General features: G+C 64.5%; 49 protein-coding genes and 1 tRNA gene (2 of these 50 only partly in view). 20 read left to right on the top strand and 30 right to left on the bottom strand.

The window, feature by feature from the left end:
* A protein-coding gene (iscR, locus tag ABWW33_RS16350; protein WP_176651877.1) for a Fe-S cluster assembly transcriptional regulator IscR crosses the window boundary here: on the bottom strand, positions 1 to 152 show its 5' portion. It extends 325 nt beyond the left edge of the window; only the first 152 of its 477 coding nucleotides appear in the window; the start codon lies at positions 150 to 152; its stop codon lies beyond the left edge, outside the window.
* A gap of 189 nt (positions 153 to 341) precedes the next feature.
* Here iscR and ABWW33_RS16345 point away from each other — a divergent pair, with 189 nt between their 5' ends.
* Entirely contained in the window at positions 342 to 1,364 is a 1,023-nt protein-coding gene (locus tag ABWW33_RS16345; RefSeq protein ID WP_353402876.1) for a hypothetical protein, read from the top strand.
* 29 nt (positions 1,365 to 1,393) lie between these two features.
* Here the strand turns inward: ABWW33_RS16345 and ABWW33_RS16340 are convergent, their stop codons facing one another.
* The 3 genes from ABWW33_RS16340 to ABWW33_RS16330 form a co-directional block, all read right to left on the bottom strand.
* Positions 1,394 to 2,173 (bottom strand): uracil-DNA glycosylase family protein, encoded by a 780-nt coding sequence (locus ABWW33_RS16340; RefSeq protein WP_353402875.1) that lies wholly within the window; start codon positions 2,171 to 2,173, stop codon positions 1,394 to 1,396.
* 61 nt (positions 2,174 to 2,234) lie between these two features.
* Complete coding sequence (locus ABWW33_RS16335) at positions 2,235 to 2,843, bottom strand: DUF2306 domain-containing protein (RefSeq protein ID WP_353402874.1); 609 nt, start codon at positions 2,841 to 2,843, stop codon at positions 2,235 to 2,237.
* 322 nt (positions 2,844 to 3,165) lie between these two features.
* Entirely contained in the window at positions 3,166 to 4,482 is a 1,317-nt protein-coding gene (locus ABWW33_RS16330; protein WP_353402873.1) for a glucoamylase family protein, read from the bottom strand.
* 146 nt (positions 4,483 to 4,628) lie between these two features.
* On the opposite strand from ABWW33_RS16330, the gene ABWW33_RS16325 reads away from it, so the two are divergent.
* From ABWW33_RS16325 to ABWW33_RS16285, 9 genes are all read left to right on the top strand, one after another.
* Positions 4,629 to 5,849: an efflux RND transporter periplasmic adaptor subunit gene (locus tag ABWW33_RS16325; RefSeq protein WP_353402872.1), complete on the top strand. Its 1,221-nt coding sequence runs from the start codon at positions 4,629 to 4,631 to the stop codon at positions 5,847 to 5,849.
* Positions 5,850 to 5,851: 2 nt separating this feature from the next.
* Positions 5,852 to 6,553, top strand: coding sequence for an ABC transporter ATP-binding protein (locus ABWW33_RS16320; protein ID WP_444551000.1), 702 nt, complete (start codon positions 5,852 to 5,854; stop codon positions 6,551 to 6,553).
* Positions 6,554 to 6,562: 9 nt separating this feature from the next.
* Positions 6,563 to 7,720 (top strand): ABC transporter permease, encoded by a 1,158-nt coding sequence (locus ABWW33_RS16315; protein WP_353402870.1) that lies wholly within the window; start codon positions 6,563 to 6,565, stop codon positions 7,718 to 7,720.
* Between the two features lie 10 nt (positions 7,721 to 7,730).
* Complete coding sequence (locus tag ABWW33_RS16310; protein WP_353402869.1) at positions 7,731 to 8,897, top strand: ABC transporter permease; 1,167 nt, start codon at positions 7,731 to 7,733, stop codon at positions 8,895 to 8,897.
* A 126-nt stretch (positions 8,898 to 9,023) separates the two neighbouring features.
* A complete protein-coding gene (locus tag ABWW33_RS16305; protein WP_353402868.1) occupies positions 9,024 to 10,709 on the top strand; it encodes a diguanylate cyclase in 1,686 nt (561 codons plus the stop codon).
* Positions 10,710 to 10,846: 137 nt separating this feature from the next.
* Entirely contained in the window at positions 10,847 to 12,607 is a 1,761-nt protein-coding gene (locus ABWW33_RS16300) for an IucA/IucC family protein (protein ID WP_353402867.1), read from the top strand.
* Positions 12,604 to 13,815, top strand: coding sequence for an MFS transporter (locus tag ABWW33_RS16295; protein WP_353402866.1), 1,212 nt, complete (start codon positions 12,604 to 12,606; stop codon positions 13,813 to 13,815). The genes ABWW33_RS16300 and ABWW33_RS16295 overlap by 4 nt, the downstream gene beginning before the upstream one ends.
* Positions 13,812 to 15,635: an IucA/IucC family protein gene (locus ABWW33_RS16290; protein ID WP_353402865.1), complete on the top strand. Its 1,824-nt coding sequence runs from the start codon at positions 13,812 to 13,814 to the stop codon at positions 15,633 to 15,635. Before ABWW33_RS16295 ends, ABWW33_RS16290 begins: the two co-directional genes overlap by 4 nt.
* A gap of 15 nt (positions 15,636 to 15,650) precedes the next feature.
* Positions 15,651 to 17,693, top strand: a complete 2,043-nt coding sequence (locus ABWW33_RS16285; protein WP_353402864.1) for a TonB-dependent receptor — start codon at positions 15,651 to 15,653, stop codon at positions 17,691 to 17,693.
* A gap of 13 nt (positions 17,694 to 17,706) precedes the next feature.
* Here ABWW33_RS16285 and maiA read toward each other — a convergent pair whose 3' ends face one another.
* From maiA to ABWW33_RS16270, 3 genes are read right to left on the bottom strand one after another with little or no spacing between them, the layout of a single operon-like run.
* Positions 17,707 to 18,351 carry a maleylacetoacetate isomerase gene (gene maiA / locus ABWW33_RS16280; protein ID WP_353402863.1) on the bottom strand — a complete coding sequence of 215 codons (645 nt, stop codon included), beginning with the start codon at positions 18,349 to 18,351 and terminating at the stop codon, positions 17,707 to 17,709.
* Positions 18,351 to 19,373 (bottom strand): fumarylacetoacetate hydrolase family protein, encoded by a 1,023-nt coding sequence (locus ABWW33_RS16275; RefSeq protein ID WP_353402862.1) that lies wholly within the window; start codon positions 19,371 to 19,373, stop codon positions 18,351 to 18,353. Before ABWW33_RS16275 ends, maiA begins: the two co-directional genes overlap by 1 nt.
* On the bottom strand, positions 19,370 to 19,912 hold the full coding sequence (locus tag ABWW33_RS16270; protein WP_353402861.1) for a VOC family protein: 543 nt from the start codon (positions 19,910 to 19,912) through the stop codon (positions 19,370 to 19,372). Before ABWW33_RS16270 ends, ABWW33_RS16275 begins: the two co-directional genes overlap by 4 nt.
* Before the next feature lie 87 nt (positions 19,913 to 19,999).
* Here ABWW33_RS16270 and ABWW33_RS16265 point away from each other — a divergent pair, with 87 nt between their 5' ends.
* From ABWW33_RS16265 to ABWW33_RS16255, 3 genes are all read left to right on the top strand, one after another.
* Positions 20,000 to 20,914, top strand: coding sequence for a LysR family transcriptional regulator (locus ABWW33_RS16265; protein ID WP_353402860.1), 915 nt, complete (start codon positions 20,000 to 20,002; stop codon positions 20,912 to 20,914).
* A 120-nt stretch (positions 20,915 to 21,034) separates the two neighbouring features.
* On the top strand, positions 21,035 to 21,601 hold the full coding sequence (locus tag ABWW33_RS16260; protein WP_353402859.1) for an NAD(P)H-dependent oxidoreductase: 567 nt from the start codon (positions 21,035 to 21,037) through the stop codon (positions 21,599 to 21,601).
* 39 nt (positions 21,602 to 21,640) lie between these two features.
* On the top strand, positions 21,641 to 22,219 hold the full coding sequence (locus ABWW33_RS16255; RefSeq protein WP_353402858.1) for a gamma-glutamylcyclotransferase: 579 nt from the start codon (positions 21,641 to 21,643) through the stop codon (positions 22,217 to 22,219).
* On the opposite strand, the gene ABWW33_RS16250 is transcribed toward ABWW33_RS16255, so the two are convergent.
* Positions 22,211 to 23,368, bottom strand: a complete 1,158-nt coding sequence (locus ABWW33_RS16250; RefSeq protein WP_353402857.1) for a PA0069 family radical SAM protein — start codon at positions 23,366 to 23,368, stop codon at positions 22,211 to 22,213. The genes ABWW33_RS16255 and ABWW33_RS16250 overlap by 9 nt on opposite strands.
* A gap of 207 nt (positions 23,369 to 23,575) precedes the next feature.
* On the opposite strand from ABWW33_RS16250, the gene ABWW33_RS16245 reads away from it, so the two are divergent.
* The 3 genes from ABWW33_RS16245 to ABWW33_RS16235 are packed head-to-tail and all read left to right on the top strand — an operon-like array spanning position 23,576 to position 28,811.
* Entirely contained in the window at positions 23,576 to 24,127 is a 552-nt protein-coding gene (locus ABWW33_RS16245; protein ID WP_353402856.1) for a DUF2760 domain-containing protein, read from the top strand.
* Positions 24,124 to 25,977, top strand: coding sequence for an Hsp70 family protein (locus ABWW33_RS16240; protein ID WP_353402855.1), 1,854 nt, complete (start codon positions 24,124 to 24,126; stop codon positions 25,975 to 25,977). The genes ABWW33_RS16245 and ABWW33_RS16240 overlap by 4 nt, the downstream gene beginning before the upstream one ends.
* Positions 25,978 to 25,979: 2 nt before the next feature.
* The gene (locus ABWW33_RS16235; protein ID WP_353402854.1) at positions 25,980 to 28,811 is read left to right on the top strand and encodes an Hsp70 family protein; all 2,832 of its coding nucleotides are present in this window, start codon (positions 25,980 to 25,982) and stop codon (positions 28,809 to 28,811) included.
* On the opposite strand, the gene ABWW33_RS16230 is transcribed toward ABWW33_RS16235, so the two are convergent.
* From ABWW33_RS16230 to ABWW33_RS16190, 9 genes are all read right to left on the bottom strand, one after another.
* Positions 28,808 to 29,446: a tRNA-uridine aminocarboxypropyltransferase gene (locus ABWW33_RS16230; protein ID WP_353402853.1), complete on the bottom strand. Its 639-nt coding sequence runs from the start codon at positions 29,444 to 29,446 to the stop codon at positions 28,808 to 28,810. The genes ABWW33_RS16235 and ABWW33_RS16230 overlap by 4 nt on opposite strands.
* 6 nt (positions 29,447 to 29,452) lie before the next feature.
* Positions 29,453 to 31,078 carry a methyl-accepting chemotaxis protein gene (locus ABWW33_RS16225; protein ID WP_353402852.1) on the bottom strand — a complete coding sequence of 542 codons (1,626 nt, stop codon included), beginning with the start codon at positions 31,076 to 31,078 and terminating at the stop codon, positions 29,453 to 29,455.
* Between the two features lie 102 nt (positions 31,079 to 31,180).
* On the bottom strand, positions 31,181 to 32,032 hold the full coding sequence (gene tssA, locus ABWW33_RS16220; RefSeq protein WP_353402851.1) for a type VI secretion system protein TssA: 852 nt from the start codon (positions 32,030 to 32,032) through the stop codon (positions 31,181 to 31,183).
* Between the two features lie 14 nt (positions 32,033 to 32,046).
* Positions 32,047 to 34,647 (bottom strand): type VI secretion system ATPase TssH, encoded by a 2,601-nt coding sequence (gene tssH, locus ABWW33_RS16215; RefSeq protein WP_353402850.1) that lies wholly within the window; start codon positions 34,645 to 34,647, stop codon positions 32,047 to 32,049.
* Between the two features lie 2 nt (positions 34,648 to 34,649).
* Positions 34,650 to 35,108: a type VI secretion system baseplate subunit TssE gene (gene tssE / locus ABWW33_RS16210; RefSeq protein ID WP_353402849.1), complete on the bottom strand. Its 459-nt coding sequence runs from the start codon at positions 35,106 to 35,108 to the stop codon at positions 34,650 to 34,652.
* 98 nt (positions 35,109 to 35,206) lie between these two features.
* Positions 35,207 to 35,698 (bottom strand): Hcp family type VI secretion system effector, encoded by a 492-nt coding sequence (locus ABWW33_RS16205; protein ID WP_176651905.1) that lies wholly within the window; start codon positions 35,696 to 35,698, stop codon positions 35,207 to 35,209.
* 30 nt (positions 35,699 to 35,728) lie between these two features.
* Positions 35,729 to 37,225, bottom strand: a complete 1,497-nt coding sequence (tssC, locus tag ABWW33_RS16200) for a type VI secretion system contractile sheath large subunit (RefSeq protein ID WP_353402848.1) — start codon at positions 37,223 to 37,225, stop codon at positions 35,729 to 35,731.
* Between the two features lie 2 nt (positions 37,226 to 37,227).
* Positions 37,228 to 37,728, bottom strand: a complete 501-nt coding sequence (gene tssB, locus ABWW33_RS16195) for a type VI secretion system contractile sheath small subunit (protein WP_353402847.1) — start codon at positions 37,726 to 37,728, stop codon at positions 37,228 to 37,230.
* A 37-nt stretch (positions 37,729 to 37,765) separates the two neighbouring features.
* Entirely contained in the window at positions 37,766 to 38,356 is a 591-nt protein-coding gene (locus ABWW33_RS16190) for a hypothetical protein (protein ID WP_353402846.1), read from the bottom strand.
* A 183-nt stretch (positions 38,357 to 38,539) separates the two neighbouring features.
* Between ABWW33_RS16190 and tssK the strand changes: the two genes are divergently transcribed.
* Both tssK and icmH read left to right on the top strand, forming a co-directional pair.
* Entirely contained in the window at positions 38,540 to 39,883 is a 1,344-nt protein-coding gene (gene tssK, locus ABWW33_RS16185; RefSeq protein WP_353402845.1) for a type VI secretion system baseplate subunit TssK, read from the top strand.
* Positions 39,880 to 40,662: a type IVB secretion system protein IcmH/DotU gene (icmH, locus tag ABWW33_RS16180; protein WP_176651910.1), complete on the top strand. Its 783-nt coding sequence runs from the start codon at positions 39,880 to 39,882 to the stop codon at positions 40,660 to 40,662. The genes tssK and icmH overlap by 4 nt, the downstream gene beginning before the upstream one ends.
* 4 nt (positions 40,663 to 40,666) lie before the next feature.
* On the opposite strand, the gene ABWW33_RS16175 is transcribed toward icmH, so the two are convergent.
* From ABWW33_RS16175 to ABWW33_RS16160, 4 genes are all read right to left on the bottom strand, one after another.
* A complete protein-coding gene (locus ABWW33_RS16175; RefSeq protein ID WP_353402844.1) occupies positions 40,667 to 41,455 on the bottom strand; it encodes an OmpA family protein in 789 nt (262 codons plus the stop codon).
* Positions 41,456 to 41,469: 14 nt separating this feature from the next.
* Positions 41,470 to 42,438, bottom strand: a complete 969-nt coding sequence (gene tagF, locus ABWW33_RS16170) for a type VI secretion system-associated protein TagF (RefSeq protein ID WP_353402843.1) — start codon at positions 42,436 to 42,438, stop codon at positions 41,470 to 41,472.
* Positions 42,435 to 46,112 carry a type VI secretion system membrane subunit TssM gene (gene tssM, locus ABWW33_RS16165; protein ID WP_353402975.1) on the bottom strand — a complete coding sequence of 1,226 codons (3,678 nt, stop codon included), beginning with the start codon at positions 46,110 to 46,112 and terminating at the stop codon, positions 42,435 to 42,437. Before tssM ends, tagF begins: the two co-directional genes overlap by 4 nt.
* 112 nt (positions 46,113 to 46,224) lie before the next feature.
* Positions 46,225 to 47,064, bottom strand: coding sequence for a M15 family metallopeptidase (locus ABWW33_RS16160; protein WP_353402842.1), 840 nt, complete (start codon positions 47,062 to 47,064; stop codon positions 46,225 to 46,227).
* Positions 47,065 to 47,214: 150 nt separating this feature from the next.
* On the opposite strand from ABWW33_RS16160, the gene ABWW33_RS16155 reads away from it, so the two are divergent.
* A complete protein-coding gene (locus ABWW33_RS16155; RefSeq protein ID WP_353402841.1) occupies positions 47,215 to 47,907 on the top strand; it encodes a hypothetical protein in 693 nt (230 codons plus the stop codon).
* Positions 47,908 to 47,913: 6 nt separating this feature from the next.
* On the opposite strand, the gene ABWW33_RS16150 is transcribed toward ABWW33_RS16155, so the two are convergent.
* The 4 genes from ABWW33_RS16150 to ABWW33_RS16135 all read right to left on the bottom strand — a co-directional run bounded on the left by ABWW33_RS16150 (position 47,914) and on the right by ABWW33_RS16135 (position 51,071).
* On the bottom strand, positions 47,914 to 48,630 hold the full coding sequence (locus tag ABWW33_RS16150; RefSeq protein WP_176651915.1) for a glutathione S-transferase N-terminal domain-containing protein: 717 nt from the start codon (positions 48,628 to 48,630) through the stop codon (positions 47,914 to 47,916).
* A gap of 97 nt (positions 48,631 to 48,727) precedes the next feature.
* Positions 48,728 to 49,177 carry an Hsp20/alpha crystallin family protein gene (locus ABWW33_RS16145; RefSeq protein ID WP_176651916.1) on the bottom strand — a complete coding sequence of 150 codons (450 nt, stop codon included), beginning with the start codon at positions 49,175 to 49,177 and terminating at the stop codon, positions 48,728 to 48,730.
* 65 nt (positions 49,178 to 49,242) lie between these two features.
* The gene (locus tag ABWW33_RS16140; RefSeq protein WP_353402840.1) at positions 49,243 to 50,430 is read right to left on the bottom strand and encodes a hypothetical protein; all 1,188 of its coding nucleotides are present in this window, start codon (positions 50,428 to 50,430) and stop codon (positions 49,243 to 49,245) included.
* 56 nt (positions 50,431 to 50,486) lie between these two features.
* Positions 50,487 to 51,071 carry a Crp/Fnr family transcriptional regulator gene (locus tag ABWW33_RS16135; RefSeq protein WP_176651918.1) on the bottom strand — a complete coding sequence of 195 codons (585 nt, stop codon included), beginning with the start codon at positions 51,069 to 51,071 and terminating at the stop codon, positions 50,487 to 50,489.
* A 233-nt stretch (positions 51,072 to 51,304) separates the two neighbouring features.
* Between ABWW33_RS16135 and ABWW33_RS16130 the strand changes: the two genes are divergently transcribed.
* Positions 51,305 to 52,381 (top strand): GGDEF domain-containing protein, encoded by a 1,077-nt coding sequence (locus tag ABWW33_RS16130; protein WP_353402839.1) that lies wholly within the window; start codon positions 51,305 to 51,307, stop codon positions 52,379 to 52,381.
* A 10-nt stretch (positions 52,382 to 52,391) separates the two neighbouring features.
* Here ABWW33_RS16130 and ABWW33_RS16125 read toward each other — a convergent pair whose 3' ends face one another.
* From ABWW33_RS16125 to ABWW33_RS16105, 5 genes are all read right to left on the bottom strand, one after another.
* Positions 52,392 to 53,120, bottom strand: a complete 729-nt coding sequence (locus ABWW33_RS16125) for a substrate-binding periplasmic protein (protein ID WP_353402838.1) — start codon at positions 53,118 to 53,120, stop codon at positions 52,392 to 52,394.
* 203 nt (positions 53,121 to 53,323) lie between these two features.
* Positions 53,324 to 53,399: transfer RNA gene (locus ABWW33_RS16120), tRNA-Asn, on the bottom strand.
* A gap of 56 nt (positions 53,400 to 53,455) precedes the next feature.
* Positions 53,456 to 55,645: a TonB-dependent receptor gene (locus ABWW33_RS16115; protein ID WP_353402837.1), complete on the bottom strand. Its 2,190-nt coding sequence runs from the start codon at positions 55,643 to 55,645 to the stop codon at positions 53,456 to 53,458.
* 331 nt (positions 55,646 to 55,976) lie between these two features.
* Positions 55,977 to 56,672, bottom strand: coding sequence for a DUF3334 family protein (locus tag ABWW33_RS16110; RefSeq protein ID WP_176651922.1), 696 nt, complete (start codon positions 56,670 to 56,672; stop codon positions 55,977 to 55,979).
* A gap of 198 nt (positions 56,673 to 56,870) precedes the next feature.
* Positions 56,871 to 57,263, bottom strand: partial view of a VOC family protein gene (locus ABWW33_RS16105; RefSeq protein WP_353402836.1) — the 3' portion only. The gene runs 9 nt beyond the window's last position; the window shows 393 of its 402 coding nt (coding positions 10-402); its start codon lies off the right edge, out of view; the stop codon is at positions 56,871 to 56,873.

Below are 57,263 nucleotides of genomic sequence, written 5' to 3'. Positions count from 1 at the left end.
CGGCGCAGCTTGCCGAACAACTGCTCCAGGTAGGACAGCGAGATGGCCTGGCGCTGGCTGATGCCGGAGAGCGTGACCGGGCCTTTGCCTTGGCGCAAAGCCAGATCGATCATCGCAGTCACAGCAAAACGGCCTTTGGTGGTCAGACGCATCACTACCTCGGTTCAACTGGGTTAAAATATCGACCTTTCCTCGCTAACCGGCACCTGAATAAGGCTGATTAGTTGATCGATTTAGTCAAGTATACCAAACTTTAACAAAGTTTGCCGGAAGGCCCTTTTAGCTGAAGGGGGAGTTGAGAAATATGCAATAATGTGTTTTTAAAATATTATTACTCCCCCATGACCCTGTCCCAACGTATCAGCACGCTCCTGATCTCATTGATCCTGGCCGCCTGTGGCGGCGGCGGCAGTTCCGGCTCCGGCACTACACCGATCAACACCACTCAGCCACCGCCCGCCCAAGCCAAGAACGTGCTGTTTGTTTCCGACAGCGGCCCGGCTGCTTTCCTGGCTGCATCGACCACTCTTACTCCTCCTGCCGGCGCCTTCGCCGCCAACGTCTTAGGAAACAATGGGCAAAGCTTTTGGAAGGGCATGGCCTACGACACAGGGCGTGACCGTCTTTACGGCTCCACCGGCAAGGAGATTTCCGTATTCGACAATGCTAGCGCGCTGAACGGCAACATCACGCGCAGCCGCTACTTCACACCTGTATTTAGCGGTGCCTCCGGGGGCGGCATGTACGGCATGTTCCTGGACAAAGATCATGACCGCATGTATGTCGGCTATGGTGATGGACCGCAATACTCGCTGGCGGTGTTCGACAACGTCAGCTCGGCGCAAGGCAGCGTTACACCGAGCCGTACCATTTTCGGTTTGCACGGCGAATTTGCCATCGACACCAAGCGTTCGGTGCTGTACACCACGACATTCTCACTGGGCAACGCGCCGATCATTTATGCCTATCCAAACGTGGACAAGCTGAACGGCTTCCTGCAGGGCGCAGCATCCCTGAAGTTGACCGCCGCAGCAGGTTACCTCGGCGGCCTTACGGTGGATGCCTCACGTGACCGCCTGTATGTCAGCGCACCGTCCGTGGGCGTGGCCATCATCACCGATGCCAGTACCATCCTGACAAACACCGCCGGTCCGAACAACGTAAAGCTCGCCAGCTTGCCTGTAAAGAGCGCGGTGGGCAACGGCGCGGCGGCTTTCGATCCGAACAACGACCGCCTGTACGTCGCGCTGGACAACAACGTCTATGTCATCAGCACGGCAAGCCAGTTGGGAACCACCACCACCAGCAACGCGGTGATGGTGAGCGCGCCGTCCGGCAGCGTCATTACCACCTTTGCATTTTAAGTCGAAGAACGGGTAGGCTAAGGCTTGGCCTACCGTCCCTTCAGCAATTGCATCGGCTTGAACAGCGCGTGCATGGCCTGGTTGCCGATGAAACTGAGGTTGTATGGGTGTTCCGCGGCGATCTGCGGGAAATCCTTCATTACCGGCAACTTGCTCAGCAATTCAGCAATCTTCCCCCACAGAATCATCGTCGGCGTGACGCGCGCCTGGGCAGCCAGGCCGGTCATCACCGTCTCGAAGAACGGCAGCCAGGCCTTGGCATCCTTGGCCGGGGCCACATGGCTGCGGAATACCAGCGAGGCGTTCAGCAGCAGGAAGCCTTGCCCGGTCAGTTTCCGCTGCATGTCGGCCAGCGTCTGGATGTGGCTGCCTGCGCCGCTGCGGGCCTGGGCGGACACCGCCGCCATCGCCTCACCGGCGGTGTTGTCCAGCGCCAGCTGGCCGTCGGCCACCAGCAGCATCTTCATGAAATTACGCAGTGAGGTGGCCTTGTTGACCGGCTTGGACAGGCCGCCGCCCTCCTCGCTCGACCACAGGCTGCCGACCGCGCCATCCATGAAGCAGACGCCGGTGGCGCTTTCCTCGCGCGGATACGGCCCCTCGCCCACTAATACATAGCGCACATCCTGCAGCGGCAGGGCAAAGGCGGCGAACAGGCGCTGCTCCGTCGGCAGGTATTGGTCCTGCGCCAGTTGCGGCAGGTAGTCGGGATAGGCCGTCATCATGGCCTCCAGTCCCTTGATCAGCAATGGGCGCCAGGAGGCGTCGGCGCGCGGCAGCGCATCGAGGATGGAGGTCGGGATCGTCATGGGCGGAAAGCTTCCAGGCAAAGGCGAGATTGTATCGCCGAATCGCCTCCCGCCCAAGATCTCAGGCCAGGCTCCAGCCCCGCTTCTTCATGCTCACGAGATCGGCCAGCACCAGCACGGCCAGCGAGGACATCAGGATAAAGCCGGAATTGCCGCCCACCGCCGGGCTGGGATGGTAGTGCAGCACGTCCACCGCCAGCCGGCTCAGGATGAAGGTGTAGGTCAGCGCATAGCTGCGCATGATCCACAGCCGGTGCAGGTCGACCTTGCGCTGCATGATGGCCGCCACCGCCACCAGGGTCGCGTACAGCCAGCAGACGGCTTGCGCGCAAGTCATCCAGCGCTCGCTGCCGGACAGGTGGTCGAGCGCGATCCAGATCGCCGTCGGCGCGCCGATGCAGATCGCCAGCAGGTAGGCGTAGCCGATCGGGCGATGCAGGCGGCGGATGCGCCGGAAAGGCAGCAGTTGCAGCGGCGCGGCAAACAGCGCCACGCTGCCGGCGGTCGCGTGCACGTGCAGCAACAGCCGGTAGTCGCTGATCTTCTGGTCCCAGGCCGGGTTCCAGCCCAGCAGCATCGGCAGTTCGACTTGCACCATCACCCAGGCCACCAGGCCGCCCAGCACGAAAAAGATAATCCACAGTTGACGTTGAGAGATCGATTCCAGCATGACGTCCTCGATAAAAAAGTCGGCCCGACGTGCAGCAGCGCAGGGCCAGGGGTTGGAGGGATCACACGACGATCTTTTTCGTCGATGTTGCCGCACGACAATTAACGCATTCAATCGGCGTTAGTGCGACAAAAAATATGTAACAATTGAGGGGAAATAATTTAACAGACAATATTTGCCGGCCTTTTTACAACAGCTGTCCAATCTGCCTAAATTGCCGGTTGAACTAACAGAGTTGCCGGTTGAACTACCAGACGGACACCAAGCGCAGTGCATACGCGGGCGGTGCCGCTGCAATGGATCTGCGTCAAGAATCCCTTCGTCAGTCTGCCAGCCAGCCGCCGGTGAAGCCTGCGCGCGACAGGCCGTCGCGCAGATAGGTGTTGTTGCGCATCAGGCTCCAGGGAAAATCATGCAGGTGATTTTCTATCATGATGACCGTCGGGCCTTCGTTGATGCCGAAGTGATAAGGCGACACCCAGCGCCGGCAGCCTTGGTCGTCCAGGTGGAAGATGGTGGAAAACGATGCCTTGAAGCCGTAGGGATTGGCCTCGCACAATTGCAGGCTCTGATAATGCTGGATGCTGGGCAGCACGATCTCCGGCGCGAACGGCAGCGAGGCGGCCACCGCCCACGGCGCCAGCGTGCCGTCGTCCGGACCGTAAGGCGCACCACGGCTGACATAGTCGTAAAACTTGCGCTGCACGCCGTCGACCCGTTTGGTCGACGGCCCCGGCCCGTCGCTGGCGGTGATGCCCCAGCATAGTTCGCCGTACTCGGGGAAGCCCAGCGGATTCTCGATCGCATAGCGCTGCTGCGCGTAGGTGGCGCGGCGGCTGTTCTCGAAATAGTCGAGGTCGTGCACGCGCATGAAGTCGTCGCGGATGCCGCGCAGGTCCAGCCAGATGTGCGACATCTGGTGTATGAACAGCGGCCCCGCGTACAGGTAGTCGATGCCGTGCAGGGACTTCCATTCGTAGCTGCTGGCCCAGGCGTCGTAGCTGTCGCGCCCGATGGGAAAGGTCGGCGAACCCAGCGCCAGGATGTACAGGATCAGCGCCTCGTCGTAGCCTTCCCAGTGGTAGCGCAGGAAGCCGGTCTTGGGCTTCCAGCCGTGGCGCAGCAAGCCCTTCTTGCCGCGCATCCATTGCCAGTCCACGCGGCGGTACAGCATGTCGGCCAGTTCGCGGATCTCGCACTCTTCCGGCGTGTCGGCCGTGAAGAATCCGGCGGCCGTCAGCATGCCGGCGATCAGCAGCGCGGTATCGATGCTGGACAGCTCGCAATTCCACACCCGCGTGCCGGTTTTTATGTCCAGGAAATGGTAGTAGAAGCCCTTGTAGCCGGTGGCGGAGGGCGACCTGCCCTGCTCGCTGTTGGCAAAGAAGCGCATCGTGGTCAGCGTGCGCGCCACCGCGTCGCCGCGCGGCATGCAGCCGCGCCGCACGCCGATCACATACGCCGTCAAGGCCATGCCGACGGCGGCGATGCTGGCCGGCCAGTCGGGGGCGGTCTTGTCGCGCACCAGGCCGTTGTGCGGATTGGTTTCGTTGACAAAATAGCCGAAGGAATTCTTCTGCATATCCATCAGCAGGGCCAGCGATGCGGTGTCCAGGGTCGCGGGCGGCAAGGTAGTCATGGTCGGTCCTGCGCTAGGCAAAAAACCACATCCTGTCATACCGGCAGAGGCCGGTATGTTCTATAACGCACAGATCGCGTCCCGGTACTTGCGGTGGAGGGACTTTTGCCGCACTATCTAATGACAAAATTGACAACGAGGGTAATGTGGCAACTCCCGACATCTCCAAGCTGAAAATCGAGCGCGGCGCCCAGGCGCAGGTCCCCGGCCAGCGCAGCAAGCGCCGCCGCTGGATCCGGGTGGCGCTCATCGTGGCGGCGGTCGGCATCGGCGGCCGGGTGGCGATGGGCCAGTTCGCCGGCAAGCCCAGCGTGGAGACGGTCACCGTGGCCCAGAGCTACCCGTCGCAAAGCTACACGCTGCTCAACGCCACCGGCTACGTGGTGGCGCAGCGCAAGGCGGCCCTGTCGTCCAAGGCCACCGGCCGGCTGGAGTGGCTGGGCGTGCTTGAAGGCAGCAAGGTCAAAAAAGACGAAGTGGTGGCGCGGCTGGAAAACCGCGACGTCGGCGCCTCGCTGGGCCAGGCGCAGGCCAACGTCAAGGTCGCGCAGGCCAACCTGGAACAGGGCCAGGCCGAACTGCAGGACGCGCAGGCCAACTTCAAGCGCACCGCCGAACTGCTGAACCAGAAATTCATCACCGCTTCGGCCTACGACACCGCGCAGGCGCGGCTGAACAAGGCCAAGGCCAACATCGCCGGCTACAACGCCGCCATCGCCGCCGCGCGCGCCAACGCGCAGGCGGCGCAGGTGGCGCTGGACCAGACCGTGATACGGGCGCCGTTCGACGGCGTGATCCTGACCAAGAACGCCAACGTCGGCGACAACATCACGCCCTTCTCTTCCGCCGCCGACAGCAAGGGCGCCGTCGTCACCATCGCCGACATGGATACGCTGGAGGTGGAGGCCGACGTCTCCGAATCGAACCTGAGCAAGATCCGCGTCGACCAGCCGACCGAAATCCTGCTCGACGCCTTCCCCGAGCTGCGCCTGGCCGGCACCGTCTCGCGCATGGTGCCGACCATGGACCGCAGCAAGGCGACCTTGCTGGTCAAGGTGCGCTTCATCGACCGCGATCCGCGCGTGCTGCCGGACATGAGCGCCAAGGTGGCCTTCCTGTCCAAGGCCGTGCCGCCTGAAGACAAGCAGGCGGTGACCGCCGTGCAGCCGGCCGCCATCGTCCAGCGCGACGGCAAGGCCGTGGTGTTCGTGCTCGACGGCGACAAGGTCAAACAGGTCGCCGTCACGCAGGGCCGCAAGATCGGCGAGCTGACCGAGGTCAAGGGCGTCAAGCCCGGCGACAAGGTGGTGATGGCGCCGGACGCCAAGCTGCATGACGGCGCCGCCGTCAGCCTGGCGAAGAAATGACCATGGCCGAGCCACTGGTACTGATCGAGCACCTGGTCAAGTCCTATCGCCGCGGCGACCAGGTGGTGGAGGTGCTGCGCGATATCAGCCTGGCGATACCGGCCGGCGACTTCACCGCGCTGATGGGCCCTTCCGGCTCCGGCAAGAGCACGCTGCTCAATCTCATCGCCGGCATCGACAAGCCCGATCGCGGCGTGCTGCGCATCGCCGGCCTCGATATCGCCGGCATGGGCGAGACCGACCTGGCGCACTGGCGTGCCGCCAACGTCGGCTTCATCTTCCAGTTCTATAACCTGATGCCGGTGCTGTCGGCGTTTGAAAACGTCGAGTTGCCGCTGCTGCTGACGCCCTTGTCGCGCCGCGAACGGCGCGAGCGTGTCGAGCTGACCCTGGAGATGGTCAACCTTTCCGACCGCATGGACCACACGCCGAACGAACTGTCCGGCGGCCAGCAGCAGCGCGTGGCCATCGCCCGCGCCATCGTCACCGATCCGACCCTGATCGTCGCCGACGAGCCGACCGGCGACCTCGATCGCAACTCCGCCGCCGAGATCCTGGCGCTGCTGCAGCAGCTCAACCAGCAGCTGGGCAAGACCATCATCATGGTCACGCACGACGCCAACGCGGCGGCGCAGGCGCGCACCATGATCCATCTGGAAAAAGGCGAATTGATCGCCGGCGAGCCAGCCGCCTCCCCCGCCTGACCCCGCGCCATGTACACGTTCCGGCTGATCGTCAAGAACACCATGCGCCACAAGCTGCGCACCTCGCTGACGATACTCGGCCTGGTGGTGGCGATCTTTTCCTTCGGCCTGCTGCAGACGGTGGTGGACGCCTGGTACGCCGGCGCCGAGGGCGCCTCCAACACCACGCTAGTCACGCGCAACAAGACCTCGCTGGTGTTTCCGCTGCCGCTGTCGTACCAGGCCCGCATCCGCGCGGTGCCGGGCGTGTCCGGCGTCGGCTTCGCCAACTGGTTCCAGGGCACGTACAAGGATCCGAAGAACTTCTTCGCGCAGTTCGCCATCTCCGGCGAGAGCTACCTGGACATCTATCCCGACTATCTGCTGACGCCCGACGAACGCGCCGACTTCCTGCGCGACCGCAAGGGCTGCATCGTCGGCCGCAAGCTGGCCGACCAGTACGGCTTCAAGGTCGGCGACATCATCCCGCTCAAGGGCACCATCTATCCCGGCAACTGGGAGCTGGTGGTGCGCGGCATCTACGACGGCAAGCAGAGCACCACCAACACGGCGACGCTGTTCTTCCACTGGGACTACGTCAACGAGACCATAAAGAAGCTGGCGCCGCGCCGCGCCAACCAGATCGGCGTCTACGTGGTGCAGATCAATCAGCCGGAAAATGCAGCGTCCATCTCCGCCGCCGTCGACAAGGAGTTCGCCAACTCGCTGGCCGAAACGCTGACCGAGACCGAGAAGGCCTTCCAGCTGGGTTTCGTGTCGATGTCCGAAGCGATCGTGGTGGCGATACGGGTGGTGTCGTTCGTGGTCATCGTCATTATCGCGGCGGTGATGGCCAACACCATGGCCATGAGCGCGCGCGAGCGGCTGGGCGAATACGCCACGCTGAAGGCGCTCGGTTTCGGCCCCGGCTTCCTGACCTTGATGATCCTCGGCGAATCGCTGTTGCTGTCGCTGTTCGGCGCGGCGATCGGCATCGTCATGCTGTTCCCGTTCGCCGCCTTCCTCGGCAAGGTGATGGGCACCATGTTCCCCGTGTTTGAAGTGTCGCAGCTGACGGTGATCCAGCAGATGCTGGCGGCGCTGGCCATCGGCGCCGTCGCCGCCATCGCGCCGACCGTGCGCGCGGTGCGCATCAACATCGTCGAGGGACTGAGGAGCATAGGATGACGCTTCCATCATGAAGATCCCCTTGTCCTACGTGGCCCGCAACCTGTGGGCGCGCCGCCTGACCACCGCGCTGACCGGCGCCGGCCTGGCGCTGGTGGTGTTCGTGTTCGCCACGGTGCTGATGCTGGACGAGGGTCTGCGCAACACCATGGTCACCACCGGCGAATACGACAATGTGGTGCTGGTGCGCCGCTCCGCCGAGACCGAGGTGCAGAGCGGCGTCGACCGGCCCCAGGCCAGCGTCGCCTCCAGCCATCCCGCCATCGCGCTCGGCGCCGACGGCCAGCCGATGCTGTCGAAGGAAACCGTGGTGCTCATTTCGCTCAACAAACGCGGTTCGGCCAAGCCGTCCAATGTCATCATCCGCGGCATCTCGCCGCGCGGCATGACGCTGCGGCCGCAGGTCAAACTGACGGCCGGCCGCATGTTCCGCCCCGGCGCCTCCGAGATCATCGCCGGCGCCAGCATCGCGCGCCGCTTCGAAGGCGCCGGCATCGGCGAAACGCTGCGCTTCGGCCAGCGCGAATGGACCGTGGTCGGCCTGTTCGACGCCGGCAACAGCGGCTTCGATTCGGAGATCTGGGGCGATGCCGACCAGCTGATGCCGGCCTTCCGCCGAGTCGCCTACTCGTCTGTGATACTTCGGCTGGCCGACACCGCGTTGTTCGACGGCTTCAAGAAGGACATCGAAGCCGATCCGCGCCTGACGCTGGACGCCAAGCGCGAACAGACCTTCTACTCCGACCAGTCGAAGGCGCTGTCGACCTTCATCAGCGTGCTGGGGCTGATCCTGTCGGTGATCTTTTCCATCGGCGCGATGATAGGCGCCACCATCACCATGTACGCCTCGGTCGCCAACCGCGTCGGCGAGATCGGCACCCTGCGCGCGTTGGGCTTCCAGCGCCGCAGCATCCTGGCGGCCTTCCTGGCCGAGTCCATGCTGCTGGCGGTGGTGGGCGGCGCGCTGGGGCTGGCCTGCGCGTCGCTGATGCAGTTCCTGTCCTTCTCCACCACCAATTTCCAGTCCTTCTCCGAACTGGCGTTCGGCTTCCGGCTGACGCCGGGGATCGTGGTCAAGACGCTCATGTTTTCGCTGGCGATGGGCGTGGTCGGCGGCTTCCTGCCGGCGCTGCGTGCGGCGCGCATGCAAATCGTCGACGCCCTGCGCGCGGCCTGAAGCGCCGTACCCGCCGGGCAACAAATAGCGGGGAGAAGCGTGCTAGACTTGCCTTGGTGTAAATTTCGCCGCAATCGCTTTTGCAGTCCAACCGCCGCCATGCCGCCCAGGGATCCTCCGCCTGCCGTGCCATACCAGACGCTGCGCCAGTATTGGCGCTGGATGCTGCTGTGCGGCGCGCTGGCGATGCTGCCGGCGTGGGCGCTGGCGGCAGCGGCCAAGGAACGCAAGGTGCTGGTGCTGTATTCGCTGGGCGCCGATTCGGCGTCGGCATGGCAAAGCCTGATCCACAAGGGCTTGAGCGCCGAGCTGGCGCAGCAAAACCTGACCTCCGCGCTGGGCATTTTTGAAGAACGCTTCGACGCCGTCCGCGTCGGCGACGAGCAGTCGCAAGCCGGCATGGAGCAGTACCTGCGCACCAAATACGCCAACATCCGCTTCGACGACATCATCACTGAAAACTACGTGGCGGCACGCTTCCTCAGCGAACACCCGGACCTGTTCCGCGGCGTGCCGCGCCACTACCTGAACCACGGCCGGCCCAACTGGAAGCCGGACGACGGCATCGCCTACGACGTGCAGGCGGATTTCGACCGCGCCATCGGCACCATTGCGCGCATGGCGCCCGACGTGCGGCACGTGGTGATCATCGGCGACAGCACGGACAATATCCAGGAGTCGGTGAACGCCGTGCGCAAGGCGGCCGCCGGCTACAACAACCGCTTGAGCTTCGAGTACTGGGATAAGCTCAGCTACGAACAGATCGACCGCAAGGCCGCACAGCTGCAGCCGGGCAGCGCCATCTTCCTGCTGGCCTTCTACCATGACAGCACCGGCGAACGGCGCCGGCCGGTGGAGACCGTGCGCAAGCTGGTGGCGGCCACCCAGGTGCCGATCTTCACCAACTGGGAGGCGATCGTCATTCCGGGCGTGGTCGGCGGCTATGTGATCAGCGCCGAACGGATAGGCCATGCAATCGGCAAGCTGCTGATACAGCAAACGCCGGACATCGCCGGCATCACCGGCTACCTGTTCGACTACGCCGCCGTGCAGCGCTTCCATTTGCAGAACGTGCCTTCGGACGCGCTGTGGCTGAACCGGCCGCAGAGCATGTTGCAGCAGTATCTGTGGCAGATCCTGGGCGGCGTCACGCTGATCGTGGTGGAGGGAATACTGATTTCAGCGTTGGTCGTCGCGCTACGCGGACGGCGCCAGTCGCTGCGGGCGCTGCACGATGAACGCAACCAGCTGGAGGCGCGCGTGCTGCAGCGCACGCTGGAGCTGATGGTGGCCAACACCAAGCTGGAACAACTGGCCACCACCGATCCGCTGACCGGCATCGGCAACCGCCGCCGCATGACGGAGCAGATCGCCAAGGAGCTGGAACGCAGCCGCCGTTTCCTGCATCCGCTGTCGCTGCTGATGGTCGACATCGATCACTTCAAGAACGTCAACGACGTCTACGGCCACGAGGCGGGCGACCGCGCGATCGTGGCGGTGTCGAAGGCGCTGGCCGGCGGCATGCGCAGCATCGACATGGCCTCGCGCTTCGGTGGCGAGGAATTCGTGCTGCTGATGCCCGAGACCGACCTGGATGTCGCCGGCCACGCCGCCGAACGCCTACGCGCGTGCGTCGCCGCGCTGCGTATCCACGGCGACAATGGCGAGCAGATCGCGCTCACCATCAGCATCGGCGTCGCGGCGTCCGATCCCGGCGGCGCGCTGGACAGCCCCTCGTCGTTGCTGTCGCGGGCGGACAAGGCGCTGTACCAGGCCAAGCATGCGGGCCGCGACCGGGTGGTGTGCGCCTGATATCCGGCGCGCCGCGGCTACCGTCCGAATCAAAATGTAAATACGAATTATTATCATTTGTATTGACATTCAATTTTTAAAAAGCTAATGTGTCGTCATAGTATTTACGACAAGATTTGATTTTTTAAAACACCGCCATGCCCCACACGCTCCCATTCCTGCCCCACTACGCCGCCGCCCATGCCCGCACCCTGCGCCAATTCATCGAAGCCTTCTGGAACGAGGGCTGCCTGAGCGGCGCCGCCGAACCGGCGCAGCGCCGGCTGCGGCTTGACGGGATGGATGAACAGGGACAGGCGCTGACCTATTACATCGACGTCGCCGGCGACAGCGCCTTCGGCCGCCTGCGCCTGGACGGAGAGCTGCGCGGCGCCGGCCCGGGGCAGCCCGGCATCGCCACCGTGGTGCCGGCGCTGGTGCGCCATCTGCAGCCCGATGCCGCGGCGCTGCGCCGCTTCGTGACGGAGCTGCAGCACACGGCGCTCAAGCAGGCATGGTCGGCGACGGCGACACCCGACGCCACGCTGCAATCGCCGTATGCCTTGCAGGAGGCGCAGCTGGGCGACGGACATCCCTACCACCCCTGCTTCCGTTCACGCATCGGCTTCAGCATCGACGATCACCGGCGCTATGGCCCGGAGTTTGCCGCGACTGTCACCCTGACCTGGCTGGCCATCGCCCGCGACGCCAGCGAGGTGCATCTGCTGCCGGAGCTGGATTACGACACCTTCGTGCGCTCGCAGCTGGGAATGGAGGAATACCGCCGCCTGCTGGGCCAGATCGAAGCACTGGGTTGCGCGCCGTCGCACTACCGCCTGCTGCCGGTGCACCCGTGGCAGTGGGAGCACGGCATCGCGCTGCACTTTGCCGACTGGCTCGCCGACGGCACGTTGCTGCACCTGGGTGCCGGCCGCGCCGAATGGCTGGCGCAGCAATCGATACGCTCGCTGAGCCGTCTTGGCGCCGACGGCCGCTGCAACCTGAAGCTGCCGCTGGCCATCGCCAACAGCTCGGCCGACCGCATCCTGTCCGACCACCACGTGCACAACGCGCCGCTGATTTCGCGCTGGCTGGACGGAATATGCCGCAACGACGCCTTCCTCGCCGACGGCCAGCGCCTGGCGATACTGGCCGAACCGGCCGGCATCACTGTCGCAAAGGAGCATAGGCGCGAAGGCGCCTACGGCATGCTCGGCGCGATCTGGCGCAGCGCGCCGGAATCGGTGCTGGCCGAGGGCGAACAGGTGTTCCCGATGACGGCGCTGACCACGCTGGCGAGCGGACAGCTGACCATCGCTCCCTGGCTGGCGCGGCACGGCGTCGATCGCTGGGCGGAAGCGCTGCTGGAGGCCAGCGTGCCGCCGTTGCTGCATCTGATGATGGCGCACGGCGTGCTGCTCGAGTGCCACGCGCAAAACACGCTGCTGATCCTGCGCGACGGCCTGCCGCGCCGCATCGCCATCCGCGATCTGCCGGGCGGCCTGCACTACCTGCAGGGCGCCACCGGCGAAGCCGAACTGGCGGGCCTGCGCGCCGCGCCGGCATACCGCAACGCGCTCAACGCCAGCAACGGATTCATGTTCGACTCGCCGACGGAGGCGCGCGACTATCTGCTGGAGGTGCTGTTCTTCATTAACCTGGGCGAGCTGGCATGGCGGCTGCAGCGTCATCACGGCTATGCGGAAGACCTGTTCTGGAGCCAGGCTGCACGCACCGTGCTGGCCTATCAGTCGCGCTTTCCGGCAAGCGCCGCGCGCCACCGCGAGTTCGACCTGCTGGGCCAGAAGCTGCGCATCGAATGCCTGGCGGCGCGCCGCCTGCTGGAATGGAGCACGCCGCGCCTGCGCACGGTTGGCAATCCATTGGCGGCGGCGCTAGCCGCCGGCAGCCAGGCATGAGCATCGCGCAGATTGCGGCGCGCCCGGCCGGGCTGACGCGCGCCGTGACGATCACCGTGGCGGGCCACTTCGGCGCGGCATTCGCGGCGCTGTGCATGCCGCCGTTTTATGCGCAGATCCTGCAGTCCAGCTTTGCGGCGCAGGGATCTTCGGCCGCGCTGGCCGGGTGGTACTTCACGCTGCCGACGCTGGCCGCCGCCGTCGCCAATCCGGCGTGGGGACGGCTGGCCGACCGCATCGGCCGCCGCGCGTCGCTGATGCGGGCGCACGGCGGCTTGTGCATCAGCTTCATCGTCACCGGCCTGGCGCGCACGCCGCTGGAATTCGCGCTCGGCCTGATGCTGCAAGGGCTGCTGGGCGGGACCTTCTCGGCCTCCAACGCCTATCTGGCGGAACAATTGGCGCCGGCGCGGCTGGCGGCGCTGCTCGGCGTGATGCAGGCCTCGGCGCGAACCGCCTTGTTCATCGGCCCGGCGCTGATCGGCATGATGAGCGGACGGGCCGACCTGCTGCAGCTGTTCCTGTACCTGGCGCTGTTCCCCGGCGCTGCCTGCGTGGTGCTGTACCTGCTGCCGGATGCCGGCGTCCGTGCGCCGAGGCGCGCCGTGGTCCAGCCGTCCGCCGCTGCCGCTATAGCTTCACCGACCGCCGATGCCGCCGGCCGCTGCGGCCTCAGTGCCGCCGGCCTTTATCGCCTGCAGGCGCTGTTCGCCATCGGCACCGTGCTGTCCTACCCGTATTTCGTCAGCGATCTCGCGCAGCGCTTGCAGATCGGCGCCGCCACCGCCGGCCTGCTATTCGGTTTGCCGCACGCCCTGTTCCTGCTGCTGGCCTGGCCGCTGGGACGTCAGCTCGGATTCGCCAACGCCCGCGCCGCCCTAGGCTGGTACGCCGCGCTGACCAGCGCCGGCATGCTGCTGCAGGCGCTGGCCGGCGCGCTTCCGGCGCTGCTGGCGGGCCGCGTGCTGATGGGCATAGGCATGACCGGCGCCTACCTCGCCATCAACACCCTGGCCGCCGCCACCTCCACCGCCGCCCAGGCCGGCCGCCACTTCGGCAGCCTGGAAGGCGCCAACAAATGGGGCGCCGTCGGCGCCGGCCTGCTGGCCAGCCTGCTGGCGCCATCGCTGGGTTACGCCGCCCCGTTGTGGCTGGGCGCCGCGCTGGTCGCCACTCTGTTTATCACACTGAAATGGAAGCTGATATGAACTCTCCACTGTTACCCAGACACCTGCAGCCCGCCCGATCCGACAACGAGCGCTTCGCCGAACGCCAGCACAGCCGCCTGCTGATCAACTGCTATGCGCGCGAAGTGGCGATGCAGGAGCACACGCTGGCGGTGCTGCCGGCCAGCCGCAGCGCGCATCCGGCCATGCCGGACGACTATCGCGGACAGGTGCTGGAGATCGCCCTGCCGCGTGTCGGCAGCCATTTGTGCGTGGGCGTTCTGCACGTATCGGCCACCGCCAATTTCGACTACACCACCGGGGTCTGCCTGCGCCGGGGCCAGGACGCCTGGCGCGACGCCAGCTGGCAGGAAATCGCCCGCCTCATCATCGAAGACCTGTCGCGCCGCGCCGACACACCGTTCAACAACGAACTGCTGCAGCAGATCGGCGACAGCATCGCCACCATGCAGGACGTGATGGACCGCCAGCCGGCACCTTCGCTGCCGCCCGTGGCGGCGACAACCACGCCGCTGCAAATCTACATCGAAAGCGAACAAGGCCTGCTGACCGGCCATCCATTCCACCCGGCGCCCAAAAGCCGCTCCGACTGGTCGCCCGCCGAACAGCGAGACTATTCGCCCGAGCACAAGGCCAGTATGCGCCTGCATTACTTCCAGATTCCTCAGCAGTGGCTGCTCAGCGACAGCGTCGACGGCGATGCGCTGCCGGGACTGGCCGCGCACGGCCTGCAGCCCGACGCTGGCAACGCAATCGTACCGCTGCATCCGTGGCAGGCCGGCTGGATGCGTCGCCAGCCGCGCATCGCCGAAGCCTTGCGCAGCGGCGAAGTGCGCGACCTCGGCGCACACGGCCGTCCCTTCCATCCCACCGCTTCGGTGCGCACGCTGCTGGCCGAGGATGCGGCGTCGTTCATCAAGCTGTCGCTGAACATGCGCATCACCAACTGCATCCGCAACAACGCCCGCCACGAACTGCAAAGCGCGCTGACCGGGACCCGCCTTTACCGAGGCATGCAGGCCGACATGCAAAGCCGCTTCCCCGGTTTCCGCGTGCTGGAGGAACAGGCCTACGTCACCGTCGACCTGCCCGGCGCCGACCCGCAGTTGGCGAACGGCTTCGGGGTGCTGCTGCGCGAAGGCGTGGCCGGCCTGCTGCGCCAGGACGTACAGCCGGTGATGTGCGCCGCGCTGTTCGGCAATGGCGAACATGGCCGCAAGCGCGTGTTCGCGCTGATCGAACGCTATGCGCTCCATCGCGGCTACACGCTGGAACGCGCCGCGCACCATTGGTTTGCGCGCTATGCCGAGGTGGCGGTGCATCCGATACTGTATCTGCTGTTCGAGCACGGCGTGGCGTTCGAGCCGCACATGCAGAATACCGTCGTCGGACTGGATGGCGACGGTGCGCCCAGCCATTTCATCGTCCGCGACCTGGAGTTGGCGCGGCTCGCGCCGCAGGCGCAGCCGCTGGCGCGCGCCATGCGGCTGGAACCGGAGACGCTGGCGGCGCTGTGCTGCAGCGACGAACGGGCCTGGATACGCATCGGCTACTGCCTGTTCGTCAACAACCTGTGCGAGGTGATCGCCAGCATCGCCAACGGCAACCACAGCCTGTACCTGGGCCTGTGGGGGGTGTTGCGCAACACGCTGCAGGACTATCTCGCGCAATTCCCCCGTCCGTCCGCCAACCGCCGCATCCAGGGCTTGCTGGCGGGCGAACCTCTGCCGGCCAAAGGCAACCTGCTGACGCGCTTCCTGCGCCAGGCGGACCGCCAGGCCAGCTATCTGCCCCTGTATCACCCGCTCGGCGTCGTCAACGGCACGGCGGCATCTTTTTAACTACCATCCAACTCAATGAAAACAGTTCTTAAACCAATTCCCCTGCTGCTGGCAGGCCTCGTCTTCGCCGCGCACGCACAAGAGGTGCAGACCATGCAGCAGATCACCGTGAGCGGCATCGCCGACGGCCTGTCCGCGGGCGCCGCCGGCACCAAGACCCAGGGTAGCCTGCTCGATGTGCCGCAATCGGTCAGCGTCGTCACGCAGGAAAACCTGCGCGATCGCGCCGCCCTCACCAGCAAGGATGCGCTGGACTACGTCAGCAGCGTGGTGGCCGGCCAGGGCGAAGGCCGCCGCGACGAATTCTATATCCGTGGCTTCTACTCGCTGCGCGACACCAGCCTCGATGGCGTGCGCGACGACACGCTGTATTCGCGCGACCTGGCGACGGTAGAGCAGATCGAAGTCATCAAGGGCGCGGCTGCCGCGCTGTATGGACGCGGCTCTGCCGGCGGCTTGATCAACCGCGTCAGCAAGCAGCCGCGCGCCAAACAGGAAACCGAAGTGTCGGCCACGCTGGGATCGAACAGGGAGCGGCGCGTCAGCGTTGACGCCGGCGGCGCCCTGGGCGACGGCGTCAACGGCCGCCTGATCGCCGTCTACGATGCCGGCGACAGCTACCGCGACGTGGTCGAGCATACGCGCAAGCTGCTGGCGCCTTCGCTGAAGGTGGCGCTGTCGCCGGCCACGTCGCTGCTGTTGCAGACCGAGGTCCAGCGCGAGGACCGCACGCCCGATCGCGGCGTGCCGTCGCTGGCGGGCCGGCCGGTGGCGGTGGCGCCGTCAACCTTGTATGGCGAGACCTACGACTACACCAGCACCGACAGCGATATGGCGAAGGCCAGGCTCGAACATCGCTTCAACGACCATCTGAAGCTGGAAAACACGCTGCAATACAGCCGCACCGAACTTGAAGGCGTCAACACCCGCAATCGCCGCGTCAATGCCGATGGCACCGTATCGCGCCAGATCACCTACTTCCCGCAGACGCAGCGCAACCTGACCAATCAAACGGAGCTGACCTACACGCTGGCCGGGCATACGCTGCTGACGGGGCTGGAGCTGTCGGACCAGCAGCGCGACGTCGTCACCGCGCAGACCGGCATCGCCTATCCGGTGAATCTCTACGCGCCGCAGCACGTGCTGCCGGCACCCAATCTGAGCGCCCTGCCGGTTGCGCTGAGCAACGCGTTCACGGCGAAGACGCAGGCGCTGTACCTGCAGGACCAGATCAGCATCGCGCCGCAGTGGAAGGCTTTGGCCGGTGTGCGCTTCGACCGATTCCAACAGCAGCAAACCAACCGGCTGACCAAGGGGTATGCCGAACGCACCGACAACGTGACATCGCCGCGCGCGGGCCTGGTGTATCAGCCATTGGATGGCCAGTCGTGGTACCTGAACCTGAGTCGTTCATCGCAGCCGGGAGGCGGCGACCTGCTCTACACCGGCAGCACGCCGCTGTCGCAGGTTCGGCCGCTGCAGACGGATTTGCAGGAGATGGGTTACAAGCAGGAGTGGCTGGGCGGCCGCTTCTTCACAACCGCGGCGCTGTTCCGCATCGAACAGCGCAACCAGTTGACGCTGGATCCCGCAGATCCGGCCGGCCTGCGCCAGCTACAGGTCGGCAAGCAGCGCAACCAGGGCGTGGAGCTGGAGCTGCAAGGGGCGCTATGGCAAGGCGGGCGCGTGAGCGCGGCCTATACCTACAACGACGCGCGCATCGTCGCGTCGAATGACATCCCGAGCGGGAACCGCGCGGAGATGACGCCCCGCCATCGCGCATCGCTGTGGTTGGACCAGGAGATCGGCAAGGCTTGGAGCGCGGGATTGGGCGTGCTGCTCAACAGCGACCAGTTCGCGCTGTCCGACAACGCCGTGCGGCTGCCCGGCTACGGCCGCGTGGATGCGGCGATCGGCTATCGCGGCAAGGGATACGACCTGCGGTTCAAAGTCAACAACGTGGGCAACGCGCGCTTCTTTGAATCGGCGATCAACAACGTGCAGATCCAGCCGGGCGCCTCGCGCAACGCGAGCGTGACGCTGACCAGCCGGTTCTGATCCGCGCCCCGGACTACTCGGTGTCCGGCTGCTGCGACGGGTGGGCCTGATGGAAGGCGGGCAGCCCGGCGCAGGCGTCGTGGATGCGCGTCACCGTCGGATACGGCGCCAGGTCGACGCCGAAGCGCTGCGCGCCGAACACCTGCGGCACCAGGCAGCAGTCGGCCAGCGTCGGCGTATCGCCGTGGCAGTAAAGACCGGTGCGCGCATCGCCGGACAACATCGTCTCCAGCGTCGCCATGCCGATGCGCAGCCAGTGCCGCTGCCACTCCAGCTTGACCTCTTCCGACACGTTGAGATCGTGCTTCAGATACTTCAGCACCCGCAGGTTGCCCAGCGGGTGCGTGTCGGCTGCCACCGTCAACGCCAGCGCGCGCACCCGGGCGCGGTCGGCCGGATCAACCGGCAGCAGCGGCACTTGCGGGCGCGTCTCTTCCAGGTACTCGATGATCGCCAGCGACTGGCCGATGACGGCGCCGTCGTCGTCCAGCGTCGGCAGCAGCGCCGACGGGTTGATGGCGCGGTAGGCGTCGGTCAGCTGCTCGCCGCCGTTGCGCAGCAGATGCACCGGCAGCGCCTCGTAATCCAGGCCCTTCAGGTTCAGCGCGATGCGCACGCGGTAGGCGGCGGAGCTGCGGAAATAGGTATAGAGCTTCATCAGCCGCGCTCTTTGTAGTGGGCGACGGTCTGCTCGATGGCGCCGAAGATGCTGGCGCCCTGCTCGTCCTTCATCTCGATGCGCACGCTGTCGCCGAATTTGAGGAAGCCGGTTTGCGGCTTGCCGCTTTCGATGGTTTCGTACATGCGCACCTCGGCCAGGCAGCAGTAGCCCACGCCACCGTTGGCGATGCTCGATCCGTGCAGGCTGCCCTGCTTGTTCGACACGGTGCCGGAGCCGATGATGGTGCCGGCCGCCAGCTCGCGCGTGGCGGCGGCATGCGCCACCAGTTGCGCGAAGTTGAAGGTCATGTCTTCGCCGGCGTTCGGCTTGCCGAATGGCCGCTGGTTCAAGTCCACCAGCAGCGGCAGGTGCAGCTTGGTGTCGGCCCAGTGCGCGCCCAGTTCGTCGGGCGTGACGGCGACCGGGGAGAACGCGCTGGCGGCCTTGGACTGGAAGAAGCCGAAGCCCTTGGCCAGCTCGTTCGGAATCAGGTTGCGCAGCGAGACGTCGTTGACCAGCATAACCAGGCGAATCGCCTTGGCGCAGTCGTCGGCGCTGGCACCCATGCGCACGTCGCCGGTGACGACGGCCACTTCCGCCTCGAGGTCGATGCCCCACTCCTCCGACAGCGCGTAGATCGGATCGCGCGGGCCGATGAAGCTGTCCGAGCCGCCCTGGTACATCAGCGGATCGGTGTAGAACGAGGCCGGCACGTCGGCATTGCGCGCCTTGCGCACCAGCTCCACGTGGTTGATGTAGGCCGAGCCATCGGCCCACTGGTAGGCGCGCGGCAGCGGCGAATGGCAGTACTGCTGGTCGAACGGATGGGTGTCGATCGCCTCGCCGGAATTGAGGCCTGCGTAGATCTGCTCAAGGCGCGGCGACACCAGCTCCCAGTTGTCGAGCGCGTGCTGCAGCGTGGCCGAAATCTTCGGTACGTGCTGGTAGCGCGACAGGTCGCGGCTGACCACCACCAGGCGGCCGTCGCGGCTGCCGTCCTTCAGGGTTGCGAGCTTCATGCCTTCACCTCCACCGCCGGCGCGTGCATCCAGGCCGCGTGCTTGGGCGCCTTGCGGGTCTGCGACCACTCTTCGAGCATGTCCCACTTGACGGCGTCCAGCTTCTGCATCATCTCCGGCGTGCCGGTATTGACCGCCAGCTCGAGACGGTGGCCGTTCGGGTCGAAGAAGTAGATCGACTTGAAGATGGTGTGATTGATCGGGCCGATCACGTTGATGCCGGCGGCGACCAGGCGCTCTTTCGCGGCCAGCAGCTCGTCCATGGTGTCGACTTCCATCGCCAGGTGCTGCACCCAGGCCGGCGTGTTGTGGTCGCGGTCCATCGGCGCCTGCGTCGGCAGCTCGAAGAAGGCCAGCACGTTGCCGTGGCCGGCGTCCAGGAACACGTGCATGTACGGGTCCGGCGCCTTGGTCGACGGCACTTCGTCTTCGGCGATGGCCAGCACGAAGTCCATGTTCAGGTGCTTGACGTACCACTCGACGGTTTCCTTGGCATCCCTGCAGCGGTAGGCCACATGGTGAATTTGCTTGATTTTCATGTTTGTCTCCAACTCGATTCCTGCATTAGATGACAGTTTCAGATATCATACAAACAGTATTTTTCTTTCGATTTATCAGATTTCCCCATGAATCCTAGCTTGCGGCAAATGCGCGCCCTGGTGGCGCTGGCCAAGACCGGCAGTTTTACGCTGGCGGCCGACCATCTCAGCGTGACCCAATCGGCGCTGAGCGGCCAGATCAAGGAGCTGGAGCAGATGCTGGGGGTGCGTGTTGTCGAGCGTACCACGCGCAAGGCGCAGCTGTCGGAGCTGGGACGCGAACTGTATCCGCTGTTTGAAAAGATGCTGCAGGACCTGGACCGCGCCATGGCCGACATCGCCAGCCGCAAGGCGCTGAAGCAGGGTTCGGTGCGCGTGGCGGCGCCGCAGATGCTGTCCTGCACCCTGCTGCCGGAGGTGATCGCCGCCTACCGCGCCCGCTATCCGGACGTGCAGGTGCGGCTGGCCGACAGCCCGGTCGAGCAGGTCCCGGCGCGGGTGTTCAGCGGCGAGGTCGATTTCGGCATCGGCCCCGAGCGCGACACCACGGCGGAAATCGAGTCGCAGCCGCTGTTCGAGATGCCGTTCGTGGTGGTTTTTCCGCCGGGGCATGCGCTGGAGCAGCGCGCCAGCATCACCTGGGCTGACGTCGACGAGTTTCCGTTCATCTCGCTGCAGGGCCAGTTCACCGAGCGCCTGCTGCGCGACATGCACGCGTCATTCCGCGAGCTGTCGCTCAGTCCGTTTAACGAAGTGACCTTCATGACCACCGCGCTGGCCATGGTGCATGCGCGGCTGGGCATCACCGTGTGCCTGCCGTATGCGGAGAAGATGGTGCAGCTGTATGGTTTGCGGATGCGGCCGCTGGAATCGCCGGCGCTGACGCGGCGCTTCTTTGTCTACACGCGCAACGCGCGGGCGCTGTCGCCGGCGGCCGAGAGCTTTGTCTCCTTCCTGCAGGAACACGTGGCGGCGCATGAATGGAACGTGCCGCAGGGCTGATCAGCCATGCTCTGCAACATTGGCAATTAGATACATGCGATGCAGGGTCTGGACCTCGCTCAAAGATAAAATACGTTTTAGCCTCTTCCGCAATGATTGCCGCATGTGTATGCTTCATTTATGAACATCCTGCACATCGACTCCTGCCCGCTGGGCGACAACAGCCCGTCCCGCCAATACACCGCCGCAGTCATGGCGCAGCTTGCCGGCGGCGATGCCAATCCGGCCATCAGTTATCGGGACGTGGCCGCCTCGCCGCTGTCGCATATCAGCGGCCCGCTGCTGCAAGTGATACGCAACCAGTGGAACTGCGCCATTCCGATGAATGCCGACCTGCGCGCGGAGAGCACGTTGGCCGCCCTGCTGTTAGAGGAATTCCTGCAGGCGGACGCGGCGGTGATCGCAGCGCCGATGTTCAACTATACGATTCCGTCGACGCTGAAGGCATGGCTGGATCGGCTGATCCATCTGCAAACGGATCAGGGGCGCCAACGCGCCGCGCGGATACGGGTGGTGCTGGTGGTGGCCGGTTGCAGCGCCGCAACCGATCCGGCGCTGGCCGAATTAGTGGGCAACCATGAGGCGCAGCTGCGGGCCATGTTCAAGTCGCTGGGCTTGACGCAGCTGGAATTTGTGCGCCAGGAGGCGGATTTGCAGGTCGCGCGGGAACTTAAAGCGGCCGCGTGATTATAATGTTGGCTGTATCGGGCAACGGCAGCACTCATCATGACAGCAGACACCATCGCCATCAATCAAATGATGGATCAGTTCGACGGCCACCACAGCGTCTGGCTGTTCGGCTACGGCTCCCTGATTTACAAGGCCGACTTCCCTTACCTGCAACGCCGCCCGGCCAGCATCGCCAACTGGACGCGGCGTTTCTGGCAAGGCTCGCACGACCATCGCGGCACGCCTGAAGCGCCGGGCCGCGTGGTCACCATCATCGAAGAGGCCGGCGCCATCTGCCACGGCATGGCGTACCTGATCACGCCCGAAGTGTTTGCCCATCTCGACCATCGCGAAAAGAACGGCTACCTACGCCTGGCCATCCCGATCATATTCGAAGTCGGCGATAGCGTGACCGGCCTGGTCTACATCGCCACGCCGGACAACACCGCCTTCCTGGGCGCGGCCTCCGAGCAGGAAATCGCGCGGCATATTGCCCGCTCCGCCGGACCCAGCGGGCCGAACAGCGACTATCTCAATCACCTGGCCACCGCGCTACGCGAACTGGGGCAACATGACCAGCACGTGTTTGAGATCGAGCGGCATCTGGCGGAACTGCGGCAAGCTCCTTCAGAATAAATCCAGCTGCCCCGCATCGGCTGCCTTGGCGCGCGCGCCCAGTGGCGGTACCACCAGCGGCCGCGTGAACTGCGACGCGTCCATGTTGTGGAAGCGGCTGCCCCGGCCGGTCAGGCCCAGGCGTTCGGTGGCGATCTTGAAACGCTGTCGTATCAACTCCGCCCACACGCCCTCGCCCTTCATGCGCGCGCCGAAGGTGCTGTCGTAATCCTTGCCGCCCCGCATTTCACGCACGCGGTTCATCACCCGCTGTGCCCGCTCAGGGAAGTGCGCCTGCAGCCACTGATGGAACAGCGGCGCCACTTCCCACGGCAAGCGCAGCACCGTGTAGTGCGCGCTGACCGCGCCCGCTTCCTTGACCGCCTCCAGTATCCGTTCGATGTCCGGCTCGGTCACGAACGGAATGATGGGCGCGATGCTGACGGCGACCGGAATGCCGGCCTCGGTCAGCGTGCGTATCGTGCGCAGCCGACGCGCCGGTGCGGCGGCGCGCGGCTCCAGCGTGCGCGAGATCGCCGGATCAAGCGTGGTCAGCGTGATGGCGACGCCGGCCTGCTGCCGTGCCGCCATCGCGGCCAGGATGTCGATGTCGCGCTCGATCAGCGCAGACTTGGTAATCAGGCCCACCGGATGCTGGCATTCCTGCAGCACCTCCAGCACGCGGCGCGTGAGTTTGCGCTCGCGCTCGCAAGGCTGGTAGGCGTCCGTGTTGACGCCGAGCGCGATCGATTGCGGTTCGTAGCCGGGCTTGGCCAGCTCGCGCCGCAGCACTTCCGGCGCGTTGACCTTGGCGAAAATCTTGGTCTCGAAATCCATGCCGGGCGACAGGCCGAGATAGCTGTGCGTGGGCCGCGCAAAGCAATAGATGCAGCCATGCTCGCAGCCGCGATAGGGATTGAGCGAGACGCCGAACGGCAAGTCCGGCGAGGCGTTGCGGCTGAGGATGGATTTGCAGTATTCGTCGGTGACCAGGGTTTTCCACGGTTTGGCCTCCTCTTCCTCGCGTTCCCAGCCGTCGTCGTAGGCTTCGCGCGCGTTGACTTCGAAGCGGCCCTGCAGGTTCGACACCGCGCCACGCCCCTTCTGCGCCTTCAGCGAAGGCGGCGGCAACATCACCTGCTCCTGATTGTTTTCATCGTGCTTATTCATGGCAAGGCCGGCATAACTCAAAATACTGTATATATATCCAGTATTCTATGCGCTCGAAACCGCCATATCAAGCGAAATATCAATAGTGCGAGCCGGGCGCCTTGGGTAGCGCGGGGGCAAGCTGGTATCATGCAGGGCTTCCGGGGGATGGATCTTCCCTGCGCCTGCGCGCGCCCCCAGCCCACTCATCCCGATACGAGCAAAAACATGAATAACTCGACCCAACCATTGCCGTCTTTTTTCAGCCGGATTTCGATCGCGATCGGCGCATTCTTTCGTGCCCTGTCCGACGCCGAATACGCTGCGCGCCTGACGCGCATCGATGATGCGCCGCAACCGGCGGCCGCGCCGATGCCGGCGCCAACACCGCTGCGCGTCGCCACGCCGGACGCCGCTCTGCAGCTGCTCAGCCTGTTCCAGCGCGAAGCCCGCCTGATCGACTTCACCCAGGAAAACCTGAGCGCCTATTCCGACGCCGACATCGGCGCCGCCGCGCGCGTGGTGCATGAAGGCTGCAGCAAAGTGCTGCGCGAGCACTTCACCATCGAACCGGTGCGCAGCGAAGCCGAAGGCAGCCGCATCGTGCTGGAAGACGGCTTCGACGCCAGCGCCGTGCGCCTGACCGGCAACGTTGTCGGCAGCGCGCCGTTCCGCGGTGCGCTGAGCCATCGCGGCTGGCGCGCGGCCAACGTGCGCCTGCCGAAACTGGCCGAAGCGCACGACGCCGCCATCCTCGCGCCGGCGGAGGTGGAATTATGAGCGACCCGCGTTTCGCCATCGGCATCGACCTGGGCACCACGCACAGCGCGCTGTCCTATGTGGACCTGCAAGCGAGCGACGGCGAGAAGACCCGCCACGGCGTGCTGGCCATTCCGCAGCTGACCGCGCCGGGCACCGTCGAAGAACTGCCGCTGCTGCCGTCCTTCCTGTACCTGCCGCACGCGGACGAACTGGCGCCGGGCGATTTGAGCCTGCCGTGGCAGCAGTCCGCTGAAGAACTGACCGGCGTGGCCGGCGAGATGGCGCGCAGCCGTGGCGCCACCACGCCGATCCGCCTGGTCTCCAGCGCCAAGAGCTGGCTTAGCCACCCTGGCGTGGACCGCCGCAGTGCGCTGCTGCCGAATGACGCGCCGGAAGAAGTCGCACGCGTATCGCCGCTGGAAGCCTCGACCCGCTATCTGTCGCATCTGCGCCAGGCGTGGGAGCAGGCCTACCCTGACGCGCCGTTCGGCGAGCAGGCGGTCACCGTCACGATTCCCGCATCGTTCGATCCGGGCGCGCGCGAGCTGACGGCCGTTGCGGCGCGCGCCGCCGGCTACACCAACCTGACTTTGCTGGAAGAGCCGCAGGCGGCCTTGTACAGCTGGATCCAGGGCAGCGAAGGCCGCTGGCGCAAGGACGTCAAGCCGGGCGACATCATCCTGGTGGTGGACGTGGGCGGCGGCACCAGCGACTTTTCGCTGATCGCCGTGCTGGAACGCGACGGCGTGCTGGAACCGCACCGCATCGCCGTCGGCGACCATATCCTGCTCGGCGGCGACAATATGGACCTGGCGCTGGCGCACCTGGTGGCGCGCAAGCTGGCCGCCAACGGCACCCAGCTCGACGCCTGGCAGATGCGCGCACTAACCTACGGCTGCCGCAGCGCCAAGGAAAAACTGCTGGCCGATGCGACAGTCGAGACCTGGCCTATCGTGGTGCCGAGCCGCGGCTCGAAACTGATCGGCGGTTCCATCCGCACCGAACTGACGCGCGACGAAGTGACGACCTTCATCCTCGACGGCTTCTTCCCGAAAGTGGAAGCGTCGGCGCGTCCGGCCGTGCGCACGCGCGCGGGCCTGACGCAGCTTGGCCTGCCGTATGCGCAGGACGCCGGCATCACGCGCCACCTGGCAGCCTTCCTGGCGCGCCAGGCCGGCGCCACCAGCGAACTGGAAGGCTACGCCGGCAAGCAGTCCGCCGAGGCGACCTTCCTCCATCCTACGGCGGTGCTGTTCAACGGCGGCGTGTTCAAGTCGGACCTGCTGGCGCAGCGTATCATGGACAGCATCAACGAATGGCTGTACCTGGAAGGCGCGGAACCTGCGCGCATGCTGGCCGGCGCCGATCTCGATCTGGCGGTGGCGCGCGGCGCGGCTTACTACAGCTACGTGCGCCGTGGCAGCGGCGTGCGCATACGCGGCGGCACGGCACGCGCCTACTATGTGGCGATCGAGTCGTCGATGCCGGCCATCCCGGGCATGGAACCGCCGATCCAGGCGTTGTGCGTGGCGCCGTTCGGCATGGAGGAAGGCAGCGAGATCGAATTGCCGAACCAGGAATTCGGCCTGGTGGTCGGCGAGCCGGTGCAGTTCCGCTTCTTCGGTTCGTCGGTACGCCGCCAGGACCGCATCGGCGATCTGCTGGACTTCTGGGGCGCCGATGAGCTGATCGAGTTGAACGAGATCCAGGCGACGCTGTCGCCGGAAGGCCGCCAGGCCGGCGACGTGGTGCAGGTGCGCCTGCATGCGATGGCGACCGAGTCGGGCACGCTGGAACTGCAAGCGGTGTCCGATGGCGGCGAACGCTGGAAGGTGGAGTTCGACGTGCGCGCGGGTGCAGCCAGCTAAGCATGAGTCAATACGTCGTCAGCATCGACCTGGGCACCACCAACACGGTGCTGGCTTATTCCGAGCCGGGCAGCGCGCAGATACGCTTGTTCGATATCGAGCAGCTGGTGGCGCCGGGCGAAGTCGGCGCCGGTGCGTTGCTGCCCTCCGTGCGCTACCACCCGGCTTCCGGCGAGCTGGCCGATGGCGATTTGCAGTTGCCGTGGCCCGTCGCCGATGTGGCCGGGCTGTCGCAGGTGGTGGTCGGAAGGCTGGCTCGCACGCTGGGCGCGCAGGTGCCGGGGCGATTGGTTTCCAGCGCCAAGAGCTGGCTGTCGCATCCTCACGTGGACCGCACGGCGCCGATATTGCCGTGGGGGGCGGAGGCGGATGTGGCCCGGGTGTCGCCGGTGGCGGCCAGTGCTTCGTATCTGGCCCATTTGCGGGCCGCGTGGAATACGCGCTTTCCGGCACACCCGCTGGAGCGCCAGCAGCTGGTGCTGACGATACCCGCGTCGTTCGACGAAGGCGCACGGGCGCTGACGCTGGAGGCGGCGCGCATGGCCGGGCTGCCGGACCTGCGCTTGCTGGAAGAACCCCAGGCGGCCTTCTACGACTGGCTGTTCCGCCAACGTGCCACGCTTGCCACAGACCTCGCCGACACGCGCCTGGTGCTGGTGTGCGACGTCGGCGGCGGCACCACCGACTTCAGTCTGATCAAAGTGGAGACGGTCGATGGCCTGCCGCAGATCAGCCGCATCGGCGTAGGCAACCACCTGATACTGGGTGGCGACAACATGGACTTGGCCTTGGCCCATCTGGTCGAGGCGCGCATGGCGTCGTCGTCGGGCGCGACCGGCGATGCCGCAGCACCGGCACGCCTGTCCGCCAGCCGCCTGTCGCAACTGGCGGAACGCTGTCGGGCGGCGAAGGAATTGCTGCTGGCGGCCGATGCCCCCGAACGCACCACCGTCACCCTGCTCGGCTCCGGCTCGCGCCTTATCGGCGGTTCGCGCTCCGCCGACCTGACCCGCGACGAAGTGGCGTCACTGGTCGTCGACGGCTTCTTCCCGCTGAACGAAACACAGGAACCCGCACGTCGCGGCCGCGCGGCGATCGTCGAATTCGGCCTGCCTTACGCCAGCGACGCCGCGGTCACGCGCCATCTGGCCGGCTTCCTGCGCCAGCATGCCGCCGCCGCGCGCGCAGCCCTTGGCCTGCCTGCGGACAACAGCACCATCCCCATCCCCGACACGCTGCTGTTGAACGGCGGCGTGTTCCGCGCCGACGCGCTGGCCCGCCGCCTCGAGGCCACGCTGGCGAACTGGCGCGGCCAGCCTCTGCGCGTTCTGCACAACGACAATCCCGACGTCGCCGTCGCACGAGGCGGAGTGGCCTACGCGCTCGGCCAGGCTGGACAAGCGCCGTTGATCGGCGGCGGCTCGCCGCGCAGCTACTTCCTGCTGCTGGATGACGCACAGCGATCCGACCAGCCGCGCCGCGCCATCTGCATCCTGCCGCGCGGCAGCGTCGAGAATCGCGAAATCCTGCTGGCCGAGCGCACTTTCGCGCTCCGCCTCGGCCGGCCGGTGCGCTTCCACCTGGCCTCGTCGATTTCCGAAGCCGGCACACCGCAAGCAGGAGAATTGGTCGAACTGGAGGCGGACGACTACATCCAGCTGCCGCCCATCGCCACCGTGCTGCGCGACAGCGGCGCCGCCGACGCCCGCAAGGAAGTGCCGGTGCAACTGGCCGCCACGCTGAGCGAAGTGGGTACGCTGGAGGTGCATTGCGTCGCCATCGAAGGCGCGCAGCGCTGGCGGCTGGAATTCCAGCTGCGCGGCGATGCGGCCCACGCCGACGACGATGCCGACACGGCTCCACCGCAAGAGGCGCCGATGCCCGCCGGCTTCGACGCCGCCATCGACAAGATAGACCGCATCTTCGGCAGCCGCGCGCAGCAGGTCGAGGTCAAGGAAGTGAAGCAGTTGCGCACGCAGCTCGAACACCTGCTCGGCAGCCGCGAAAGCTGGCCTACGCCGCTGCTGCGCCGCCTGTTCGACGCGCTGATGCAGCGCGCCAAGGGACGCCGCCGCTCGTCCGAACATGAACGCGCGTGGCTCAACCTGAGCGGCTACTGCCTGCGTCCAGGCTTCGGCTACACGCTGGACGAGTGGCGTATCGAGCAGCTGTGGGCACTGTATGAAACCGGCGTCCAGCATCACAAGGACAGCCAGGTCTGCGCCGAGTGGTGGACCCTGTGGCGCCGCGTGGCGGGTGGATTGAGTGTCGAAGCACAGCTGCGCGTGCTGGACGATTTCGCCTTCAACGTGCAGGCCGACGCGCAGGAACGCGGACGCCGTCCGCACACGCTGGTCAACGGCAGCGACGAAGACATGCTGCGCCTCGGCGCCTCGCTGGAACGCATCCCCGGCAACTACAAGGCCGAAATCGGCGCGTGGATGCTGGGCCGGCTGGAATCGGCCGACAAGGCGGCGCAGGCGCGCTTCCTGTGGGGCCTGAGCCGGGTCGGTGCGCGCCAGCCTTTCCACGGCAGCGCGCACGACGTGGTGGCTAAGGAAGTCGTCGAACAATGGCTGGCCGCCATCCTTGCGCTGGACTGGAAAAAAGTGGAGCCGGCAGGCTATGCCGCCGCCCACCTGGCGCGCATGACCGGCGACCGCTCGCGCGACATCGATGCAACGCTGCGGGAGGAAATCCTGCGCCGCCTTGCAGCCGCCGGGGCCCCGGCCAACTGGCGCGCGATGGTGCGTGAAGTGGTTCAGCTGGATCAAGCGGATGAGAAACGCATGCTGGGCGATGCGCTGCCGCCGGGCTTAAAGCTGATCGCTTAAAGCTGACCGTTTAAAGCTCGCTGCGGCGTGTAGCTTGCCTGCTGCGCGACGAAGCCATCGAAAGCATCGATCAGCGGATTGTATTTGTGCGCGTCGTTTTCCAGCTGTGCCAGCGCGTACGCAGTGGCCTCCAGCGTCGACAACTGATCCGGCAGATGCGCCTTGCGGATCAGGTAATGCGACGGCGGCGTGTCGCGCAGCGGCAGCCGCGGCAGGCTTTGCAGCGCCGGATTCAGATACAGCATCTTGCGGCTTTTGCGCCATGTCCCGTCCAGCACCACCAGCCGTAGCGCGGCCGGCGCCGCCAGCCACGCCGGATCGAACGGCTGCGCCGCAGCCAGGCCCAAGGCCTTGTCCTCCACAGTATCGGGATACAGCAGCACGCTGCGCCGCTCCGGCGACAGCATGACCTGCATGCGCTCCGGCGCGAATTCTTCGCCGACTTCCAGCCGGCTGTTGGCAAGGCTCAGATGCAGCAGCCGCGCGCTGCCCTTGGCGTTATCGACTTCCAGCGGATGCTGCAGGATCAGCACTTCCACCTGGTTCCGCAGCGGCGCCACCCAGCGGCAAATGCAGGTACGCTGCGGCCGCAGGCAGCTTGCGCAATGCGCGCGGGTGGAAAGTGCTGGAGTCATAGACCATCATTGTACCGTCGATGCGGTAGGCCGTGGCAGGGCTACGCGCGACGGCGCCTTTGCCAGGCGACGGGGCGCCGGCGCAGACTGCGCGGCATCGAGCTTGAATACGCTGACCGCTTCGGCCAGTCTTGCCGACTGTTCCTGCATCGATTCGGCCGCTGCCGCCGCCTGCTCCACCAATGCCGCGTTCTGCTGCGTTACCTGGTCCATTTGCGTGATCGCGTCGTTCACCTGGGCGATGCCGATGCTCTGCTCTTCGCTGGCGTGGCTGATCTGGCTCATGATCTGCGTGACGCGGCTGATGCTCTGCACGATTTCGCCCATGGTGCGGCCGGCCTTGTCGACCAGGTCCGAACCCAGCGCCACCTTCTGCACCGAGTCGTCGATCAGGGCCTTGATGTCCTTGGCCGCCGCCGCAGAGCGTTGCGCCAACACGCGTACTTCCGAAGCCACCACCGCGAAGCCGCGTCCCTGCTCGCCGGCGCGCGCCGCTTCCACCGCGGCGTTCAGCGCGAGAATGTTGGTCTGGAACGCGATGCCGTCGATGACGGAAATGATATCGACGATCTTGCGCGACGAATCGTTGATCGATCCCATGGTGGTCACCACTTCTCCGACCACCGAGCCGCCGCGGCTAGCGATCTCCGACGCCGTGGCGGCCAGCTGGTTGGCTTCGCGCGCATTCTCCGCGTTGAAGCGCACGGTCGACGTCAACTGCTCCATCGACGACGCGGTCTCCTCCAGCGAACTGGCCTGCTCCTCGGTGCGCGAAGACAGGTCCTGGTTGCCGGCGGCGATCTCGCATGACGCCGTCGCCATCAGGTCGGTGCCGTTGCGCACCTGGGCGACAATATTGACCAGGTTGGAGTTCATGTTCTTGAGGGCGCTCATCAACTGCCCGGTTTCATCGCTGCTGTTGACCTGGATATCGCTGGTCAAATCGCCCGAGGAGACGGATTCCGCGACCTTCACCGCTTCGTTGATCGGCTGCGTGATGGTGCGCGTGATCCACCATGCGGCCACCATCCCCAGCACAATCGCGGCCAGCCCCAGCATCACCAGCAGCGTGCGGCCGCTGGTGTACTGATGCTGGATTTCCAGGGCTGCCGCATCGAGCAGCGCCGCCTGCTCATCGGAGAATTTCTTCAGCGCGTCCAGATAGCGGGTACGCGCCTGGTTCATGTCGGTCTCGTACAGCTTCTTGCCCCGCTCCATATCGCCGGCGTTCTTGGCGGCGAAGACGGCCTTGCGGATATCGGTGTAGGCTTTGCGCGTCTCCAGCACCTGCTTGAACAGCGGCTTGAGTTCCTCGTCGTCGATGCCGGCGCCGATCTGGTCCTGGATTTGCGTCGCGCGGCCGGACGATGCGGCCATCATGTCCTCGAGTTTTTTCTGATCGGCGGGATCGGCCACCATCCAGGCGCCGGTGGTGCGGGCGGCGTTGACTTCGATGATCTTGCCCCATTCGGCGATCAGGCGTTCTTCGCGGACCTTCTCGTTGATCATGCGGTCGGTCAGCGCGCTGGCACTGCTGAGGCGCAGGATGCCGATGATGGTCATCGCCGTCAGCAACAGCAAAATGAGCGAAAAACCAAACGCCAGGCGCGTTCCTATTTTCAGATTGTTCATGGCTTTCCCCTAGCGGACGAACACGGACTTCTGATTCATGCTAGCACTATTTAATCGGAAGCTATAGTACTAAAGGAAAGATTACTCGCTGCAGTGCAGCATTCAATTGCCGGAGGCGGGAGCATCCAGCAGCTCTTCAATGCCGGCAATCGCGGCGGGATCCTTGATGACCGTGCGCAGCCACACATGCAATGGCATCTCACCCCAACTGGCGGCCTTGTCGGCCAGGTAGGCCACCGGGCTATGCGGCTCCGTGCTACGGAAGAAATCGGCCACCAGCCGCAATTGGGCCAGCGCCTGCTGGCGACTCTGCAATAAGCCGCCTGCGTTGACGGCGGCGGCGCCGGTTGCGGCATCCGTTGTGGGCAGCGCAGCCGCGCTGCCGACCGGCGCAACGGCGCGTAGTGCCGATTGCAGGGCGTCCCTGGCCGCGCTGAAGCCGGGACCGTCGGCGCCCAGGCGCAGGTCAACGACGCGCTCCAGCGCCATCAGCATGGCCAGGCAGTACTCCGCATCCGCCGGCGCGGGTGACGCCGCGTCGCTGACCAGCGCCGGCGTGCGGCTCAACAGCCAGAACAGATTGCCGATGCGCTGGTCGTAGTCGCCGTCGTCGCCTGCGGGGTACATGCCATCCCAGAACCGGTCGCACAGGCCGGCCAGCACCGCGTAGCCATCGCCCAGTCCGCGCAATCCCCGTGTTTTGGCGTTGGCCTCGGCCAGCCAGACGGCCAGCCGCAGGTCCTTGCTCTTCGCGGCGATCATCCGCGCACAGTGCGCGGCGACGAAGTCCCAATCGGCCTCCTTCAACGCAGCGATCCATTCGCCCTGGTCCAGCGTGGGATCGTCGTGCATGCGCGCCTGCGCGATGCGGTCCACTTCCACGCTGAAGCAGGTGTCTTCGCCGCAGGGTTGGGTGTCGCTGATTGGCAACAGCAGTTGATCGATACTTAACATCGGCGACCTCCGTGTTATCTGATGGTGTACCTGAACTGTCCTTGTTTGCTGGCGCCCACCTTGATCCCGGCGATCGCCTCGCCCTCCGACATCCTTTGCAGCACCGCTTCGGCGATCTCCGGCAGCAGGCTGCCGTTGAGGATGTGATCGACATTGCGGGCGCCGGAATCGACTTCCGTGCAGCGCGCCAGCACCGCGTCGACCAGCGCCTGGTCGTAGCTGAACTCCGCATGATGCTGGTCCTGGATGCGCCGGCCGATGCGGTCCAGTTTGAGCGCGATGATCTGCGCCAGCACCGCATCCGGTATCGGGTAGTACGGCACGACCTTCAGCCGCCCGAGGAAGGCCGGCTTGAAGTGCTTGACCAGTTGCGGGCGAAGCAGCGCCTCCAGCTCGTCGGCGGCAGGCGGCGTCTCCTTGTTCAGGCAGGCCTGCATGATGGCGGCCGAGCCGGCGTTCGAGGTGGCGATGATGATGGTGTTGCGGAAGTCGATCTCGCGGCCTTCGGCATCGTCCAGCACACCCTTGTCGAACACCTGGAAGAACAGCTCCAGCACATCCGGGTGGGCCTTCTCCACTTCGTCCAGCAACACCACGCTGTAGGGATTGCGGCGCACCGCCTCGGTCAGCACGCCGCCCTCGCCGTAGCCGACGTAGCCGGGCGGCGAACCTTTCAGGCCGGAGACGCTGTGCGCTTCCTGGTATTCGCTCATGTTGATGGTCAGCAGTTTGCGCTCGCCGCCGTAGAGCAGGTCGGCCAGCGCCAGCGCCGTCTCGGTCTTGCCGACGCCGGACGGGCCGACGAACAGGAATACGCCCTTCGGCTTGTTCGGGTCGTCGAGATTGGCGCGCGCGGTGCGCACGCGCTGGGCCACGCTAGCAATCGCGTACGGCTGGCCGAGGATGCGCGCCTGCAGCGCGTCCTGCAGTTTGAGCACGGTGCGGATTTCGTCCTTGACCATTTTCCCGAGCGGGATGCCGGTCCAGCCGGAGACTATGGCGGCGACGGCCGCGGCATCCACCTCCACCGGCACCAGCGGCGTCTCGCCCTGCAGCGCCGCCAGTTCCTCGCGCAGCGCGCGGACTTCCGCCTCACCGTCGCCGGCGGTGCGCTGGCGGGCGATCGCCGCCACCAGTGCCTGCTCGCGTTGCCAGCGTTCGCTGAGTTGTGCGTGTTCGGTTTCAAGCTCCGCATGCATTTCCTTCAGCTTCCGCAGCCGCTGCGCGTGCTGGCGTCCACCCTCTTCCCGTTCCAAGGCGATGGTTTCCACGCGCAGGCGTTCCATCGCCTTGGCGGCGTTCTCCAGCAGGGCCGGCGCGCCGCTTTGCGCCAACGCGACGCGGGCGCAGGCCGTATCCAGCACGCTGACGGCCTTGTCCGGCAATTGCCGGCCGCTGATATAACGATGTGACAGCCGCACCGCCTCGGTCACCGCTTCGTCGCGGATGCGGATGCCGAAGTGACGTTCCATCAGCGGCGTCATCGCCCGCAGCATGGCGCTGGCGATTTCTTCGCCCGGTTCATCGACCTTGACCACCTGGAAGCGGCGCGCCAGCGCGGCATCCTTTTCGAAGTACTTCTTGTATTCGCTCCACGTCGTCGCCGCGATGGTACGCAGTTCGCCGCGCGCCAGCGCAGGCTTGAGCAGGTTGGCGGCGTCGTTCTGGCCGGCCTGGCCGCCCGCGCCTATCATCGTGTGGGCCTCGTCGATGAACAGGATGATGGCGTGCGGGCTTTGCTTGACCTCGTCGATAACGTTCTTCAGGCGGTTCTCGAACTCGCCCTTGACGCTGGCGCCGGCCTGCAGCAGCCCCATGTCCAGCGTGCGGATCTCGACGCCACGTAGCACATCCGGCACGTCGCCGGCGGCGATGCGCAGCGCCAGGCCCTCCACCACAGCGGTCTTGCCGACGCCGGCCTCGCCGGTCAGGATAGGATTGTTCTGGCGGCGGCGCATCAGGATGTCGATGGCCTGGCGGATTTCCGTCTCGCGGCCGATCACCGGATCGAGCTTGCCGTCGTGGGCCAGCGTCGTCAGGCTGGTTGTGTACTGGTCGAGCGCCGGCGTGCGTGGACCGCTCTGCGGCGCCATGCCGGCAAGCGTGGCGGCGGGGGTTGCGTCGGTTGCGGCCGTTTCTTCCTGCGAGCCATGGGTATATTTCTCCAGCTTGTGCTTGACCTCATCGATGGGAATCCGCGCAAACAGCGGCGAAGCGCGCAGCGCCAATTGCGCCAGGTCCGGTTCCGTCAGCAGCGCAACCAGCAGGTGCGCGCTGCGGATGCGGTCCGGCTGCGGCGTCGCCAGCGAGGCGATCAGCCATGCATGCTCCAGCAGCAGCGGCAAGTGGCGCGAGAACACCGGCGTGCGGGTGCCGCCGGTCTTGAACTGGCTGATCTCATGATGCAGGTCCGCCTCCAGCGCATCGACGGCGACACCGGACTGGCGCGCGATCAGCACCACGTCGCAGCGCTCCTGCTCCAGCAGGGCCAGGAACAGATGTTCCACCTCCACCTCGTACTGTCCCAGCGCCACGCAGATGCTGGCGGCGCGGGTTGCGGCCAGCCGGGTGGTGTCGTTCAATTTCCCGATCAAGGTCTTGAGGTTGAGGTTCATGCCTACACTCCCCGGTTGCTACGGTTGATTGAATAGTGCAGCGACGATGGCTGCAGCACGGCGTCGAAGCTGACCGCTTCGCGCATCGGCAAACCGGTCAGCGTCGCGCTGATGGCAAAGCTGACGCGGTTGATCGAGCCCGTTTCGCGCTCCAGGCGGGCCTGCACGTTGCGCAGGCGCGGCTCGTGGCGCTCGATGGCGGTCTTCAGGCAGGCGCAGACGCGCGCCCTGTCCTCGTTGCTGCTCAGGCACATGCCGGCAAAGTCGACCAGCCCGTAGTTGATGATGGAGCGGGCGCATTCGGGATAAGCGCGCAGCAGCTCTTCGGACAGCGCGCAGCGCGTGTTAAGCAAGTCCTCGAGATCGCGTGCCAGCGCGTCCTTCCATTGCTCCAGCGAGAGGCTGGCGCCGTCGCGCGAATCCAGCAAACGGTCGAACAGGCCGGGAGTAAAACCTTTCATCGCGTACTCTCAAAAAATGGCCAGGCCGGACCGGCCTGGCCAGAAAAGCGCGCCGCGGCGAATCGCCGCACAATCCGCAGCGGGCGCTGGGGGGATCGTCAGACGACGCGATTGCTGGACAAGTCCCAGCCGCCGGACGTGTTGCCGCCCGCGCCGCCGCTTATTTTCTGCTGGGTGTACTTCCATTTGACCCTGGAGAATTTCAGCGCGACGTCCTCGGTCAGGATGTCGCCCTCCTCCACGGCCGGAGAGACCGCGCCGATCAGGACGTTTTCGATCTCGATCTCGAAATATTTGACGCGTTCACCCTGCGCGTCCGCGCGCATGAACTCGAACTTGGCCTTGGGGATGGTGCGCCCGGCCGAGCAGGTTTGCAGCAGGATGGGCGACGCCAGGTCGGCCAGCTTGGAGAGCACGATGTCGCGATGCTCGCAGCGCTCCGCCGTGTGGCCGCCGCCAGTCGAAGCGGTGGCCGATTTCGGCTGCTCCACGCCGAAGCTGACCGATTTGCACTCGATCCAGTCCTTGTGCCGGTCGTCGTTGGATTCGCCCTTGATGCCATCAATGTACAGATAGACGTCGATTGCCATTGCATGCTCCTGTCTCAGGTTAAGTGAAAATCAGTAGTTGGTCGACTGCGGCAGCTCCGCGACCAGACGGAGGGAAACGGATAGTTCGTCGAGCTGGAAGTGCGGCCGCAGGAACGACACCGCGCGATAAACGCCCGGCCGCCCCGCCACCTCGTGCACCTGCACCGAGGCCTCCCGCAGGGGGAACTGGGCCTTTTGTTCCTGGCTGGCGTTATCGTCCAGCAGCACGTACTTCATCAGCCAGCGGTTGAGGAAATCCTCGACGCCGGAGGCGGCCGCGAAGCTGCCGATCTTGTCGCGCATCATGGCCTTCATGTAGTGCGCGATGCGCGAGACGGCGAAGATGTACTGCAGTTGCGAAGACAGCACCGCGTTGGCGTTGGCGGCTTCCGAGTTGTATTTCCTGGCCTTTTGCGCGGACTGGGCACCGAAGAAGGCCGCGTAGGCGGTGTTCTTGCAGTGGACCAGCGAGATGAAACCAAGATCGCTCAACTCCTTCTCGCGACGGTCCGTGATCGCCACTTCGGTCGGGCATTTGAGCGCGACTTCGCCTTCGTCGGTCTTGAAGGTGTGGGTGGGCAGATCGTCCACCAGCCCGCCGCCCTCGACGCCGCGTATCGCCGCGCACCAGCCGAAATCGTCGAAGGCCTTGGTCAGCTTGGCGCCGAAAGCGTAGGCGGCGTTGCACCACAAGTACTTCTGGTGGTCGGTGCCGTCTACTTCCTCGACGAAGTTGAATCCTTCGACCGTGGTGCCGTCGACCGGATTGAACGGAAGGCGGCCCAGGAAACGCGGCAACGCCAGGCCGACGTAGCGCGAATCCTCGGATTCGCGGAACGCCTTCCACTTGGCATATTCGACGGTGTCAAACACTTTCGACAGGTCGCGCGGCTTGCCCAGGTCACCGTAGCTCTCCAGTCCAAACAGTTCCGGCGACGCGGAGGCGATGAACGGCGCATGCGAGGCCGCAGCCACGTGCGACATCTGCTCGATGAAGTACATGTCCTCCGGTTGGCGCGAGATTTCAAAGTCGCCCAGCAGCGCGGCGTACGGCGCGCCGCCGAAGGTGCCGAATTCCTCTTCGTAGACCTTCTTGAACATCGAGCTCTGGTCGAATTCCAGCGCGGATTGGAAGTCCTTCACCAGTTCGCGCTTGGTGGCGTTCAGCATGCGGATTTTCAGCCCCTGGCCGGTAGCGGAATTCTTGACCAGGTAATGCAGGCCGGTCCAGCTCTGCTCCAACCTCTGGAAGGCCGGAGCGTGCATGATGGCGCTTAACTGACGGGAAATCAGGCGATCCAGTTCCGCCACGCGCGCGTCGAGCGTGGCGGACAGATTGTTCGACATCACCACCGTCCCTTCCAGCACCTGGCTGACCAGCTCCGAAATGATGTCCTTGGCGCGCTCGTGCTCCACGTCGGACTTGGCGACCTTGCTTTGCTCGACGATCTGGTCCAGCAGGCTGGCGCCATCCAAGACCGTTTCGGCTGCTGCTGTCGCCTGCACTTGATTTGCATGTGCGGACATTGTCAGCCTCCCTTGGTGGATTTCAAGCTGGCCAGCTTGTCGGTGTTATTCAGTACATCGCTGAGGATGTCTTCCAGCTTGTCGTTGCCAGCCAGCTTGTTGCGCAGGTCGGCCAGCTTGCTGCGCGTGTCCAGCAGCTTGCCGAGCGGCTCGACCTGCCGCACCACCGACTCCGGACGAAAGTCCGACATCGACTTGAAGCGCAGCTCCACATTGAAGCTGGTGTTGTCGTCGCTGAGCTGATTCGGCACTTCAAAGCGCGCCACCGGCTCCACCCCGCCCAGCACCTCATCGAAATTGTCGCTGTCGATGCTGACGAACTTGCGGTCCTTCAGGCGCTTTTTCTCTGAATCCGAATTGCCTCCGAAATCACCGACCACACCGACCACGAAAGGCAGCTCCTTGTTTTCCATCGCATCGCCGATCTCCACGTCGTAAGTCATCTGGACGCGCGGCGGACGCACCTTGGTCAGGCGCTTTTGGACACTGTCACCATTAGCCATACAAACTCCATCGAAAGGGAAACTGCGGGACGGCAGGTTATTTCAATCCACCGAAAGGATCATTGCTGTTGGTCTGATTGCTGCTTTTTGCCGGCGCCGTTTTCCTTCCGGCTGCGGCAACCGGCGCCGGTTTGCGGGCGGCGCTGTTCGGGGTCGGCACCAGCACGTCCTCGCCCAGGCTGGTGCGCAGCAGTTTGGCGAGATCCTGCGCCTCGGAGCGCAAGGAACCGTTCAGATTATTTTGCTGGCTCAGGTCCGCCAGCGCCTTGGTCGACAGACGCAGCCCGCTGACGGCGACGATGCTGTTACCGAGTTTGTCGCTGGGGTCGCGTTGCAGCGCTTCCAGCGCATTCATGATCGCCTCGCCGTAGCTGGCGCGGTCAAACTTGATCTGGGCCATATGCAGCCAGGGAGTCTTGTCGGCGGGGTAGTTTGCGGCGGCGCCTTTCAGGATGACTTGCGCCTTGTCGCTTTGTCCGGAGGCCAACGCGGTGCCGGCTTCCGCCAGCGCGCTCTCCAGCGTCGACGCCTGAGGTTTGGCGATACGGACGGTATCACCATCTGTCGCGCAGGCCGACAGCAGTAACACGCTGGCGATGCAAGGCAACCAGGTTCGTGGAGTGATCATCACTTCTCCTTTGCTTATGCGGACAGGAAGGGACCCATTATTCATGAACGCCATATCCCCACCATTGCGCTTACTCAAACGATGCTTCGCTTCTACATTGCTTGCGCAGCCGCAAATTCCGCCAATGGCGCTTTCGCTCTAATGGAGCGTCGGCGGCGCAGCTGCCAGAAAGAGGGAGACAGCATGAGTATTCCGTCCAAGGTTCTTTGGGGAGAAGGATTGTTCCTGCGGCCGCAGCACTTCCAGCAGCAGGACCAGTATCACGAAGCGCGCCTGCAGCAGATGGCGCATGTGCTGCATCCGTACCTGTGGGGCGTGCGCGCCATCGAATGGGATCTGGACGCGCTGAAGACCAACCGCCTGCGCCTGCAATCGCTCTCCGCGATATTCCATGACGGAGAAATCGTCGATGCGCCGTCCAGCGACCCACTGCCGACCGCCATCGACCTCGGCACCTTGCCGCCGAATCTGCAGGAGCTGACGTTCTACGCTGCCCTACCCTCACTGTCCCCCGGCGGCGGCAACGCCACGACGGCCGAACAACAAGGCGCCGCGCGTTTCCGCCAGACCTCGCGCGAGACGGCGGACCTGTACACGCAGGCCGTCAGTACGGACGTCAGCTACCTGAAAAAGATCGTGCGACTGATGTCGGATCAGGAGCCGCTGGGCGCCTTCGACTGCATTCCCGTGATACAGCTGCGGCGCTTGGTGACGGGCGGCTTCGAGCCGGATCCGCACTTCATCCCTCCCGGACTGTCGATTGCCAGCGCACCGGTGCTGAAGGCGCTGCTGGACCGCCTGATGGATGCGCTGCAGGCCAAGGTGCAGTCGCTGCAGGGACACATGCGTGAACCCAGCCGCAACGTGATCGAGTTCCGCTCCGGCGATGTCTCGTCCTTCTGGCTGCTGCACACCGTCAGCACGTCGGCCGCGGCGCTGATGCACTATGTGCGCAATCCCGAGCTGCATCCGGAGCGCTTGTTCGAAGCGCTGCTCGCGCTGGCCGGCTCCATGATGACCTACTCCAAGCAGTACTCATTGATCCATCTGCCCAGCTACCGGCATGACGACCTGGCGCAATGCTTCTCCGGCCTGGACCGCATCATCCGCGATCTGCTGGACACCGTCATCTCCACCCGGTATTTTTCGATCGCGCTGTCGGAGGAGAAGCCCAGCTACCACCTGGGCAAGCTCGATTCCGGCAAGATCGACCAACGCACTACGCTTTATCTTGCGGTCAGCGCCGCGTTGCCGGCATTGGAACTGGTGGAGATCGTGCCGCTGCGCGTCAAGGTCGGCGCCCCGGACGACGTGGAGAAATGCGTACTCTCCGCCATGCCCGGCGTGAAGCTTACCCACGCTCCGCAAGTGCCGGCGGCCATCCCGGTCCAGCCGGACACCTACTACTTCGCCCTGGAGGGAAAAGGCATGCTGTACGAACAAATGCTGAAGGCGCAATCGATCTCCATCTACGTACCGGCAGGGATACGCGACCTGCGGCTCAACCTCATCGCGGTGGCGGCATGACCTCGCCGGTCGAACGCCGCGCCATCCCGACACTGATGGGTGGACAACGCCGCCAGCAGCAGCCTGGCTATGGCCACGTGCAAACGCTGGTGGACCTGCTGCAGGAAGGCTTCTACCTGCTGTTCATGCTGAAAAACGGCAGCGTGCCGCCGGGTGAGGCGCCCTTCCTCGACACCGTCACCGCCTACCTGGCGGAATTCGACAGCGAGGCGCGCAAGCTGCGCGCGCAAGGCGAAGACATCGATGCGGCCAAGTACGCATTCTGCGCCGCGCTCGACGAGATCATCCTGTCGTCGCAGTTTCCGATGCGCTTCGCTTGGGAACGGCGTCCGCTGCAGCTTGTGATCTTCGGCGACCAGCTGGCGGGCGAGCACTTCTTCGACCGGCTGGAGGCATTGCGCAGCAGCGGTGGCGCGCGGCTGGCGGCGCTGCAGGTGTTCCATATGTGCCTGCTGATCGGCTTTCGCGGCAAGTATGCGCTGGACGCCGGCGACAAGCTGGCCTACCTGACGGCGCGCGTCGGCGATGAGATCGCCCATATCCAGGGCAAGAGCAAGGGCTTCGCCCCTCAGGCCGAACGGCCGGACCAGATCGTCCACAAACTGCGCAGCAATACGCCGCTGTGGGCCATGTGCGCGGTGTTCGCGGTGATCGCCCTGGGTGCCTACATCGGACTGGCGTCGTCGCTATCGCATTCGACACAGAATACGCTGGCCGGCTACAACGATCTGGTGAAGCTGGCCCCGCGTCCGGCCTATGTGACGATCACGCTGCCGTAGATTTTTATTGCGCGACGCGGAACTCGATGCGACGGTTGCGCGCGCGGCCTTCCGCGTTGCTGTTCTCCGCAACCGGCCGGTCCGGTCCCTGGCCGGACACCGTCACCATCTCCGACGGTATCGCCTTGCCGGCGAGGTAAGTCCGCACCGCTTCGGCGCGCGCGAGGCTCAGCGTCAGGTTGCTCTCGCGCAGACCGACGTTGTCGGTATGGCCGATCACTTCCACCTTCTTGCCCTTGACCTTTTGCAGCGCGGCGGCCATTTCGTCCAGGATGCCTTTGCCGGAGGCCGTCAGCGCCGCCTTGCCGCTTTCGAATTCAATGATGCGCCTGGCGAGCGTCTCATCCAGCAGGTTCTGCTCGGCCGCGCTGACACGCAAGCCGTTGTTGACGGTGTAGCCGGGATTGAGGCTGGTGGCGATATCGCTGGCGATCTGCTGCCGCTGCGCCTCGTTGGCCACCTCGCCGCGCACGGTCACATTGGTGCCGTCGATCTTGAGTTCGCCCTTGCTGATCAGCTTCAGGTTCGGCTGGATCAGCTTCCGCACATAGCCGTTCCAGTTGGGCGGCAGCGACACCGGTGAAATCGCGACCTGGTCGACCACCCGATCGGCGCCATACAACTCACGCACGCGCTGCAGCATGGCGGCCTTGCTGGCTTCATCCGGCACGGCGCCACTGACCAGTATCTGCCCCGGCTTGGGCGACACGGGCAACGGCATCTGCGCGGCGCAGTAGAGCGACGTTGACAGCAATACCGGCGTCACCGCCGGCCAGATGGTCCGCTGGCGCATCGCAGGACTCCTCATCAGGAAAAGGTTTCGTGGAACAGCGCGTGGGCCGAGCGCAGCGACAACTGCCCCTGCTCCAGGTACGCCGACAGTTTCTGCACATTGGCGTCGCCGGCGATCAGTTCATCGACCCAGCCCGCGTATTCAAAGGTGATCTGCTGTTCGAGGGCGCAGCGTGGATCGATGATGGCCTGCAGGGTTTCCGGAGCGGCTCCGCTGAAACCGATCACCAGCACCGGCTGCTCACGCAGTTCGGCAAAGAACAGGCTCAGTTCAAAGTCCGCCTGATGCAAAAACGGCGTGATCAGGTCCAGCCAGAAGGCGGCCACCAGGTTGCGCTGGCGCTCCGATGCCGGCAACGGCAGTACCAGGCTTTTGTCCAATCGCTCAGCCCCGCTGCGGCGCACCGGCTGCAGCAGCAGACCGATCGCCAATATGGTTCGGCGCACAGAGCTGCGCGCGAGCATCGTCTCCAACCCCGCGATGTTGTGGCGATCGAGGAAGTCGGTGAACAATTGTTCGTGCATCGCCTCGCCGGGATCGATATAGACGGTGGTCGCGGCCAGCGCCTGCAAAGCGGGATCGGGATCATCCGCGTCCATCACGCCGCCGATCAGCGGAGCCACGGCGTGCCACAACGGCGCCAGCACCAGCGGGCTGCGGGCGACAAACTTGCTCGGCTCGTCGATCTCGATGGCGCTCATGCCGAGGAAGGGATAGCGCCGCTGCGACAGGTCGCCGCTGGTCCGCAGATGGCCGGCGATGGCGCGCCTGCTGCGCGTGCCGACGAAGGCGAAGTCCAGCGGCCGCAAGGCGTCGTAGTTCAGCTTCCAGCGCGGATCGATGCTGAGCAGGTTCATGACTTCGGCCAGCCAGCCGTCCAACAGGTTGGCCAGCGCCAGGTTATCGGCCGCCTTGATAAAGTCGCCGCGCGCCGGCAGCTTGCCGAAGTAGCCGATGCGCGCGGTCTGCGCCCCCCGCTTCATGGAGCGGCTCCGGCCGATGCGGCGGACGGCGCACCGACGATGGTCTCCGGCAGCTTCATGCCACGGAACCCCTGCTCCTGCGGCGCGGTACCCGCGCTCTCCGGGCTGCTGACGATTTTCAGGCCCATCGTCACCGTGATGGCGCCGGCGGTCCAGCGCAGCTCGAACACGCCACCGTCGCGCTTTTGCTTGGCGGCGGCGTCGATCATGCGCCGCAGTCCGAACTGGCCGGCTTCGTTGAACACTTCGACGCTGCGGCCGTCGAACGCCACGGCGGTGATGCGGGCGCCTGGCACACCCTGCGGACTTGGGTGAACCATGTTGGCCCATTGCGCGGGCGTGTTGCGATAGCGAAGCTGCTGGCCATCGATATCGACGGTATATTCCAGCGTGCCCGGCGCCGGCATGGGCTGGATCTGAAAGATGGTTTGCGCGGCGGCCGACACGGCAGCCACACCGCCCGCGCCGATGGGCGCGATCCAGCCGGGGAAGCGCGCCACCGTTTGCGGCGACAGCATGATGCCCATGTCGGCCCAGGTGCGCGCCGCCAGCACGTCGCCGCGACGCAGCACCAGCGGGCCCATGGCGGTGGTGGCGAATTTGGCGATCAGGCCATCGGGACCGAAGAACTGGGCGATTTCGGCGCTGCCGGCCTCGATGCGGGCGTTCGGCGAGAACGGATATTTGTTCGCCAGCGATTGCTGGAACGGTTCATACACCTGCGCCAGCCAGGTCTTGTTGAGTTCCGCCTCGGCCGGGCCGACCAGGACGGCAAAGGTCTGCATCAGCGGCCGCACCAGGATGGGACGAATCGACAGCTTTTGCGAATCGCTCATCCCGGTCAGCATTTGTTCGTCGACGTAGCGCAGCGCGTCGGCCAGCTCGGAGCCGCTGCCCTCAAGCGTCTGCTGCATGAACTGGCGCGCGCCGGGACCGGGATCGCCCTGATTCTTCAGCTGATTGAGCCGGCTGCGCAGCTTGGACAACGCGTCCATATAAGAGCGCATCAGCGATGCGTCCTTGTCCTTGAGCGCCACCAGTTTGCCGACGCCGGAAAATTCACGTCCGATAGGTCCCTCCGGCTTCTCGACGCGGGCCTGGTCCAGCTGGACGTTAACGTTGATTTGCGACGACCCGCGCCGCAGCACGCTATTCTTGATCCAGTTGACGAAGCCCGACTGCGCCTCTTTCAGCTCGGCGCTCATGACGGACGGGTTGTCCCACGAGGTTTGCTGGTGGATCGTGTTCAGCAGCTTGATGAGCGGCGACGATTGCGGATCGCCGAGCCGGTTCATCGCGATGACGGCCGCATCGAAACCATTCAGGTTGGCGATGGTGACACCTTGTACGAACTTCTGCCACTCGCGCGCGTAGTCCGCCTTGTACAGATCGGTCAGGCCCTTCTCGATTTGTTCGGGACTGCCCTCCAACGTGAGGTCGTCGCGGGCGGCGGTTTTCAACACCCAGTCGGCGCTTTGCAGTTCGTGCGTGGCCGCTTCGCGGAAGGCGCTCTGCACGAACTTCTCCCACGCCTCGCGGGTGTAGGCGCCGGGAATGGCGTAGCTGCCGGTGACCAGCGCCTGGTCCTGCTCCCCCACCACGCGCGCCACCGTCATCGCCGGGAAGCGGGTGTTGGCGCGGGCGCGGATGTCGGCGTAGACGCGTTCCCGCGCCGGCATGCCACGCACCACGCGGCGCAGGTTCTCGCGCGCCTGGTCGACCAGCGCCAGCTTCTGCTCGATGCGCGGCCACGATGGATCGGAGATCTGGGCCAGGTAGAAAGTCATCAGCCGCTCGGCGCTGTGGATCATCTGCTCGCGCGGCATGGCGCCGCGGTTGTTCTCAAGCCAGCCGCGCCAGTAACGCGTGAGCTGGTCGTTCAGGTGCCCCGGCTCGGCATGCTCGCTGTCGGCCAGCATCAGATAGCTTTTCAGCGCGTTGTAGGCGTCTTCCACATTGATGGCGGAGGCTTCCTGGAACTGGCGGCCGGGCGTGGATGGTGCCGGCGCGCCGCCCGACATCTGCAACTGGTCGGCATGCGCGTTCATCTCCGACAGCAGAGTCTCCAGATTGGCCACCACAGGCTTGAGCATCACTTCGCGCACGCCCGAGAAATATTCCTCGCGCAGCTTGCGCTCCAGCAGTTCGCCCTGATACAGCCCCATACGCAGCGACCATGGCCGGTCCGCGCGATACTTCTCCAGCTGCGCTATCCTGTCCTGGATGACCTCCAGCGCCTCGAAGCGCGACTGCAGATCGAGCCGCTTTTCCTGCAGCTTGACGACCTTGTCCAGGTCCGCCTGCACATTGCTGACCAGTTGACGGTTGCCCAGGTAAGACCAGCTCCATCCGCCCAGCGCCCCGCCCAGCGCCAACACCGCCGCGAAAAACGCCGCATACGTCAGCTTGACCTTGCTCTTGCTGGCGTACTGCGACACCAGGTCCTTGTCCGCGAAGATCACCTTGCGGAATAAGTTCAGCAGGAAGAAGCCGGACTGCCCTGCGCCGGTAATCGCGGGCGCATCGGATACCGTCAGCGCAAAACGCCGGGCCAGGCGCTGCGATTGTTCGCTGACCGGCATCCCCTCCTGCAGCGCGCTGGTGAAGTAATAGCCCCGAAACACCGGCTTGAACTGGAATGGGTTTTCCTCGAACAGCGTGGCCAGGAAGGCGCGCAGCGGCGTGCGTATCGTCGCGAACTCCAGCGGGAAGGTGAACACGCCGGGTTCCATGCGGTCGCGCCGCTGCTGGCCCATGTTGGCCAGGCTCAGTTGCTTGAGGCCGTCGCACAATTCGTCGAAGCTGTAGTCAAAAAAAGCGAGCATCTGCTGGCTGCTGGCCTGGCGTTTATAGGGCATGGTCGCGCCCCACACGCGCTCGCGTTCGGCCCGCTCGGCACGGGCGAAGAACTCGCTGAAGCCGGCGATCAGGTCGGCCTTGGTGAACACCACGTACACCGGCGCGAACACTTCCAACCGTTCGATCAGATCCTGCACGCGTTTGCGCAGGCTGCGCGCCAGCTTGATGCCCACCTCGGGATCGTCGCCGCGCAGCTCGGCGATGCTGACCGCGATCAGGATGCCGTTGATCGGCGCGCGGCGGCGGTACTTCTTCAGCAGGTCGAGGAAGCCGAACCACTCGGCACGATGCTCGTCGAGCACCGAATAACGGCCGGCGGTGTCGAGCAGGATGCCGTCGGTGGTGAAGAACCAGTCGCAATTGCGGGTGCCGCCCACGCCCTGCACGATCTTGCCGTCGGCGAAGGGGAACTGCAGGCCGGAGTTGGCGATGGCCGTGCTTTTTCCGGCGGCCGGATTCCCGATGATCATGTACCAAGGCAGCTCATACAAGGCCCGCTTGCCGGACACGATGCCCATCTTCGAGCCCTTGATGGTCTCGATCGCTTTCATCATGCTGTCGCGGATGGCCTTGACCTCGGCGCCGGACTGGGTGCCGATGGCCTCGCCCAGCTTGTCCGATTCGCGCCGCGCCCGCAACCGCCGCCACAGCCAGATCGACGCGGCCAGCAGCAGCATCAGCGCGGCGGCCGCCAGCGCCCAGATCAGCGCCAGCTCGAGCACTTGCGCGCCCAGGTAAAAGAAGGCCGCCATGGCTGTCAGGCCGATGATGGTCAGGCGGCGGGTATCGGTGAGGAAGTACCAGATTCTTCGCATCATGAGGACGTGGCCGGCGGGAATAAAGCGCCTGAGTAGCAAGCGGACCGGTCAATGTTGCCACCAACCATGGAAGAATTTTTTGACAGAAAACAATAATTGCCGCGCCGCTCTATTTTCTGGCCATGCCCGCTACGCGCAACTCCGTGTGGCCGAAGTCCATCATGGTCCAGCGTCCGCCCCAGCGCAGGCCCGCCGCCTCGGCCGCCTCGCCATACAGGCGATAGCCGCGCATCGTCCACGGATCCTTTTCCGAGATCACCAGCCTGCCGTTGCGCAGGAAAGCGCAATCCGCCGCCAGGCCGAACTGGTGATAGCTCTGGAAAGCCTTGGCGTTGGTCACGCCGGGGCCGGCCGCGGCCAGCGCGTTCTGCCGCTCGGGACTGCGGTAGCCCTCCAGGATGGCCATGTCGTAGCCGTGCGCCTCCTTCATGATCTTGAACACCAACAGCAGGCGCTGGGCAAACTCGGGATCGAGCAACTGCCAGTTGCGGTTGGCGCCGTCCAGCATCGGCCGCACCAGCGTGACCTCGGCCGTGGTGAACGCCGGCGGCGGCAGCGGCGCCGGCAGCGCCAGCTGTTCGCCTTTCAGCAGCTCGGTGACCTGCTCGTTGATGGCGCGGCTGTCGCTGTCGTAGCCGCCCAGCATGCTGCGGCCGCTGAGCACCAGCGCCAGCATCGTCGGCACCGTCAGCAGCACAGCGGCTGACAGGATCAACAGGTACCGCCGCTGCAGGAAGCGCAGCACCTGCATCAGTCCGGCGCCGGCGCCGCGCCCGGCCGTCGCGGCCTGCCGGCCTCCGGCAAGACAGCGGTCGCGCATTTGCTGCCCGATGCGGCGGACTGCCGCCGCCATCGACAGCACCACCACCTCCCTGCCGGACGGGAACAGTGCCAGCCAGGCGGCAACACAAGCAAACAGGAAAAACATCAGCACTGAAAAGAGAAACATGGTGCGCTCCGTCAAAGCAAGATCGCCCCGCAGACCGGACACTGGCTGGGACTGGAACGCACCATCGTAGGCGCTTTACCGCGCGGCGTGAAAGACCAGATCAAACTCGGAGAAAATACTGTGGATACGTCGAAACAAAAACCCGACTTGATGAGTACGGTACGCGGTCCGGCGGACGGCGGCAAACGCATCCTCGCGCACCTGGAACACGGCCGCAGTCCGGCGGCCAAGCCGGCGCGCACCGCCGGCTGGACCATCGACGGCTGGACCATCGGTTTATGCGTACTGCTGCTGACGATGGCCGGCATGGCGTGGATGATGCACAAGAAGACCATCACGCCGGACTCCTTCAAGCCTGGACGTGTCGGTTCGAGCGTGCCGGCCATGCCAGCGGCGGTGGAGCATCATGAAGCGCCGCCGGCCGAGCGCAGCAGCAATCAGGCGGCGTCAATTATCAACGATCCGGCAGCCGGCGTGTCCGCTGAACGTTCAGCCGGACCGGCGGTGCAGAAAACACGCCCAGCCGCCCCCGCCACCTTGGCAAGCACCGCTTCGCCACGTCCAGCTCCTGTCAAGGTACAGGCCCGCACCACGCCAACGCCGGCCGCCGCCGGCGACACCGACGTCGCCCTGCTGGCGGCGCTGGTCGCCCACGCGGGCAAGCCAAGCGTGGTGGCGCCCGAACGCAGCCGCGACGTGGTCGAACGTCAGGAAGGGGACAGCACGGCCCAGTTGCTGGCCCGCTGCAAGCAGCTGGGCCTGATCGAAGGCATGCTGTGCCGATCGCGCATCTGCTCGGGCCGCTGGGATGCGGACCCGGCCTGCCGCGCGCCGTCTCACTGAACGGCGTCAGCCGCGCTTGGGCACGTCCAGTCCAGTTGCGACAGCGGGACGGGCAACAAACGCCGCCAGCACACGCTGGACATGAGGGAATTGATCGAAGCCGACCAGCTCGCCGGCACCATAGAAACCGACCAGATTGCGCACCCACGGGAAGGTGGCGATGTCGGCGATCGTGTACTGCTCGCCCATGATCCATTCGCGGCCTTGCAGGCGTTGCTCCAGCACGCCCAGCAGGCGCTTCGACTCAGCCACATAGCGCTCGAGCGGACGCTTGTCCTCATACTCCTTGCCGGCGAATTTATGGAAGAATCCCACCTGGCCGAACATCGGCCCGATGCCGCCCATCTGGAACATCACCCACTGCATGGTTTCGTAACGCAGGGCCGCATCCGCTGGCAGGAACTTGCCGGTCTTCTCGGCCAGATACATCAGGATGGCGCCCGATTCAAACAGCGCCAGCGGCTTGCCGCCCGGGCCGTTCGGATCGATGATGGCGGGAATCTTGTTATTCGGGTTCAGCGACAGAAACTCCGGCGACATCTGGTCGTTGCGGTCGAAGCTGACCAGGTGCGGCTCGTAGGCCAGGCCGGTCTCTTCCAGCATGATGGACACCTTGACGCCATTCGGCGTCGGCAGCGAATACAGCTGCACGCGTTCCGGATGCGAGGCCGGCCATTTCTGGGTGATGGGAAACGCGGATAGCTCAGCGGACAGGTCAGACATGGATATCCTTTGTTCAAGATAAGAAGGTATCCCCAATTATCCATGAACTGACCAGATCGCGCTGACGCGCCCGCCTTGCGCGCGCCGCCGCGTCGAACTACTGTATCGACAACTGCTTGGCGCCGGTGCCGACCTTCTTCGGCAGCGTCAGATGCAGCACGCCGTTTTCATAGCGCGCCTGCGCCTGGTCGTCGTCGACGTCCTGCGGCAGCGTGAAGCTGCGTTGTATGTGTCCGTAGTAACGCTCGGTACGCAAGGCGCCGCTCTTGCCGGTTGTTGCCGGCTGCTCATCCTTGACTTCCGCCGACAGCGACACCTGGTTGCCGTTGATGGCGACCTTGATGTCATCTTTCTGCACGCCGGGAATTTCGGCCTTGACGAGATACTCTTTTTCGGTCTCGCTGACATCCATCCGCAGGCGCGGCATCACCTCGGAATTGCGCCACAGGGACGGAGAAAAATCGCGAAACATTTCATCGATATCGCGGAAGGGATCGAAGCGCGCGATATCGCGGAACGGGTCCATACGCATTAGATTGTTGGCCATGGCGGTCTCCTTAAACGTTAGGACTACCATGATAAGAAGCGGCCCGGTTACGCGTTTGACGCACATCAAGGCGCGGCCTTGCCTCCCTGCGCCGCATACGAGCTGATCATCGCTTCGGAATAAAACTCGCCGCGCTCCTCGGCCGCCGCGATCATCGCCCGCCACAGCGGCACGATGCCGACGTTCAGCTTGTGGTAGCGCTCGAAGCCGCAGGCGTAGATGCCGCGATAGGTGGCCAGGCTGTGCTCCAGCTGTTCGCACTCCTTCAGCGTCGCCTCGACATAAGCCTGGCCCTGTTCCGCGCTCCAGACGCCGCTGCGCAACAGACCGTCGAGCGCCATCGCATCGGCGCCGCCCTCATGCACCCAGGGCGGAGACTGCTCGCTGAGGCCGCCCCGGCTGACATTGTTCTGCCACAGATGGGCCATTTCGTGCGCCACCAGCCGGGCGATCAATTGCCGCTTCTTGGGATGGTCCGTCTGCAAGCCGGCGCCGCCGAAGCGGTAGGCGATCTGCCCACCGATCGCGCCGCCCTTGATCGACAGCCCCGGCGCTTCGGTGTCGCCGGCGGCGACCAGCAGCAATAAGGGCTGTTTCAATTTCTGCCGATAGGCGCCGGTGTAATAGCTGGAGATTTTAGCGGTCGCGTCGAGCATGGCCTCGACCGCCCAGGCCGGCAGTTTCGGATCGAGAATGATGTTGGCGTCGCCGGCCGCTACCGGCGCTTGCGGGCCGAAATAGGCATACGGCGTCGCGCCGCGCGATGGATCCGCCGGCGAGGCCGGCGTCAGCACATATTCATTGCCGAGCCCCTCCAGCGTGAAGTTGGCGGCAACATCGCGCTGCACCGCCCCCTGCCGGGCATCGCCCTGCAGGAAGCCCAGGTACACGGCGCGGCCACCGTCGGAAAAACGGTCCATGGCCACGTACTGCTTCTCCACCAACGCATCGAAAGTGGCGATCTCCAGGCTGACCTGCCGCAGCGGCTTGCCGTCGGACGCGGCCAGCGCATCCTCGTCCGCGCCGGTGGTCAGCGTCACGCCCGGCGTCAGCACTTTCCAGGAAGTTTTACGATAGTCGCCGACCGGCCGGAACGACAGCGCCGTCACCGGCTGCGAGAACTGGTACTCCACGCGCCAGGTATCGGGCGCCGTATGCGTCACGCGCACCTGCGCCGGCAACGGCGCCTCGGCACACGCGCCCGTAGCCATGCTCAACGCCAGTCCCGCCCCCATCAAGAATCTCTCCAGCATCGCCGCATCCCGTCGTTATAGAAACGGCAAAATATAGCATAAAAGACATGTCTTTTTTAACTTCCTTCTCCGCCCGCCGGATGGGCCGCCAGGATGCGCGACAGATAGGGTTGCGTCACCCCCAGGTAGGACGCCAGGATGCGTTGCGAGATCCGGCACTCCAGGCCCGGATAGTCGGAGCGGAAGGCCTCCAGCCGTTCCAGCGCCGTACTGGCCGCGAAGGCGTAAGTGCGGCGGGCGCTGAGCTTGATCATATGCTCGAGCACCTTCAGATAATAGTTGCTGAAAAACTGGCTTTCGTCACGCAGCCGGCAGATGTCGGCCCAGTCCCAACGGAAGCCGCGCACCGCCGTTTCCGCCATGATGAACTGCATCGCGGGCACGCCGTCCGAGATCGACAGCAAATCCTCGTGCGCGTTGGCGTTCCAGCCCTCCGTGGCGAAGCGTATGGTGACGTCGGCGCCGGACACCACGATGAAGCCATTGCGCGTCACGCCTTCGGTAATCCAGTAGATCGATTGCGCCACGCCGCCCTGCCGCTGCAGATACTCGCCCTTGGCGGCCGTGAACGGGTGGGCAATAGGCGCGATGGCAAGCGTCATCTCGGTGTATTCGTCGTCGCTGACGCCATAACGCCGCACAATTTCCCGCCGAAACTTCTCTCGTTGTTTAAAAAAATATTGTTGCATTTTATTAACTTATGTTTATAAATCACATTGTAATCGCTAAAAATGTTAGCGCAAACATTTTGTTGCGCAATGATTTTTCTTTTTGCGAATATGCTCTAGTGCATAGCGACTAAGGCCGGCCTTGCCTACACTGCACCGTTGCCTCCCGGCCGGAAACGCCGCGATGCCCCCTACCGAATCGACCAATGAGCAATAAACCACCGAACGCGCCCACCACCAGCCTGCTCAAGAAACTGGGCGCCATGACGGCGCTGCGGGAAATGCCCTTGCTGGAGCAAAGTCTGTTACGCATGCTGGGTCCTGTGCTCGGGGCGCGCTCCACCACGCTGTACCGTGTAGACCGCCACCGTGAAGTGGTGCGCGCGCTGCACCACGCCCACGCCGTGGATGCGCAACACGGCGAACTCCAGCGCACCATCGAGCGGATCGAGGAGATTCATACCGGTATCGTCCTGCCGGATCATGTGCGCGAACTGTTCGACGGCATGCGCATGCTGGGACGCCACTGCAGCCGCCAGCACCGCGACGGCTATATCGTCGGCTATCCCCTGTACAACGGCGACACGCTGCGCGGGTACTTTCTGTTTGAGCGCGAACACGATGTCACGCCCCACGAAGACGCCCTCGTCGACGGCGTGCTGGAAGTGTTTTGCAACTACTACGCCCTGCTCGACACCAGCAAGCGCGACCGCCTGACCGGCCTGCTCAACCGTTACGCGCTGGAGCTCAACCTGGGGCGACTGTGGGACCGCATGTCCGGGCGCTGGCATGGCGCCGCCGACGCGCGCACGCCGGACCGGCGGGTGGCCGAGCTGCAAACCTATTGGCTGGGCGTGCTCGACATCGACCACTTCAAGCGCATCAACGACGGCCATGGCCATATCATCGGCGACGAGATCCTGCTGCTGGTGGCGCGCCTGCTGGAAAGGGCGTTCCGCCGCCATGACCTGCTGTACCGCTACGGCGGCGAGGAATTTGTCGTCGTCATCGCCGCCGACGACAGCCACGCCGCCGCGCAGGTGTTCGAACGCGTGCGCCGCTGCGTGGAGGAATTCAATTTCCCCCAGGTCGGCCGGGTCACGGTCAGCGGCGGCTATTGCGTCGCCAACCCCAGCGTGCTGCCGCAAACCGTCATCAACCAGGCCGACCGGGCGCTGTACGAAGCCAAGAGCGCCGGCCGCAACCGCATCTTCCACTACGATGACCTGATCGACCGCGGCGTGCTGGAAGAAGTCGCGTCAGGCAGCATCGACCTGTTCTAGCGCCGCGCGATCAGGGGTGGCGCGCCAGCGCCGCGTTGAACCTGGCGATCTCGCTGTCCTCCACTTGCTGGGAGCACATCAGGTGGCGGTAATAGCCCTGCGGCATTTCCTTGAAGGTGACGACGCGCAGCTGCTCGGTGCGGAAGATGCCCAGCGCCAGATAGTATTCCGCTTCTTCCTTCGGCGCGAAAAGAACGTCGGCGCGGCCGGCCGCGATCATGTTGAACAGTTGCGGCATATCGCCCGCACTGGCCATGCGCGCCGCCTTCATGGTGCTGAATTTCTTGTCCAGATAGGTGCCGTAGACAAAGCCATCCTTCATCAGCACCGTCAGTTTTGCGTCGGACAGGATGCCGTCGACGGTCGCGGCGATCCGAGGGAAACGGGAAGAGACCACGGCCACCCACGGCCCGTCCTGCGACACCGGATTGGAATACTTGGCGAATTTTTCGCGTTCAGGCGTCTTGTACCAGCCGACCGAACAAAACTTGCCGCTGTTTTTACGCAGCAGCGCGAGCTGGCGCAAGGCCGGGATCTCCCGCCATTTGACCGGGATATGAGCTTTTTCAAACGCCCTCACGGTGGGCTCGACCGACGAGCCGCTGACCTGCAGATTCGGCCCCACCACCAGGTAAGGCGGGCGGTGGACGATATGCAATTCCAGGACCGTATCGGCGGCGCAGGCGGCCGTAGCACCCATGCCCGATAAAACGAAGGCCCCCAAAGACAAGCCCTTCATGTCCCCACTCCTTGGTCTTTCATCTACTTACCCTCTTTCACATGCACAGCTGCGCGGATCGCCGGAATGGCGTAACGCGCTAGTGTAGGAAAAAGCGGGGCGCGCCTTTATACACTGGTACAAGTTTTGGAGAATTAGTGAAAGAATATAGCCGTCCACAAACGGAAAAGGGCCCGTGATTGCTCACGGGCCCTTTCGTATTCTGGCTCCCCGACCTGGACTCGAACCAGGGACCTGCGGATTAACAGTCCGTCGCTCTACCGACTGAGCTATCAGGGAAAAGAGGCCGCATTATATACGGCCAATTTCTAGCTGTCTAGGCTAGCGGGCAAAAATCAGAAGCCGCCCTTGAACTGCACGCCGAACTGGCGCGGCTCGTTGACGAAGCCGGTCAGGTTGTTGAAGTCGATCGCGCCGATGATACGCTCGGTGTTGGTGATGTTGCGAGCGAAGGCCGCCACTTCATACTTGCCGCCGGACCAGTTGTAACCCATGCGCAGGCCGCCTTCCACCATGGACTTGCCGGTGAATTCCTTGGCTTCGTACAGGAAGAAGTTGATCTTGCTGCGATACGACCAGTCGGTCAGCACGAACAGGTTGCCGTCGGCCAGCGCCCAGTTGTAGCGCGCGGTGGCGTTCAGGATGTACTTCGGCGCCTGCGGCAGCGGGTTGCCGTCGATGACCACACGGCCGGCCGCGTTGATCGGATCGGTCACGGTGCACGAACCGCACTTGGCCACGGACAGCGACGGGTCCTTGATCTCGGTGAAGTTATACGAACCGCCGGCGGTGACCTTGAAGTCCGGCGTCACGAAGGCTTCGAAGTCCGCTTCCAAGCCGCGACCGGCGGTCTTGGCAGCGTTGATCAGCTTGGTGACGTTGGAGTTGCCGCCGACCACGGTCAGCTGCTGGTTCTTCACGTCGTAGTCGTAGATGCTGACCGATGCGCGGGCGCGGCGGTTGAACAAATCGGCCTTGATGCCGGCTTCGTACGAGGTGATGGTTTCAGCGTCGGCCACGGTGATCGGCACCGATGCCGAGGCGGCCGCGATACTCGGTGCGCGGAAGCCGGTCGCCACGCGGGCGTAGGCGTTGACGTCCTTGTTGACCTTGTAGGTCGCGCTCATGTCCCAGTTGGTCTTGCTCTTGCTCTCTTCCACCGACTTGGGACCGATCTGCGTCACGTTGACCGCTTCAACCGTGCGGAAATCCTTCTTGTCGTCGGTGTAGCGCAGGCCGCCGCGCAGCACGACTTTTTCCGACAGGTCATAGGTCAGCGAGCCGAACACTGCCGAGGCGGTGTTGTTCTGGTGGCTGGCCAGGTGCGAGGTCTGCGCCTGGGTGTTGCTGTCGAAGTTGTTGCTGTAGCCGTCGGCGCTTTCCTTGAAGTAGTAGACGCCGGTCTGCCAGTTCAGCGGACCCGCGTTCTTCGATTCGACGCGGAATTCCTGGCTGTACTGGTGCAGGCCGGTCAGCCCGCCACCGGTCTGTACCTGGAATGGAATGAAGCCCGGGCCGGTCGGCGTGCCGCCGTCGATGTCGCCGCGGCTGTAGTAGTTGTCCACGCCTTCGTAGCCGGTGATCGAGAACAGCTTGACCGAACCCAGGTCCCAGGTCAGGCGGGCGTTGGCACCGTTGGTGTCCAGGCTCTGCATGTTCAGGCCGTTGGTGTTGATCTTGGTGAAGTCGTAACCGTCGGCGAAGTCGTTGGTGCCCTTCTTGATGATGTTGGCGCGGAACAGGCGCGCGCTGCCGGTGGTCATGCGCGAGTGCACATTGAACAGGGCGTCAAACGTGGTGCTTGGCTTGTACAGGAACTGCACGCGCTCGGCGTGTTCGTTGTAGCCCTCCAGTACATCGTTCTGCTTGGTGTAGGTGTTGTCGACGAAGTTGTCGCGGTGCTGGCGCAGCGTCGAAACGCGCATCGCCCACTCGCTCGACAGCGGCACGTTGACGGCGGCTTCGGCGTTGACGGTGTTGTGGGTGGCCCACGACACGTTGTAATAACCGTCGACCTTCTTGAAGTTAGGCTTTTCGGATTCGAACTTGACCACGCCGGCCGGGGTGTTGCGGCCGAACAGCGTACCCTGCGGGCCGCGCAGCACTTCCACGCCGGCCACGTCGAAGATCGGGAAACCTTTCAGGATGCCGTTTTCCTGCACCACGTCGTCATACACCAGCGAGACCGGCTGCGAGGCGAAGGTGCTGAAGTCGGTGTTGCCGTAGCCGCGGATGTAGAAGCGCGGGAAGGTACGGCCGTTCGACGATTCAACGTTCAGCGACGGCACTTTGCCGGCCAGCAGGCGGATGTCCTGGCCGCCGGACAGCAGCACGTCCAGCTTTTCATCCTTGAGCAAGGAGACCGATACCGGCACGTCCTTGATGTTTTCGGTGCGGCGCTGGGCGGTCACGGTGACGGTTTCCAGCTGCGGCTCGGCGGCGGCGGTTTGCGCCATGGCGGAACCGATAGGCATGACGGCGCTCAGCGCCAGCAGGCGCTTGTGCATCTTCGACAGTTTGATCATTCAATTTCCCGAGTTGAGGTAAATCCAAGAGTTATAAACAGTGTCTCCTGTTCTCTCTTTTTGATATTGCCCGGTCGTCTGGCGCGACCGTGGCAACGCAAGCGGAATGTCTAGAATGCCACCGTCTTGCGAAGAGGCGGTATTTTCATTCATTGATACCGGATATTGCAAGAGCAATATAAGCAAAGTGCAATTAACTGATAGAAATTCGGCGCGCCGGGCGGCGCGACTGAATATTAGAAGGCGGCGGGACCGGCCCGCAGGCCGGTTGTGGTGACAAAAAACAACGTTAGCTTTTGTTCAGTTGTATCAAATTTTCCACACCGCCGGCCTACATGCCCAGCGATTTGAGCAGTTCGTCGGAGTCGTCGTCGCCCCCGGAGAAGTGCGGCTGCGATTGCGCCGAGGCATGATTGTCGCGCTCCTGGTCCATCAGCGCATCCGGATCGGCCACCTCGCTCGAGTCGAAGTCGTGCAGGCGGATGAATTCGGTGCGGTCGATCGCCAGTTCCAGATAGAAGATGTTGCTCTTCTCGGTGTAGAAGGTCACGCGGCGCATTTCCGGACGGTCCAGCGGCGTGTCCACGCTCAACATCACCTGCTTGTTAAGCACCAGCATCTTCGGCTGGTTCTGCGTGATGTTGGTCTGCAGTTCGCGCCGGATCTTGCCGGTGAAGTCGCCGACGATCTGGTTCATCAGCTCGCCCATGATGTTGGACACCTCGTCCGACGTGTGCGAGCCGGCCAGCTCGGACTTCGGCATGCCCATGTGCAACATGTAGCGTTCGTAAATTTCCATGGCCGTGTCGGCGGCAAAGTTCAGCACCACCAGGCCGGTGAAGCCGCCGTCGAACAGCACGAAGCAGCCGATGTCCGGCTTCAGGCCGATCTTGGTAATCCGCTGCACCATCCCCGAGTAATTGACCTTGCTTTGGGTCGCGACGTTCAACACCCGGGTCACCGAATTACACAGACTCATCAACAAGTCTTCGGTACCGTACACAACGTCCTTGTTTTCCTCGATCATGATCTACCTACCTCTGGTTATTTTTCTATAGACGACAGCCAACATGACTTGCCGACCATCAGATTCAGAATACCGAGGTGCAAGATTCTCGTCCACCGGAATCGCGCATTTGTGTGAGATTTGCGTGCCAAAATGCAAAAAATCGCCAGCCATGCCTTCACCAAGGCAATCTGCCACAGGCTTGGACTAAAGGAATTGTCAGGCGCCGCAGTTGATCTTCCACGGAACTCCGAAGCGGTCAATCACAATCGCATAGCATGGCGACCAGAATGTTCTCTGAGGTGCGAGGACAACCTGCCCTTCCGTTTGCAGCGCATTGAAGAACAGCTTCACCTTCTCCTCGGAGTCAACGCCAATCAGTACATAAAAGCCTTTGGGCTTCTCATATCTGCTCGAGTCTACATCGGCACCTGCCAGCTCAACGCCGTCTATACAGATATTTGCATGGACAATTTTTTCTCCGTGCGACGCTGACACCCGCGGGACTGGAGAGTCCTTAACCCGTAGCATCGTTCCGATTCGCCCGCCAAGATTCTCAGCGTAGAATCTAAAAGCCTCCTCACACTGACCGTTGAAATCGATATGAAATGA

This window comes from Duganella hordei, assembly GCF_040369125.1.
Classification (GTDB): domain Bacteria; phylum Pseudomonadota; class Gammaproteobacteria; order Burkholderiales; family Burkholderiaceae_D; genus Rugamonas; species Rugamonas hordei.
The sequence above is the reverse complement of the archived record's forward strand: the minus strand, read 5'-3'. Positions and strand labels throughout refer to the sequence as shown.

Bases quoted from the DNA above. Each gene is read 5' to 3' on its own strand.
- ABWW33_RS16275 (WP_353402862.1), bottom strand. From the start codon at position 19,373: ATGAAGCTCGCAACCCTGAAGGACGGCAGCCGCGACGGCCGCCTGGTG.
- ABWW33_RS16295 (WP_353402866.1), top strand. From the start codon at position 12,604: ATGAGCATCGCGCAGATTGCGGCGCGCCCGGCCGGGCTGACGCGCGCC.
- ABWW33_RS16125 (WP_353402838.1), bottom strand. From the start codon at position 53,120: ATGAAGGGCTTGTCTTTGGGGGCCTTCGTTTTATCGGGCATGGGTGCT.
- ABWW33_RS16130 (WP_353402839.1), top strand. From the start codon at position 51,305: ATGAGCAATAAACCACCGAACGCGCCCACCACCAGCCTGCTCAAGAAA.
- tssB (WP_353402847.1), bottom strand. From the start codon at position 37,728: ATGGCTAATGGTGACAGTGTCCAAAAGCGCCTGACCAAGGTGCGTCCG.
- ABWW33_RS16240 (WP_353402855.1), top strand. From the start codon at position 24,124: ATGAGCGACCCGCGTTTCGCCATCGGCATCGACCTGGGCACCACGCAC.
- ABWW33_RS16255 (WP_353402858.1), top strand. From the start codon at position 21,641: ATGACAGCAGACACCATCGCCATCAATCAAATGATGGATCAGTTCGAC.
- ABWW33_RS16145 (WP_176651916.1), bottom strand. From the start codon at position 49,177: ATGGCCAACAATCTAATGCGTATGGACCCGTTCCGCGATATCGCGCGC.
- ABWW33_RS16270 (WP_353402861.1), bottom strand. From the start codon at position 19,912: ATGAAAATCAAGCAAATTCACCATGTGGCCTACCGCTGCAGGGATGCC.
- ABWW33_RS16235 (WP_353402854.1), top strand. From the start codon at position 25,980: ATGAGTCAATACGTCGTCAGCATCGACCTGGGCACCACCAACACGGTG.
- tssM (WP_353402975.1), bottom strand. From the start codon at position 46,112: ATGCGAAGAATCTGGTACTTCCTCACCGATACCCGCCGCCTGACCATC.
- tssH (WP_353402850.1), bottom strand. From the start codon at position 34,647: ATGAACCTCAACCTCAAGACCTTGATCGGGAAATTGAACGACACCACC.
- maiA (WP_353402863.1), bottom strand. From the start codon at position 18,351: ATGAAGCTCTATACCTATTTCCGCAGCTCCGCCGCCTACCGCGTGCGC.
- ABWW33_RS16345 (WP_353402876.1), top strand. From the start codon at position 342: ATGACCCTGTCCCAACGTATCAGCACGCTCCTGATCTCATTGATCCTG.
- tssA (WP_353402851.1), bottom strand. From the start codon at position 32,032: ATGTTAAGTATCGATCAACTGCTGTTGCCAATCAGCGACACCCAACCC.
- tagF (WP_353402843.1), bottom strand. From the start codon at position 42,438: ATGAAGCGGGGGGCGCAGACCGCGCGCATCGGCTACTTCGGCAAGCTG.
- ABWW33_RS16320 (WP_444551000.1), top strand. From the start codon at position 5,852: ATGGCCGAGCCACTGGTACTGATCGAGCACCTGGTCAAGTCCTATCGC.
- tssE (WP_353402849.1), bottom strand. From the start codon at position 35,108: ATGAAAGGTTTTACTCCCGGCCTGTTCGACCGTTTGCTGGATTCGCGC.
- ABWW33_RS16335 (WP_353402874.1), bottom strand. From the start codon at position 2,843: ATGCTGGAATCGATCTCTCAACGTCAACTGTGGATTATCTTTTTCGTG.
- ABWW33_RS16330 (WP_353402873.1), bottom strand. From the start codon at position 4,482: ATGACTACCTTGCCGCCCGCGACCCTGGACACCGCATCGCTGGCCCTG.
- ABWW33_RS16245 (WP_353402856.1), top strand. From the start codon at position 23,576: ATGAATAACTCGACCCAACCATTGCCGTCTTTTTTCAGCCGGATTTCG.
- ABWW33_RS16300 (WP_353402867.1), top strand. From the start codon at position 10,847: ATGCCCCACACGCTCCCATTCCTGCCCCACTACGCCGCCGCCCATGCC.
- ABWW33_RS16310 (WP_353402869.1), top strand. From the start codon at position 7,731: ATGAAGATCCCCTTGTCCTACGTGGCCCGCAACCTGTGGGCGCGCCGC.
- ABWW33_RS16340 (WP_353402875.1), bottom strand. From the start codon at position 2,173: ATGACGATCCCGACCTCCATCCTCGATGCGCTGCCGCGCGCCGACGCC.
- ABWW33_RS16140 (WP_353402840.1), bottom strand. From the start codon at position 50,430: ATGCTGGAGAGATTCTTGATGGGGGCGGGACTGGCGTTGAGCATGGCT.
- ABWW33_RS16290 (WP_353402865.1), top strand. From the start codon at position 13,812: ATGAACTCTCCACTGTTACCCAGACACCTGCAGCCCGCCCGATCCGAC.
- ABWW33_RS16250 (WP_353402857.1), bottom strand. From the start codon at position 23,368: ATGAATAAGCACGATGAAAACAATCAGGAGCAGGTGATGTTGCCGCCG.
- ABWW33_RS16190 (WP_353402846.1), bottom strand. From the start codon at position 38,356: ATGATCACTCCACGAACCTGGTTGCCTTGCATCGCCAGCGTGTTACTG.
- tssC (WP_353402848.1), bottom strand. From the start codon at position 37,225: ATGTCCGCACATGCAAATCAAGTGCAGGCGACAGCAGCAGCCGAAACG.
- ABWW33_RS16155 (WP_353402841.1), top strand. From the start codon at position 47,215: ATGAGTACGGTACGCGGTCCGGCGGACGGCGGCAAACGCATCCTCGCG.
- ABWW33_RS16230 (WP_353402853.1), bottom strand. From the start codon at position 29,446: ATGACTCCAGCACTTTCCACCCGCGCGCATTGCGCAAGCTGCCTGCGG.
- ABWW33_RS16150 (WP_176651915.1), bottom strand. From the start codon at position 48,630: ATGTCTGACCTGTCCGCTGAGCTATCCGCGTTTCCCATCACCCAGAAA.
- ABWW33_RS16110 (WP_176651922.1), bottom strand. From the start codon at position 56,672: ATGATCGAGGAAAACAAGGACGTTGTGTACGGTACCGAAGACTTGTTG.
- icmH (WP_176651910.1), top strand. From the start codon at position 39,880: ATGACCTCGCCGGTCGAACGCCGCGCCATCCCGACACTGATGGGTGGA.
- ABWW33_RS16160 (WP_353402842.1), bottom strand. From the start codon at position 47,064: ATGTTTCTCTTTTCAGTGCTGATGTTTTTCCTGTTTGCTTGTGTTGCC.
- ABWW33_RS16225 (WP_353402852.1), bottom strand. From the start codon at position 31,078: ATGAACAATCTGAAAATAGGAACGCGCCTGGCGTTTGGTTTTTCGCTC.
- ABWW33_RS16115 (WP_353402837.1), bottom strand. From the start codon at position 55,645: ATGATCAAACTGTCGAAGATGCACAAGCGCCTGCTGGCGCTGAGCGCC.
- ABWW33_RS16175 (WP_353402844.1), bottom strand. From the start codon at position 41,455: ATGCGCCAGCGGACCATCTGGCCGGCGGTGACGCCGGTATTGCTGTCA.
- ABWW33_RS16285 (WP_353402864.1), top strand. From the start codon at position 15,651: ATGAAAACAGTTCTTAAACCAATTCCCCTGCTGCTGGCAGGCCTCGTC.
- ABWW33_RS16260 (WP_353402859.1), top strand. From the start codon at position 21,035: ATGAACATCCTGCACATCGACTCCTGCCCGCTGGGCGACAACAGCCCG.
- ABWW33_RS16315 (WP_353402870.1), top strand. From the start codon at position 6,563: ATGTACACGTTCCGGCTGATCGTCAAGAACACCATGCGCCACAAGCTG.
- tssK (WP_353402845.1), top strand. From the start codon at position 38,540: ATGAGTATTCCGTCCAAGGTTCTTTGGGGAGAAGGATTGTTCCTGCGG.
- ABWW33_RS16265 (WP_353402860.1), top strand. From the start codon at position 20,000: ATGAATCCTAGCTTGCGGCAAATGCGCGCCCTGGTGGCGCTGGCCAAG.
- ABWW33_RS16205 (WP_176651905.1), bottom strand. From the start codon at position 35,698: ATGGCAATCGACGTCTATCTGTACATTGATGGCATCAAGGGCGAATCC.